General features: G+C 63.7%; 47 protein-coding genes and 1 riboswitch (1 of these 48 running past the window's edge). Of the genes, 20 read left to right on the top strand and 27 right to left on the bottom strand.

Going from position 1 to position 57,671, the window contains the following annotated elements; all coding sequences use genetic code 11:
- The 3 genes from modA to ABIC75_RS04215 form a co-directional block, all read right to left on the bottom strand.
- A protein-coding gene (gene modA, locus ABIC75_RS04205) for a molybdate ABC transporter substrate-binding protein (RefSeq protein ID WP_354012593.1) crosses the window boundary here: on the bottom strand, positions 1-707 show its 5' portion. It extends 70 nt beyond the left edge of the window; 707 of the gene's 777 nt are visible here — the first part of the coding sequence; its start codon is at positions 705-707; its stop codon lies beyond the left edge, outside the window.
- Positions 708-777: 70 nt separating this feature from the next.
- A complete protein-coding gene (locus ABIC75_RS04210) occupies positions 778-1,122 on the bottom strand; it encodes a hypothetical protein (RefSeq protein ID WP_354012594.1) in 345 nt (114 codons plus the stop codon).
- A 2-nt stretch (positions 1,123-1,124) separates the two neighbouring features.
- The gene (locus ABIC75_RS04215; protein ID WP_354012595.1) at positions 1,125-2,372 is read right to left on the bottom strand and encodes a molybdopterin molybdotransferase MoeA; all 1,248 of its coding nucleotides are present in this window, start codon (positions 2,370-2,372) and stop codon (positions 1,125-1,127) included.
- 263 nt (positions 2,373-2,635) lie between these two features.
- Here ABIC75_RS04215 and ABIC75_RS04220 point away from each other — a divergent pair, with 263 nt between their 5' ends.
- From ABIC75_RS04220 to ABIC75_RS04245, 6 genes are all read left to right on the top strand, one after another.
- On the top strand, positions 2,636-4,291 hold the full coding sequence (locus ABIC75_RS04220) for an OFA family MFS transporter (RefSeq protein ID WP_354012596.1): 1,656 nt from the start codon (positions 2,636-2,638) through the stop codon (positions 4,289-4,291).
- A gap of 22 nt (positions 4,292-4,313) precedes the next feature.
- Positions 4,314-4,814: a formate dehydrogenase subunit gamma gene (locus ABIC75_RS04225; protein ID WP_354012597.1), complete on the top strand. Its 501-nt coding sequence runs from the start codon at positions 4,314-4,316 to the stop codon at positions 4,812-4,814.
- Positions 4,811-6,367 (top strand): formate dehydrogenase beta subunit, encoded by a 1,557-nt coding sequence (locus ABIC75_RS04230; RefSeq protein WP_354012598.1) that lies wholly within the window; start codon positions 4,811-4,813, stop codon positions 6,365-6,367. Before ABIC75_RS04225 ends, ABIC75_RS04230 begins: the two co-directional genes overlap by 4 nt.
- A 182-nt stretch (positions 6,368-6,549) precedes the next feature.
- The gene (gene fdhF, locus ABIC75_RS04235) at positions 6,550-9,474 is read left to right on the top strand and encodes a formate dehydrogenase subunit alpha (RefSeq protein ID WP_354012599.1); all 2,925 of its coding nucleotides are present in this window, start codon (positions 6,550-6,552) and stop codon (positions 9,472-9,474) included.
- Entirely contained in the window at positions 9,471-10,319 is an 849-nt protein-coding gene (fdhD, locus tag ABIC75_RS04240) for a formate dehydrogenase accessory sulfurtransferase FdhD (RefSeq protein WP_436407869.1), read from the top strand. The genes fdhF and fdhD overlap by 4 nt, the downstream gene beginning before the upstream one ends.
- A complete protein-coding gene (locus ABIC75_RS04245; protein ID WP_354012600.1) occupies positions 10,316-10,546 on the top strand; it encodes a formate dehydrogenase subunit delta in 231 nt (76 codons plus the stop codon). The genes fdhD and ABIC75_RS04245 overlap by 4 nt, the downstream gene beginning before the upstream one ends.
- Before the next feature lie 3 nt (positions 10,547-10,549).
- On the opposite strand, the gene ABIC75_RS04250 is transcribed toward ABIC75_RS04245, so the two are convergent.
- The gene (locus ABIC75_RS04250) at positions 10,550-11,086 is read right to left on the bottom strand and encodes a molybdopterin-dependent oxidoreductase (protein WP_354012601.1); all 537 of its coding nucleotides are present in this window, start codon (positions 11,084-11,086) and stop codon (positions 10,550-10,552) included.
- A gap of 206 nt (positions 11,087-11,292) precedes the next feature.
- Here ABIC75_RS04250 and ABIC75_RS04255 point away from each other — a divergent pair, with 206 nt between their 5' ends.
- Genes ABIC75_RS04255 through ABIC75_RS04275 form a run of 5 tightly spaced genes read left to right on the top strand, consistent with a single transcriptional unit; the run spans position 11,293 to position 15,462 of the window.
- Entirely contained in the window at positions 11,293-11,451 is a 159-nt protein-coding gene (locus ABIC75_RS04255; protein WP_354012602.1) for a nitrate reductase, read from the top strand.
- A 24-nt stretch (positions 11,452-11,475) separates the two neighbouring features.
- Positions 11,476-11,772 carry a chaperone NapD gene (locus ABIC75_RS04260; RefSeq protein WP_354012603.1) on the top strand — a complete coding sequence of 99 codons (297 nt, stop codon included), beginning with the start codon at positions 11,476-11,478 and terminating at the stop codon, positions 11,770-11,772.
- Positions 11,769-14,270: a periplasmic nitrate reductase subunit alpha gene (napA, locus tag ABIC75_RS04265; RefSeq protein ID WP_354012604.1), complete on the top strand. Its 2,502-nt coding sequence runs from the start codon at positions 11,769-11,771 to the stop codon at positions 14,268-14,270. The genes ABIC75_RS04260 and napA overlap by 4 nt, the downstream gene beginning before the upstream one ends.
- An 11-nt stretch (positions 14,271-14,281) precedes the next feature.
- Positions 14,282-14,860 carry a nitrate reductase cytochrome c-type subunit gene (locus ABIC75_RS04270; RefSeq protein WP_354012605.1) on the top strand — a complete coding sequence of 193 codons (579 nt, stop codon included), beginning with the start codon at positions 14,282-14,284 and terminating at the stop codon, positions 14,858-14,860.
- Positions 14,861-14,862: 2 nt separating this feature from the next.
- Positions 14,863-15,462 carry a cytochrome c3 family protein gene (locus tag ABIC75_RS04275; RefSeq protein WP_354012606.1) on the top strand — a complete coding sequence of 200 codons (600 nt, stop codon included), beginning with the start codon at positions 14,863-14,865 and terminating at the stop codon, positions 15,460-15,462.
- Positions 15,463-15,658: 196 nt separating this feature from the next.
- Here ABIC75_RS04275 and ABIC75_RS04280 read toward each other — a convergent pair whose 3' ends face one another.
- On the bottom strand, positions 15,659-16,087 hold the full coding sequence (locus ABIC75_RS04280) for a VOC family protein (protein ID WP_354012607.1): 429 nt from the start codon (positions 16,085-16,087) through the stop codon (positions 15,659-15,661).
- Between the two features lie 200 nt (positions 16,088-16,287).
- Positions 16,288-16,396, top strand: a riboswitch (glycine riboswitch).
- A 38-nt stretch (positions 16,397-16,434) separates the two neighbouring features.
- On the opposite strand from ABIC75_RS04280, the gene gcvP reads away from it, so the two are divergent.
- From gcvP to ABIC75_RS04295, 3 genes are all read left to right on the top strand, one after another.
- Complete coding sequence (gcvP, locus tag ABIC75_RS04285; protein WP_354012608.1) at positions 16,435-19,326, top strand: aminomethyl-transferring glycine dehydrogenase; 2,892 nt, start codon at positions 16,435-16,437, stop codon at positions 19,324-19,326.
- Between the two features lie 467 nt (positions 19,327-19,793).
- Positions 19,794-21,167 carry a carbohydrate-binding protein gene (locus ABIC75_RS04290; RefSeq protein WP_354012609.1) on the top strand — a complete coding sequence of 458 codons (1,374 nt, stop codon included), beginning with the start codon at positions 19,794-19,796 and terminating at the stop codon, positions 21,165-21,167.
- 240 nt (positions 21,168-21,407) lie between these two features.
- Positions 21,408-21,899 carry a hypothetical protein gene (locus ABIC75_RS04295; protein ID WP_354012610.1) on the top strand — a complete coding sequence of 164 codons (492 nt, stop codon included), beginning with the start codon at positions 21,408-21,410 and terminating at the stop codon, positions 21,897-21,899.
- Positions 21,900-22,005: 106 nt separating this feature from the next.
- On the opposite strand, the gene ABIC75_RS04300 is transcribed toward ABIC75_RS04295, so the two are convergent.
- From ABIC75_RS04300 to ABIC75_RS04340, 9 genes are all read right to left on the bottom strand, one after another.
- The gene (locus ABIC75_RS04300) at positions 22,006-23,298 is read right to left on the bottom strand and encodes an adenylosuccinate synthase (protein WP_354012611.1); all 1,293 of its coding nucleotides are present in this window, start codon (positions 23,296-23,298) and stop codon (positions 22,006-22,008) included.
- 199 nt (positions 23,299-23,497) lie between these two features.
- Positions 23,498-23,683, bottom strand: a complete 186-nt coding sequence (locus tag ABIC75_RS04305; RefSeq protein WP_354012612.1) for a DUF2065 domain-containing protein — start codon at positions 23,681-23,683, stop codon at positions 23,498-23,500.
- A gap of 13 nt (positions 23,684-23,696) precedes the next feature.
- A complete protein-coding gene (hflC, locus tag ABIC75_RS04310; protein ID WP_354012613.1) occupies positions 23,697-24,566 on the bottom strand; it encodes a protease modulator HflC in 870 nt (289 codons plus the stop codon).
- Positions 24,563-25,732 (bottom strand): FtsH protease activity modulator HflK, encoded by a 1,170-nt coding sequence (gene hflK / locus ABIC75_RS04315; RefSeq protein ID WP_354012614.1) that lies wholly within the window; start codon positions 25,730-25,732, stop codon positions 24,563-24,565. The genes hflC and hflK overlap by 4 nt, the downstream gene beginning before the upstream one ends.
- A gap of 258 nt (positions 25,733-25,990) precedes the next feature.
- Positions 25,991-27,301, bottom strand: coding sequence for a ribosome rescue GTPase HflX (gene hflX, locus ABIC75_RS04320; protein WP_354012615.1), 1,311 nt, complete (start codon positions 27,299-27,301; stop codon positions 25,991-25,993).
- Positions 27,302-27,456: 155 nt separating this feature from the next.
- A complete protein-coding gene (hfq, locus tag ABIC75_RS04325; protein WP_354012616.1) occupies positions 27,457-27,726 on the bottom strand; it encodes an RNA chaperone Hfq in 270 nt (89 codons plus the stop codon).
- A 162-nt stretch (positions 27,727-27,888) separates the two neighbouring features.
- Positions 27,889-28,833, bottom strand: coding sequence for a tRNA (adenosine(37)-N6)-dimethylallyltransferase MiaA (miaA, locus tag ABIC75_RS04330; RefSeq protein ID WP_354012617.1), 945 nt, complete (start codon positions 28,831-28,833; stop codon positions 27,889-27,891).
- Positions 28,834-28,881: 48 nt separating this feature from the next.
- Positions 28,882-29,637, bottom strand: a complete 756-nt coding sequence (locus ABIC75_RS04335) for a carbonic anhydrase family protein (protein WP_354012618.1) — start codon at positions 29,635-29,637, stop codon at positions 28,882-28,884.
- Positions 29,638-29,771: 134 nt separating this feature from the next.
- Positions 29,772-31,934, bottom strand: a complete 2,163-nt coding sequence (locus ABIC75_RS04340; RefSeq protein ID WP_354012619.1) for a S46 family peptidase — start codon at positions 31,932-31,934, stop codon at positions 29,772-29,774.
- A gap of 142 nt (positions 31,935-32,076) precedes the next feature.
- Here ABIC75_RS04340 and tdh point away from each other — a divergent pair, with 142 nt between their 5' ends.
- From tdh to kbl, 3 genes are all read left to right on the top strand, one after another.
- Entirely contained in the window at positions 32,077-33,111 is a 1,035-nt protein-coding gene (tdh, locus tag ABIC75_RS04345) for an L-threonine 3-dehydrogenase (protein ID WP_354012620.1), read from the top strand.
- Between the two features lie 167 nt (positions 33,112-33,278).
- Positions 33,279-36,974: a DUF748 domain-containing protein gene (locus tag ABIC75_RS04350; protein WP_354012621.1), complete on the top strand. Its 3,696-nt coding sequence runs from the start codon at positions 33,279-33,281 to the stop codon at positions 36,972-36,974.
- 150 nt (positions 36,975-37,124) lie between these two features.
- Entirely contained in the window at positions 37,125-38,318 is a 1,194-nt protein-coding gene (gene kbl / locus ABIC75_RS04355; protein ID WP_354012622.1) for a glycine C-acetyltransferase, read from the top strand.
- Between the two features lie 86 nt (positions 38,319-38,404).
- On the opposite strand, the gene ABIC75_RS04360 is transcribed toward kbl, so the two are convergent.
- From ABIC75_RS04360 to ABIC75_RS04375, 4 genes are all read right to left on the bottom strand, one after another.
- Positions 38,405-39,187 (bottom strand): pseudouridine synthase, encoded by a 783-nt coding sequence (locus tag ABIC75_RS04360; RefSeq protein WP_354012623.1) that lies wholly within the window; start codon positions 39,185-39,187, stop codon positions 38,405-38,407.
- 114 nt (positions 39,188-39,301) lie between these two features.
- Positions 39,302-40,399, bottom strand: coding sequence for an OmpA family protein (locus ABIC75_RS04365; RefSeq protein WP_354012624.1), 1,098 nt, complete (start codon positions 40,397-40,399; stop codon positions 39,302-39,304).
- Between the two features lie 361 nt (positions 40,400-40,760).
- On the bottom strand, positions 40,761-41,873 hold the full coding sequence (locus ABIC75_RS04370; protein ID WP_354012625.1) for an OmpA family protein: 1,113 nt from the start codon (positions 41,871-41,873) through the stop codon (positions 40,761-40,763).
- Positions 41,874-42,079: 206 nt separating this feature from the next.
- Positions 42,080-43,531, bottom strand: coding sequence for a bifunctional 2-methylcitrate dehydratase/aconitate hydratase (locus tag ABIC75_RS04375; protein WP_354012626.1), 1,452 nt, complete (start codon positions 43,529-43,531; stop codon positions 42,080-42,082).
- 283 nt (positions 43,532-43,814) lie between these two features.
- Here ABIC75_RS04375 and ABIC75_RS04380 point away from each other — a divergent pair, with 283 nt between their 5' ends.
- Entirely contained in the window at positions 43,815-44,498 is a 684-nt protein-coding gene (locus ABIC75_RS04380; RefSeq protein ID WP_354012627.1) for a TerC family protein, read from the top strand.
- A gap of 57 nt (positions 44,499-44,555) precedes the next feature.
- Complete coding sequence (locus ABIC75_RS04385; protein WP_354012628.1) at positions 44,556-45,164, top strand: glutathione S-transferase family protein; 609 nt, start codon at positions 44,556-44,558, stop codon at positions 45,162-45,164.
- 46 nt (positions 45,165-45,210) lie between these two features.
- Here the strand turns inward: ABIC75_RS04385 and ABIC75_RS04390 are convergent, their stop codons facing one another.
- The 9 genes from ABIC75_RS04390 to ABIC75_RS04430 form a co-directional block, all read right to left on the bottom strand.
- Positions 45,211-46,485 carry an acetate kinase gene (locus ABIC75_RS04390; RefSeq protein WP_354012629.1) on the bottom strand — a complete coding sequence of 425 codons (1,275 nt, stop codon included), beginning with the start codon at positions 46,483-46,485 and terminating at the stop codon, positions 45,211-45,213.
- A 295-nt stretch (positions 46,486-46,780) separates the two neighbouring features.
- Complete coding sequence (locus ABIC75_RS04395) at positions 46,781-47,386, bottom strand: hypothetical protein (protein WP_354012630.1); 606 nt, start codon at positions 47,384-47,386, stop codon at positions 46,781-46,783.
- Positions 47,387-47,395: 9 nt separating this feature from the next.
- Positions 47,396-48,082, bottom strand: coding sequence for a C39 family peptidase (locus ABIC75_RS04400; RefSeq protein WP_354012631.1), 687 nt, complete (start codon positions 48,080-48,082; stop codon positions 47,396-47,398).
- Entirely contained in the window at positions 48,079-48,471 is a 393-nt protein-coding gene (locus ABIC75_RS04405) for a hypothetical protein (RefSeq protein ID WP_354012632.1), read from the bottom strand. The genes ABIC75_RS04400 and ABIC75_RS04405 overlap by 4 nt, the downstream gene beginning before the upstream one ends.
- A gap of 148 nt (positions 48,472-48,619) precedes the next feature.
- Positions 48,620-49,582: a hypothetical protein gene (locus ABIC75_RS04410; protein WP_354012633.1), complete on the bottom strand. Its 963-nt coding sequence runs from the start codon at positions 49,580-49,582 to the stop codon at positions 48,620-48,622.
- A gap of 445 nt (positions 49,583-50,027) precedes the next feature.
- On the bottom strand, positions 50,028-51,173 hold the full coding sequence (gene prpC / locus ABIC75_RS04415; RefSeq protein WP_354012634.1) for a bifunctional 2-methylcitrate synthase/citrate synthase: 1,146 nt from the start codon (positions 51,171-51,173) through the stop codon (positions 50,028-50,030).
- 75 nt (positions 51,174-51,248) lie between these two features.
- A complete protein-coding gene (prpB, locus tag ABIC75_RS04420; RefSeq protein WP_354012635.1) occupies positions 51,249-52,136 on the bottom strand; it encodes a methylisocitrate lyase in 888 nt (295 codons plus the stop codon).
- Positions 52,137-53,307: 1,171 nt separating this feature from the next.
- Positions 53,308-55,203 (bottom strand): propionate--CoA ligase, encoded by a 1,896-nt coding sequence (gene prpE / locus ABIC75_RS04425; RefSeq protein ID WP_436407870.1) that lies wholly within the window; start codon positions 55,201-55,203, stop codon positions 53,308-53,310.
- Positions 55,204-55,331: 128 nt separating this feature from the next.
- On the bottom strand, positions 55,332-55,673 hold the full coding sequence (locus tag ABIC75_RS04430) for a hypothetical protein (RefSeq protein ID WP_354012637.1): 342 nt from the start codon (positions 55,671-55,673) through the stop codon (positions 55,332-55,334).
- A gap of 269 nt (positions 55,674-55,942) precedes the next feature.
- Here ABIC75_RS04430 and ABIC75_RS04435 point away from each other — a divergent pair, with 269 nt between their 5' ends.
- Positions 55,943-57,655, top strand: a complete 1,713-nt coding sequence (locus ABIC75_RS04435; RefSeq protein WP_354012638.1) for a vWA domain-containing protein — start codon at positions 55,943-55,945, stop codon at positions 57,653-57,655.
- Positions 57,656-57,671: the final 16 nt, after the last annotated feature.

Here is a 57,671-nt window from a genome sequence, read left to right on the forward strand (position 1 = left end):
ACGTAGCGCGCAAAATCCTGGGCCAGCGCGTTGGTCGCGCCTCGCTGCGTGATCACGAAGCTTTGCTTGAGCGGTTCGTACAGCGAGGGCGGCACCGCGACGTAGCTGCCCTTTCCGGCCGAGTCGATCACCAGCGATTCGGCGACCAGGCCCACCTGTGCGTTGCCGCTCTGCGCGAACTGCGCGGTCTGCGCGATGTTGTCGCCAAACACCAGCCGCGACTGCACCTGATCCCAGATGCCAGCCGCGCGCAACGCCTGCTCGGCGCGCTTGCCGTACGGCGCGTGCTGCGGATTGGCGATCGCGATGCGGCCGAACTTCGCCTGCGCCAGATCGGCCACCTGCACACCTTTCATGTCGATGCTCGCGCTCCACATCACCAAGTGGCCGAACGCGTAAGGCACGGGTGTTCCACTGGCCTTGCCATGCTCCACCAGTTGCTGCGGATAGCTGCTGTCGGCCGAGAAGAAGATCTCGAACGGCGCGCCCTGTTCGATCTGGGTGAGCAGGTTGCCGGAGGAACCATAGGTGACATCGATGCGGCTGTCGGGATGATCGTGGCGATACGCCGCCACCACCGCGTCCAGCGCCTGGCGCAGATCCGCCGCCGCAGCCACCGTGATGCGCTGCTCGGCCGGCGTCGCCATCGCTACCGAGGCAAACACCGAACCTAGCACCAGAAGGCCTTGCAGTAGCCGACGCACCATCGTGTCACTCCTTTCATGCCGCTCGATCGGGAGGGGCCGAGCGTAGCCCAACCAACGTCAACGTTCGTGATTATTTTTTGTCGCGACGGTGACGCACGCTGTCACGCACGTCCACGTCGAACAGCAGTTCCAGCGGGTCGCCCTCACCGCTTTCCAGCTCGAACAGCAGGCCTTCGCGCGTGGGCAAGCGAGCCGCGTGCGCCCGCACGTCGTCCAGCGGCAGGTCGATGGTCCAGGCGTCCGGTTCTCCGCCGAAGCGGGCGGCGGCACCCGGAACAGCCCGCAGCGTGCAGGACAACGACAGGTCGTGGGTGAAGCGCGTGCGCCCCGTCACCGGCCGCTCGGTCAACAGCAGGGCCAGTTCGTCCTCGTTGACGCGCACGCGCAGGCTCTGGCCTTCGATCTGCAGTTTCATGATCACGCTCCCGATGGATAGGTTCGGTCGAACGGCGATGTCTCCGGTTGCAGGCCGGCGATGGTCACCCATGCGCCCTGCACCGCGTCGTCAGACAACAGCACCCATGCGTTCGCCTGCGCAAACGGCTGGATCCGAAACGGTTGCTGCTGCGCAAGCACCTGCGCGTGCAGGCGGCCGTCATCGCCCGGCATCACCGTCGCGCGCAGGAAATGAAGCAAGCCGGCCTTCGGTAGCTGCGGTGTGTCGAGCACCGCCCGCCCCATCGCCTCCGGCCCCTGCCCACGCATGGCACGCAACACCGGCGCGATGAAAAAGCGCAAACCCACGGCGACTGCCATGGGCGTTCCCGGCAACGCGAAGACCACCGCATCGCCGAGCACGGCCGCCAATTGCGGCTTGCCGGGACGAATGGCCACCTTGTGGAACAACACCCGCGCACCGAGTTCGCTCAGCGCATCGGGCACGAAGTCGTAGCGTCCCATGGACACGGCGCCAGTGCTCACGATCAGGTCCGCACCGGCACGCTGCGCGCGTTCCACCGTGGCCACGAAGGTGCGGCTGCTGTCGTCGACGGTTTCGCAGGAACACACGTGTGCGCCCAACGATGCAAACGCGGCGACGAGGTATGGACCATTGGAACCGTAGATCTGGCCGTCCGCCAACGGCTGCGCCAGGTCGGCCTGCAGTTCCTTGCCGGTGCAGATGATGGCGACACGCGGTGCGCGAATCACCTCCACCTGTGCCATGCCAAGCGCTGCCAGCAGCATCACGTGATTAGGCTCGATGCGCGTGCCCGCGCGCATCACCACCGCGCCCTTGGCCACGTCGCTGCCGGCGTAGCGCACATTGGCCTTGGGGCCCAGCGCGTCGAGCAGCCGGATGCGCGCGGGCGAACCATCGTCGTGTCGCGCCAGCAGCTCGGTGCGTTCCACGGGGACAACGGTGTCGAGTCCGTCGGGCATCCGCGCGCCCGTCATGATTTCCCAGGCCATGCCCTTCGACGCGCGCCACGCATCGCCCGCTGCCTGAGAGCCGTGCACCGCGTGTTCGGAACCGGCGGCCAGCGTGCCGTGGGCATGCAAGGCATAGCCGTCCATCGCCGAGTGGTCGAACGACGGCAGGTCCATGGAGCTCACGACGTCGGCAGCCAGCACCTTGCCCAGGGCATCGGCCGTGGCGCAGCGGACCGCCTCCAGCCGTGGGGCATGCCGGAGCAGCGCAAGCAGGGCGTCGTTGTAACCAATCATGCAGATACTCGGCCTGGCCTGGGACACGGATGGGTGACGTCATCACATGCTCGGTGTGAGCAAGGTGACATTGCAAGGGTTCCGTGCGCGTCCATTGTCACAATCCGTTGCGTCGCAGCAACAAGGTCTGTTCCACCTTGGCATAGTTCAGGTTTAAAGCATCGCGTTCGACCATGGTCGGGTAGCGCGCCCGGCCCGGGAGCTCTACACATCGCGCGGCACACCTGGCCATGCGGCCGGGCGACAACCGGGGGAGATTGCTCATGGTGGGTGTATCGGAAACCGATGTCCTGAATGCGGCCGGGGAAAAGCCGTCCGCACTGTCCAGAGAAAGCACCATTGCCGGGCCGCGCTTCAACCGCTGGCTGGTACCGCCAGCCGCGCTGGCCATCCATCTCAGCATCGGCATGGCTTACGGCTTCTCCGTGTTCTGGTTGCCGATGACCAAGCTGCTGACGGAGGCCGATCCGGCCGCCTGCGCCAAGCTGGGTTTCCTGGCGCAACTGTTCACCACGGCCTGCAACTGGACCGTGCCCGCGGTCAACCACATCTTTGAAACCTTCATCGCCATGCTCGGCATTTCGGCGGCGATCTGGGGCGCGTGGCTGGAACATGCCGGCCCGCGCAAGGCAGGCTTCATCGCGGCACTGTGCTGGGGCGGCGGCCTGCTGGTGGGTGGCATCGGCGTATCGATGCACCAACTCTGGCTGGTCTATCTAGGTGCCGGCGTGCTCGGCGGCATAGGACAAGGCCTGGGTTACATCACGCCCGTATCGACGCTGATCAAATGGTTCCCCGACCGGCGCGGCCTGGCTACCGGCTTTGCCATCATGGGTTATGGCGGCGGCGCGATGATCGGCGCGCCGCTGGCCGTGGCGCTGATGAAGAAGTTTTCCAGCGGCGACGTGCCGGGCGTGTCGTCCGCGCTGATGTGCATGGGCGTGATCTACCTGGTCGCGATGATCGCCGGCGCCTTCGGCTTCCGCGTGCCGCCGTCGGGGTGGCGGCCGCTGGGCTGGACGCCGCCGGCAGGTTCGGCCAACAAGCTGATCACGCATCGCCACGTGCACCTCAGTCGCGCCTGGAAAACACCGCAGTTCTGGTTGATCTGGATGGTGTTGTGCATGAACGTCACGGCCGGCATCGGCGTGCTGTCGATGGCCAGCCCCATGTTCCAGGATGTGTTCGGCGGCAAGCTGCTCGGCCTCGATGCCAGCGTGACGCTCAGCGATGCGCAGAAGGCAGCCATCGCGGCATCGGCGGCGGGACTGGTCGGCCTCATCAGCCTGTTCAACAGCCTCGGGCGCATCGCCTGGGCGTCGACTTCCGATTTCATCGGCCGCAAGACCACCTACTTCATCTTCTTCGCGCTCGGCATCGTGCTGTATTGCTCGCTGCCCACGCTAGGCCACATGGGCCTGGCCGGCGTGTTCGTGATCGCCGTGTGCGTGATCCTGTCGATGTACGGCGGCGGCTTTGCGACGGTGCCGGCGTATCTGTCGGATATCTTCGGCACGCAGATGGTGGGTGCGATCCATGGCCGCCTGCTCACCGCCTGGTCGGTGGCGGGCATCGCCGGACCGTTCCTGATCGCCGCCGTGCGACAGGCGCAGCTGGATGCCGGCGTGGCGAAGAACCTCGTCTACGATCGCACGCTCTATATCCTTGCCGTGTTGCTGCTGGTGGGCATGATCTGCAACGCGCTCATCAAGCCGGTGAAGGAAAGTGCGTTGATGAGCGATGCCGAGCTGGAGCGCGAGAAATCGCTGCAGCACGAACCTGCGGCCATGTCCGCCCGCGCACAGGAAGCGGCGCGCGGTGGTTTTGGCACGATGGGCCTCGCCGCCTGGGCGCTGGTTGGCATACCCTTCCTGATCGGCGTATGGATAGCGATCACCAAGGCCGCGGCCTTGTTCTGACACGAGTGACGATGGTGGAAACATGAAACGCGCGGTAACTGGTTCGTCGCTTCCGGACATTCCCGAGTCCGTGCGCCTCGTGGTTCTCGAAGTCACCGGGCGCCTGAAGGATGTGCCAGGCGCCCTGCTTCCCGTGCTCCATGGCATTCAGGATGCGCTTGGCCATGTGCCCGAAGACGCCGTCCCACTCATCGCCCGCGAGATGAATCTCTCGCGGGCCGATGTACATGGCGTGATCAGCTTCTATCACTACTTCCGGCAGAAGCCGGCCGGGAAACATGTGATTTATCTGTGCCGCGCCGAGTCCTGCCAGGCGATGGGCGCCGTCACGCTGGAAAAACACGTCAAACAGCGCCTGGGCGTAGACTTTCACGAGACGACCAAGGACGGCCAATACACGCTGGAGCCGGTCTATTGCCTGGGCAACTGCGCGTGTTCGCCGGCCATGATGGTGGATGGCGAGTTGAAGGGGCGCGTCACGCCCGAGCGCTTCGATGCCTGGCTCGCTGCGGAGGCTTCATGAGCGTCACTGTCTACGTGCCATGCGATGCAAGCGCCCTTTCGCTGGGCGCCGAAGCCGTGGCCGAAACCATCGCCGCGGAAGCCGCAAGACGTGGCCTCGACGTGACCATCGTGCGCAATGGTTCGCGCGGCATGTTCTGGCTGGAGCCCTTGGTGGAAGTGGCCACGCCCGAAGGGCGCATCGCCTACGGCCCCGTGCAGCCCGACGAGGTAGCAGCGCTGTTCGACGCCGACTTCCTGCACGGCGGCGCCCACGCGCTGGCGCTCGGCCCCACCGAATCCATCGCGTATCTCAAGAGCCAGCAGCGCCTCACTTTCGCGCGCGTCGGCATCATCGACCCACGCAGCCTTGACGATTACCTCGCACACGGCGGCTATCGCGGGCTGGAAGCCGCCTTGCGCATGAGCGGTGCGGACATCGTGCAGACCGTGACCGATTCCGGCCTGCGTGGCCGCGGTGGCGCGGCCTTCCCCACCGGCGTCAAATGGAAGACCTGCCTCGACGCGAAGGCCGTGCAGAAGTACGTGGCCTGCAATGCTGACGAAGGCGATTCGGGCACCTATGCCGATCGCATGGTCATGGAAGGCGATCCGTTCGTGCTGATCGAAGGCATGACCATCGCCGGCATCGCGGCGGGCGCCACGCGCGGCTATATCTATCTGCGTGTCGAATATCCACACGCGCATCGCGCCCTGAAGGCAGCCATCGCCATCGCCGAAGCGAACGGCTATCTCGGCGACGACGTGCGCGGCAGCGGCAAGGCCTTCCACCTGGAAGTGCGGCTGGGCGGCGGCGCGTACATCTGCGGCGAAGAAACGTCGATGCTGGAATCGCTGGAGGGCAAGCGCGGACAAGTGCGCGTGAAGCCGCCGCTGCCAGCCATCCACGGCCTGTTCGGCAAGCCGACGGTGATCAACAACGTGGTCACCTTTGCGTCGGTGCCGATCATTCTCGACAAGGGCGCGGCTTTTTACCGCGACTACGGCAGCGGCCGCTCGCGTGGCACCTTGCCAATCCAGCTCGCCGGCAACCTCAAGCGTCCCGGCCTGGTGGAGCGTGCGTTCGGGCTCACCTTGCGCGAACTCATCGAAGGTTATGGCGGCGGCACGGCCAGCGGGCGGCCCGTTCGCGCGGTGCAAGTCGGCGGTCCGCTGGGCGCCTATATTCCGGCCTCGCAGCTCGATGCACCCATCGACTACGAAGGCTTCGCCGCCATTGGCGGCATGCTCGGCCACGGTGGCGTGGTGGTATTCGACGACACGGTGAACATGGCCGCACAAGCGCGCTACGCGATGGAGTTCTGCGCCATCGAATCGTGCGGCAAGTGCACGCCGTGCCGCATCGGATCCACACGCGGCGTGGAAGTGATCGACCGAATGCTGGCCAGCGACAACGCCGGACGCCAGCGCGACGAAGTGCTGCTGCGCGACCTCTGCCAGACCATGGTGGCAGGCTCGCTGTGCGCACTCGGCGGCATGGCGCCGTTCCCCGTGCTGAGCGCGCTGGACCATTTCCACGAAGATTTCGCGGGCACGGCCGAACCCGTGCAGTGAGAGCCTGCTCAATGTCCTGCGCAAACGCCCCTATTTCTCACCGTCATTCCAGCGAAAGCTGGAATCCAGTGCCTTCCCGCTCCTTTGCCGTGGCAAAAAAGGCACTGGATTCCGGCCTGCGCCGGAATGACGGTGAGGGGAATGAGCCGGCGAACAAGATTTAAGCTCCAAGGAGACACCACATGCTTTCCATCGTCGAAATCGATCTCGGCACACCCCAATCGACGTCGCAAACGATGGTGTCACTGGACATCGACGGACGGCGCATCGAGGTGCCCGAAGGCACCTCGGTGATGCGTGCCGCCGCGCAGGCAGGCATCAGCATTCCCAAGCTGTGTGCCACCGAGATGCTCGATGCGTTCGGTTCGTGCCGCCTGTGCCTGGTCGAGATCGAAGGACGCAAGGGCTACCCCGCCTCCTGCACCACGCCGGTGAGCGAAGGCATGAAGGTGACCACGCAGACGCCCAAGCTGGCAGACATCCGTCGCGGCGTGATGGAGCTCTACATCTCCGATCACCCGCTCGACTGCCTCACCTGCCCCGCCAACGGACACTGCGAACTGCAGGACATGGCCGGCGTGGTCGGCCTGCGCGATGTGCGCTACGGCTATGAGGGCGCCAATCATGTTCATGCGCGCATCCCTGCGCGCGAAGATCAAGAAGCGGCCATCCATGGCCGCACTCTTCAAACAAAGCCGAATCCGCTGTATTCGCCGAAGGACGAATCGAACCCGTACTTCACCTTCGATCCTTCCAAGTGCATCGCCTGCTCGCGCTGCGTGCGCGCCTGCGATGAAGTACAAGGCACGTTCGCGCTCACCATCCAGGGGCGCGGCTTCGAGTCCAAGGTGGCGGCCAGCCAGAACAACCGCTTCCTCGATTCCGAATGCGTCTCCTGCGGTGCCTGCGTGCAGGCCTGCCCCACCGCCACGCTGTCCGAGAAATCGCTGATCGACAAGGGCCAGGCGGAGCACAGCGTGATCACCACCTGCGCCTACTGCGGCGTAGGCTGCAGTTTCCGCGCGGAGATGAAGGGCCAGGACATCGTGCGCATGGTGCCGAACAAGGACGGCCACGCGAACCACGGCCACTCCTGCGTGAAGGGACGCTTTGCCATCGGCTACGCCACGCATCCGGATCGCATAACCACGCCGATGATCCGCGCGAAGATTTCAGATCCCTGGCGCGTGGTGAGCTGGGACGAAGCCGTCGCGCACGTCGCCAGCGAGTTCAAGCGCCTGCAGGGCAAATACGGCAAGCACGCCATCGGCGGCATCACCTCGTCGCGTTGCACCAACGAAGAGACCTATCTCGTGCAGAAGCTGGTACGTGCGGGCTTCGGCAACAACAACGTGGATACCTGCGCACGCGTCTGCCATTCGCCCACGGGTTACGGCCTCAAGGCGACGCTGGGCGAATCGGCCGGCACGCAGGATTTCGATTCCATCCGCGCCACCGACGTGGTGCTGGTGATCGGCGCCAACCCCACCGATGCGCATCCCGTGTTCGGCTCGCAGATGAAGCAGCGGCTGCGTGCCGGCGCCAAGCTCATCGTGATCGACCCGCGCCGCATCGACCTGGTGCGCACGCCGCACATCAAGGCCGACTACCACCTGCGCCTGAGCCCAGGCACCAACGTGGCGGTGCTCGATACGCTGGCCCACGTCATCGTCACCGAAGGTCTGGTCGACGAGGCCTTTGTCGCCCAGCGCTGCGAACCCGAGGCCTTCGCCAAGTGGCGGGCCTTCGTCTCGCAGGAAAAGTACAGCCCCGAGGCGATGGAAAGCGTCACCGGCGTTCCCGCCGACGTGGTGCGTGGTGCCGCACGCCTCTACGCCACCGGCGGCAACGGCGCCATCTATTACGGCCTCGGCGTCACCGAGCACGCGCAAGGTTCCACCTCGGTGATGGCGATTGCCAACCTCGCCATGGCCACCGGCAACATCGGACGCGAAGGCGTGGGCGTGAATCCGCTGCGCGGCCAGAACAACGTGCAGGGTTCGTGCGACATGGGCTCGTTCCCGCACGAGTTCCCGGGCTATCGCCACGTGAGCGACACCACCGTGCGCCAGTCGTTTGAGGAAGCCTGGGGCGTGCCGCTGCTGGGCGAACCTGGCCTGCGCATTCCCAACATGTTCGAGGCCGCATTGGATGGCAGCTTCAAGGGCCTGTACATCGAGGGCGAGGACATCGCGCAATCCGACCCCGATACGCAGCACGTGACCGCCGCGCTGACGGCAATGGAATGCATCGTCGTGCAGGACCTGTTCCTCAACGAGACGGCCAAGTTCGCACACGTGTTCCTGCCCGGCAGCTCGTTCCTGGAAAAGGACGGCACCTTCACCAACGCCGAGCGCCGCATGTCGCTGGTGCGCAAGGTGATGGAACCCAAGGGCGGTTATGCCGACTGGGAAATCACCCAGTTGCTGGCCAACGCCATGGGCTATCCCATGAACTACACGCACGCCTCGCAGATCCTGGATGAAATCGCCCGGCTGACGCCGACGTTCCACGGCGTGAGCTTCGAGAAGATCGAAGCGCTCGGCTCCGTGCAATGGCCCTGCAACGACGAGCATCCGCTCGGCACGCCGGTGATGCATGTGGACGAATTCGTGCGCGGCAAGGGCCGCTTCATGTTGACCGAATACGTGCCCACCACCGAGAAGGCGAGCAGCGAGCATCCATTGATCCTCACCACCGGCCGCATCCTCAGCCAGTACAACGTGGGCGCGCAGACGCGCCGCACAGCCAACGTGATGTGGCACGACGAAGACCGTTTGGAAATCCATTCGCACGACGCCGAGGAGCGCGGCATCACTGACGGCGACTGGGTTGGCATCGTCAGTCGTTCCGGCGAAACCGTGCTGCGCGCGGTCGTCTCCGAGCGCATGCAGCCGGGCGTGGTCTACACCACCTTCCACTTCCCGGGTTCCGGCGCCAATGTCATCACCACCGAGAATTCGGACTGGGCCACCAACTGCCCCGAATACAAGGTGACAGCCGTGCAGGTGACGCGCGTCACGCAGCCGTCCGAATGGCAGAAACGCTATCGTGCGTTCACCCAAGCCCAGGAGGCGCTGCTGGAACAGTCGGCGAAGCCTGCTTGAGCACCATCGAACACGAAGAGGAATCGCGCGGCTATGCCGTACGCGCCGTGGATCGGTGGCGGCACGGCACGTCCACGCACGAGAATGATTTTGTCGCAGAGGAAGTACCCGTGGCGATGGTCTACAACGGCGCCACCTTCGCGGTGATGATGGCTTCGCCGCACGACCTGGACGATTTCGCGCTGGGCTTTTCGCTGACCGAACGCCTGATCGACGATCCATCGCAGTTGTTGCAGTTGGAAACGCACGCGCTGATCGAAGGCATCGAGCTATCGATGCAAGTGACCGACAACGCACCCGGCGCGCATCTGGAAAAGGAACGGCAACGCCTGCTGCCCGGGCGCAGCGGTTGCGGCATCTGCGGCACGCGAGAGCTGGAAAACGCGGTGCGCCACGATGGGGCGGTGGGCGAAGGCGCCACCGTGTCACGCGACGCGCTGGAATACGCGCTGCAGGAACTGAAGCAGCGCCAGCCGATGAACCTGGCCACCGGCGCCGTGCACGCAGCGGCGTGGGCGGATGCGACGGGACGCATCCTCCACGTTCGCGAAGACGTGGGCCGCCACAACGCGCTGGATAAACTCATCGGCGCCATCCATCGCGCCGGCATCGACGTCAACGACGGCTTCGCCCTGGTCACCAGCCGCGCCAGCTACGAAATGGTCACCAAGGCCGCCAGCGCCGGCATTGCATTGCTTGCGGCCATTTCCGCGCCCACCGCGCTGGCCATCGAACTGGCGCGCAGCGCGGGCATCACGCTGGTCGGCTTTGCCCGTCCGGGCAGCCACAACGTCTACACGCACCCCGCACGTCTGCGAGCCGAAGAGTCACGCGAAACCCCATGAGAATCGAACGACTCATCACCATGGCGAACGACATCGCCACCTATTTCACCGTCGAGCCCGATCACGCGGCAGCGGTGACGAGCGTGCGCGATCACCTCAAGCGATTCTGGGATCCGGCCATGCGCCGCCAACTGAAGAGCTACCTTGCCGAAGGTGGCGAAGGCCTGGTTCCACTCGCGCAGGAAGCCGTCCGCGAACTCGACGTACCGCCCGCGGACGTGCACTGATCCTCAGGGACGGTCGGTCGTCCCGCCGTCGACGATTTCGATCGAGGTGACGCTGCGCACCCAGCGTGCCGGCCGCTTGTCGCCCGGCACGAGAAGACGGAACGGGCCGTCCTTGTCCAGCGCCTTGCCGTCGCGCGCATCCACCAGCAGCACCTGCGTGTGGCCCAGCGTGGGATCGAGATCGGACAGCGCAAACACCACCTGATATTTGTCGGACGCCGTCACGCGTACGAACGAAGCCAGCGCCCTGCCACGCAGCGGCTTGTCGAGCGACACGCCGGCCTGCGCCAACACATCTTCCAGTTTCACGCCGCGCCATTGACTGGCCGGTTCGTCGTGCGCCGATGCCGTCACCTCTTCGTGCGGCATGGCGGCCAGCGCCTTGGCATCCAATGACAGCGCCGGCTTGCCCGCGGCAATCAATTGCACGGTTGCCGGGTTGGCAGCGACGGGAGCATCCGCGGCATGAGCTGCAAAGGCCATGCATGCGCCGAGCAGAACGCCACGCAGGGCATATGGTTTCCACGTCCGGTTTGCCATGCCAAGTTCCTTTTTCGCAAATTCACGCGGCTTTCACCGCTGCGGAAAAACATGAAGCGTACACTGCGGATGCTTTGATTCGGGTTGTTTCGCGAACCATCGCCTACCGCAATGCCCGGCTGATCCAGATCAGCCTTCACGGGGAAAGACCGTTCTAGCTTAACGCGCAGATGTGGATATAGCCGTCCTGCCTGAAGGAGGTGCGCGTGGAACCCACAACTGGCGTCGACACCCGCAAACAGGAACGGACCACCTTCCTGCTGTTGCTCGTGCTGTTCCCGGTGCTATCGGTCATGTTTGTGGCCGCCTACGGTTTCGCCGTGTGGTTCTGGCAAATGTTCGTCAGCGGGCCGCCTCACGTCTGAGCGACCCATCTGCGGGGGAACGTCATGAAGGACGAACATCACATCTCCAGCCTGGTCGTGTTGCATCGGCCCGATGCCGTCGACGTGCTGAAAGCCTTCGCCGAAAGTCTCGACACCTTGGACATCGCCATCCAGGGCGACTGCCGCTGCGTGATGGTGTGCGAAACGGACAGCCAACACGCGGTGATGGATCACATCGAGGCGATGGAAGCGCTGCCCGGCGTCATCAACGTGTCGTTGATCTACCACCACGTGGAGCCTCACGCCGTGATGAACGAGCGGGTGGCTTTGGGTGCAGCAGCGCAGGGAGCCGACGCATGAGCTTGTCCATGACGCGCAGGGAATTCATCCGCAACACGGCCGTGGCGGTCGCCGCGAACGTCGCCGGGCTGGCCCTGCCGGCCAGCGCCACCAACATCCTGCTGGAAGGCGACATGGTCCAGCTGAAGTGGAGCAAGGCGCCCTGCCGCTTCTGCGGCACGGGTTGCGGTGTCAACGTGGCGGTGAAGGATGGCCGCGTGGTGGCGACGCACGGCGATCAGCTGGCCGAAGTGAATCGCGGCATCAACTGCGTGAAGGGCTATTTCCTTTCGAAGATCATGTACGGCGCGGATCGCCTCACCGCGCCCATGCTGCGCAAGAAGAACGGCGTGTACGCGAAGGACGGCACGTTCACCGAGGTCTCGTGGGACGAGGCCTTCGACGTGATGGCGGAGCAGTTCAAGCGCGTGCTCAAAGAGAAAGGACCGCAAGCCATCGGCATGTTCGGTTCCGGGCAATGGACGGTGTGGGAAGGCTACGCCGCCAACAAGCTGTTCAAGGGCGGCTTCCGCAGCAACAACCTCGATCCCAACGCGCGCCACTGCATGGCCTCCGCGGTGATGGGCTTCATGCGTACGTTCGGCATGGACGAGCCGATGGGTTGCTACGACGACATCGAAGCCGCCGATGCATTCGTGCTGTGGGGCTCGAACATGGCGGAGATGCATCCCATCCTGTGGACGCGCGTCACGGACCGGCGCCTGTCCAATCCCAACGTCAAGGTGGCGGTGCTGTCGACGTTCGAGCACCGCAGTTTCGAACTGGCCGACATTCCCATCGTGTTCACGCCGCAGACGGATCTGGTGATCCTCAACTACATCGCCAACCACATCATCAAGACCGGCCGCGTCAACAAGGATTTCGTCACCAAACACACCACGTTCAAGCGCGGCGTCACCGACATAGGCTACGGCCTGCGCCCGGACAACCCGCTGGAGGAAAAGGCCAAGAACGCCAAGGACCCCAACGCCAGCGAGCCGATCGACTTCGAGCAGTTCGCGGCGTTCGTGGCGCCGTACACGCTGGAAAAAGCCGTGGAAATGACCGGCGTGGAGAAAGGCTGGCTGGAACAGCTGGCCGAGCTCTACGCGAACCCGAACACCAAGGTGGTGTCGTTCTGGACCATGGGCTTCAACCAGCACACGCGCGGTGTGTGGGCCAACAACATGGTCTACAACCTGCACCTGCTGACCGGAAAGATCTCCACGCCCGGCAACAGCCCGTTCTCGCTGACGGGCCAGCCCTCGGCCTGCGGCACGGCGCGCGAAGTGGGCACCTTCAGTCATCGCCTGCCCGCCGACATGGTGGTGACCAATCCCGAGCATCGCAAACATGCCGAGGAAATCTGGAAGATCCCGCACGGCATCATCCAGCCCAAGCCCGGCTTCCACGCGGTGGAACAGAACCGCAAGCTGCGCGATGGCCTGCTCAACGCGTATTGGGTGCAGGTGAACAACAACGTGCAGGCCGGCGCGAACCTGATGCAGGAGACGTACCTCGGTTATCGCGATCCGCGCAATTTCATCGTGGTGTCCGATGCCTATCCCACCGTCACCGCGCAATCGGCGGACCTCATTCTTCCCGCCGCCATGTGGGTGGAGAAAGAAGGCGCCTACGGCAACGCCGAGCGGCGCACGCAGTTCTGGCACCAGCTGGTGAAGGCGCCGGGACAGGCGCGTTCGGACCTGTGGCAGCTGATGGAATTTTCCAAGCGCTTCACCACCGACGAATGCTGGCCCGCAGACATCCTCGCCGCCAATCCGCAGTTCAAGGGTAAGACGCTGTTCGACGTGCTGTACCGCAACGGCAACGTGGACAAGTTCCCCACCACGGAGATGGAAGCAGGCTACGACAACGACGAAGCCGCCGCCTTCGGGTTCTACGTGCAGAAGGGTTTGTTCGAGGAATACGCCGCGTTCGGACGCGGCCATGGACACGATCTTGCGCCGTTCGATGCCTATCACCAGGCACGCGGCTTGCGCTGGCCCGTGGTCGACGGCAAGGAAACGCGCTGGCGTTATCGCGAAGGTTCCGACCCGTACGTGAAGGCCGGCACGGAGTTCCAGTTCTACGGCAATCCCGACGGGCGTGCGGTGATCTGGGCCCTGCCCTATGAGGCACCGCCCGAGATGCCGGACAAGGAATACGACCTGTGGTTGTCCACCGGTCGCGTGCTGGAACATTGGCATTCGGGCTCGATGACCATGCGCGTGCCGGAGTTGTATCGCGCCGTGCCGGAGGCCGTGGTCTTCATGAACCCGGACGACGCCCGCTCGCGCGGACTCAAGCGCGGCGACGAAGTGAAGGTGATCTCGCGTCGTGGCGAAATGCGTTCGCGCGTGGAAACGCGTGGCCGCAACCGTCCGCCGCAAGGACTGGTGTTCGTGCCGTGGTTCGACGCCGGCCAGCTCATCAATAAGGTGACGCTGGACGCCACCGATCCGATCTCCAAGCAGACCGACTACAAGAAGTGCGCGGTCAAAGTCGTGGCCGTCTAGGAGAGACAGCGATGCGAGACAAGCCGCTCAACCTCATCCTTGTGCTGGTGATGCTGGTCGCGGTGGCCGTTGGGTTTGCCGTGGGCAGGAAGTCATCGCCCGCACCCGAGCCACTCGCGGTTGCCCCGCAGGCAAGCACGCCAGCGGCCATCGCCAGTACAGCGGAGCCCGTGCCTGCGGGCGACCAGATCGACGGCATCCGTCGTGGCGCACCGGTGAATCAGGAGATCGCTCCACCATTGATGGCGCATGTGGAGAACGCGGATATCAAGCGCAATCGCGCGTATCCGATGCAGCCGCCGACGATTCCGCATTCCATCGACAACTACCAGATCGACAAGAACTCCAACCGCTGCCTGCTCTGCCACGCGCGCGCCAATGCGGACAAGTTCCAGGCGCCGCCAGTGAGCGTCACCCACTACATGGATCGCAACGACCAGTTCCTCGCCACCATTTCGCCGCGCCGTTACTTCTGCAACCAGTGCCACGTGGTGCAGACCGACGCCAAGCCGCTCGTCGCCAACACCTTCAAGGACATCGACACCATCCTGTCCGAGCAAGCCGAGTCGTCCGAGAAGAAGGCGAACTGACCATGTGGCCACGACTCAAGCAGTGGCTCGTCGCGTTGTGGCGGACGATCCGCCGCCCGAGCATCCACTACAGCCTGGGCTTTCTCACGCTGGGCGGCTTCATCGCCGGCGTACTGTTCTGGGGCGCGTTCAATACGGGCCTGGAGATGACCAACACCGAAGCGTTCTGCACGGGTTGCCACGAGATGCGCGACAACGTGTTCCAGGAACTGAAGACCACCATCCACTACACAAATCGTTCCGGCGTGCGCGCCACCTGCCCGGATTGCCACGTACCGCATCAGTGGACCGACAAGATCGCGCGCAAAATGCAGGCGTCCAAGGAAGTCTGGGGCAAGCTTTTCGGCACGGTGAATACCCGCGAAAAATTTCTCGACCACCGGCTGGAACTGGCCGAGCACGAATGGGCGCGACTGAAAGCCAACGATTCGCTCGAATGCCGCAACTGCCACAACTACGTGTCGATGGACCTCACGCGCCAATCCGCGCGCGCGGCGGAAATCCACAAACGCTGGCTGGGCACGGGCGAGAAGACCTGCATCGACTGCCACAAGGGCATTGCGCATCACCTGCCGGATATGACGGGCGTGCCACAAGGCTAGGTGGTTGCTTCGTGCGGTGAGCAGAGGCGCTGGATTCCGGCTTTCGCCGGAATGACGGGTAGGAAGTTTGCGGCGACTTTGGATGCAGCGTTTTACGAGAGATGGCGCTGCCTTTCCCTCACGTCATTCCGGCGAAAGCCGGAATCCAGTGCCTAGCGTTCGAGACGAAGAAACGCCAACCGCGAAGCGATAGCCCTCAACCGGCCACGCCGTGCGGCGGTCCCTTCAACTCCACCATGTTCCCCTGCGGGTCGTACAGGTAGATCGATGGCCCCTCGCCCTTCGCCCCGTAGCGCGAGCCGATGTCGCCCACGCGCACGCCGTGCGCCTTGAGGTGCGCCACGATGGCGGCCTCGTCGTAGTTCTCCACTTGCAGGCACAGGTGATCCATGTTGTGGCCTTCCCTGCCGGGGCCGGCGCCGCCCAGGCGGCCCAGCTTGCCGTCCAGGCCCACCAGGTCGATCAGCGAATCGCCGGCGCGCAGCTGGATCAGGCCGATCTCGTCCTGGCGACGCTCCTCTCGACAGCCCAGCACCTCGCAATAGAAGCGCCGCATGGCCTCGGGGTCGCGCACGCGCAGCACCACGTGGTCGATCCGGGCCAGTTGGAATGGGGGTTGGGACATGGCGGGGCTCCGTGGGGCGGCCTTTCATCTTAGGCGGTTTGAGACATGCGCCGCAGCGGGCCTGACGCGCCCGGCGATGGGGGAGGCATTCCCGCCCAAGGCACCTTATAATCACCGTTTAGCGTGTGGTGGGAGAAGCGGCGCGAGCCGCTGCCGAAGGCGCAACGCCCGTAATCGCTCAGGCCCCAGACCATCACCCGCACGAACACTCTGGAGAGACCGGTTGAATCCGGCGCCGAAGGGGCACGAAGCCAAGGCTCGTTGAGCCGCCGCTTCCAAACTCTCAGGCAAAAGGACAGAGGGGCGCTTCGCGTGCGGCTTGCACGTTTCTTTCGGACGCCCCTGCCATGAGTCAGAACGCCAACCCTTCCCTGCGCGACCTCGAGCACCACGACGCCTTCATCGAGCGTCACATCGGCCCCAACGACGCGGAAATCGCCACTATGCTGGGCGTGGTCGGCTACGACTCGCTGGAAGCGATGACCGACGCCATCGTGCCGGGCAAGATCAAGTCGCCGGCGCCGCTCGCTCTGCCCGCGCCGATCACCGAAGTGGAAGCGCTGGCCAAGATCCGCGCCATCGCCGACAAGAACCAGGTGTTCAAGAGCTTCATCGGCCAGGGCTACTACGGCACGCACACGCCGAACGTCATCCTGCGCAACATCCTGGAGAACCCGGCGTGGTACACGGCCTATACGCCGTACCAGGCGGAAATCTCGCAGGGTCGCATGGAAGCGCTGATCAACTTCCAGACCATGTGCGCCGACCTCACCGGCATGGAGATCGCCAACGCCTCCCTGCTCGATGAAGGCACGGCCGCCGCCGAAGCGATGACGCTGGCGAAGCGTTCGGCCAAGTCCAAGAGCAACGTGTTCTTCGTGTCCAACGCCGTGCATCCGCAGACGCTGGAAGTGATCAAGACCCGCGCCGAGGCGATGGGCATCGACCTGCACATCGGCGACGACAGCGAAGCCATCAGCGTCGACAGCTACGGCGTGCTGCTGCAATACCCCAACACCTTCGGCCAGATCAACGACTACAAGGCGCTGGCCGATGCCGTGCACAAGCGCCATGGCGTGGTGTGCGTGGCCACCGATCTGCTCGCGCTCACTGTGATCGCCTCGCCGGGCGAATGGGGCGCGGACATCGTGGTCGGCAACACGCAGCGCTTCGGCGTGCCGTTCGGCTTCGGCGGCCCGCATGCCGCCTTCATGGCTTGCCGCGACAGCTACAAGCGCTCGATGCCGGGTCGCCTGATCGGCGTCTCCATCGATGCCGAAGGCAAGCCGGCTTATCGCCTCACGCTGCAGACGCGCGAACAGCATATCCGCCGCGAGAAGGCCACTTCCAACATCTGTACCGCGCAGGTGCTGCTGGCCGTGATGGCGAGCATGTACGCCGTGTATCACGGCCCGGATGGCCTGGTGCGCATTGCGCGCCGTACGCATCGCCTCGCTGCGATCCTCGCCAGCGCACTGCGTGATGCGGGCGTCACTGTCGGTCCGGATTTCTTCGACACGCTGCACGTGGTCAACGTCGACGCCGCCGCCATCCATGCGAAGGCCAAGGCTGCCGGCATCAACCTGCGCCAGATCGATGGCAAGAGCGTCGGCATCAGCCTCGACGAAACCACCACGCGCGCGGACGTCATCGCCGTGGCCGCACTGTTCGGCGCGAACATCGCCGACATCGACGCGCTGGATGCGAAGACCAACGACGCCCTGCCCGCCGGTCTCGCCCGCGCCACCAAGTTCATGACGCACCCGGCGTTCAACACGCACCACAGCGAGCACGAGCTGCTGCGCTACATGCGTTCGCTGGCCGACAAGGACCTGGCGATGGATCGCACCATGATCCCGCTGGGCAGCTGCACCATGAAGCTCAACGCCACCGCCGAGATGATCCCGGTGACGTGGCCGGAATTCGGCAACATCCATCCGCTGGCCCCGGCCGATCAGGCCACCGGCTACAAGCAGCTCATCGATGAGCTGGAAGCAATGCTGGTGGAGTGCACCGGCTATGACGCCGTGAGCCTGCAGCCGAACTCCGGTGCGCAGGGCGAATACGCCGGCCTGCTGGCCATTCGCGCCTATCACCGCTCGCGCGGCGAAGGCCATCGCGACATCTGCCTGATTCCGGAATCCGCCCACGGCACCAACCCCGCTTCCGCGCAGATGTGCGGCATGCAGGTGGTGGTGACCAAGTGCGACGCGAACGGCAACGTGGACGTGGAAGACATCCAGCGCGCCGCCGAGAAGTTCAGCGGCCGCCTGGCCGCGCTGATGATCACCTACCCGTCCACGCATGGCGTGTTCGAGGAGGACATCGTCAAGATCTGCGAGATCGTGCACGCGCACGGCGGCCAGGTGTACACCGACGGCGCCAACATGAATGCGCTGGTTGGCGTGGCCAAGCCGGGCAAGTGGGGTTCGGACGTCTCGCATCTGAACCTGCACAAGACCTTCTGCATTCCGCATGGCGGTGGTGGCCCGGGTGTGGGTCCGTGCGCAGTGAAGTCGCATCTCGCGCCCTTCCTGCCAGGGACCTACGGTGCTGAAAGCACCGTAGGCATGGTTTCCGCGGCAAGCTACGGCTCGGCTTCGATCCTGCCGATCAGCTGGATGTACATCACCATGATGGGCAACGCCGGCCTGCGTCGCGCCACGCAGGTGGCACTGCTCAACGCCAACTACATCGCCAAGCGCCTGGCGCCGCATTACGAGACGCTCTACACCGGCCGCAACGGCCTGGTGGCGCACGAGTGCATTCTCGACCTGCGCCCGCTCAAGGACGCCACCGGCATCGGTGCGGAAGACGTGGCCAAGCGTCTCATCGACTTCGGCTTCCACGCACCCACGCTGAGCTTCCCGGTGGCCGGCACGCTGATGGTCGAGCCGACCGAAAGCGAATCGCAGTACGAGCTGGATCGCTTCATCGACGCCATGATCCAGATCCGCGACGAAATCCGCGCCGTGGACGAAGGCAAGCTCGACCGCGAGGACAACCCGCTCAAGCACGCGCCGCACACCGCCGTGATGGTGTCGGCTTCCGAGTGGACCCACGCCTACACCCGCGAACTGGCCGCCTTCCCGCTGCCCAGCCTGAAGTTCCAGAAGTACTGGTCGCCGGTGGCGCGCGTGGACAATGTCTACGGCGACAAGAACGTGTTCTGCAGCTGCGTACCGGTGGAAGCGTTCAAGGGCGAGATCGAAGCGTTCAGTGAGCCGAACGTGGCGTAACACGCTCCGCCCCGTTTGGAAAAAAAGGCCCCGCAAGGGGCCTTTTTTTGCGCCATAGCCTGCCGCCTTCACTGATAGACAACGTTGTCAGGAAAGTCTCGCGAATTTTGCGAGGACATCCAGACGTCTGAATCGGTCTAGTCGCATCGCACCATTCGATACGGCCATATTTCGCGGGAAGATCCCTCTTTGATTCGCTGCAATGCACGAAAAACACGTGACTTGGCGGCATATAGCCATCCGTCCATATCGACGTCATTGGCGTTCCGTTTTCACAACGGCGATCACAGTTTGCCCCGCTCTTTGAGGACAACGTTGTCAAGAGTGGACACGAAATGACCTCGTGATGACTCCGGCAAGTCATCGCATGCACGGATGCAAGGGGACGCCCGCTGCCGTACGGATACCGGCCAGTCGCCAGGGAACCATTCCGCCTCAGTGATGCAACACAACCAGGAGACGCTTCCATGCACTTGAAGAAGTCGGTTGTTTGGTTACGCACGGCACTCAACGCGATTGGCACCACCGCAGGTGGCGCCATGGCCATGAGCCTGATGACGCTAGCCCCGGTGCAGGCGGTTCACGCCCAAGCCACCTGCGCGGCGGCGTGGAGCGCCACGGCCGTCTATACCGGCGGCATGACCGCCAGCGAGAACGGCACCAACTACGTCGCCAACTGGTGGACGCAAGGCAATGACCCGGCCACCAACAACGGTGGCGCCGGCTCGGGCCAGCCATGGACGTCGCAAGGTGCCTGTACGGGCGGTTCTTCCGGTGGTGGCGGCACGGGTGGCGGCGGCACCGGCGGTGGTGGCACCGGCGGTGGTGGTACCGGCGGCGGTGGTACAGGCGGTGGTGGCACGGGCCCGACCAACCCGCCCGGCACCGGCTCGAACCTGGTGTTCAGTCCGTACAAGGACGTGACCATCAACCTCAACTGGAACACCAATGTCATGCAAACCGCGGCGGCCACCGGCTCGTCGATTCCGGTGGTGGGCAGCGGCAGCCTCAAGTCCAACTACGTGACCAACCTCGGCGCGATCACGCTTGCCTTCGCCACCGGCGAATGCGGCAGCGAAAACTGGGGCGGCATCCCGGGCGCGAGTTTCGCCAACGCGAATATCTCTGCGCTCTCCAACGCCGGCGTGTCCTACATTGTCTCCACCGGCGGGCAGGCAGGCAGCTTCACCTGCGGCAGTACGGCGAACTTCGCCACCTTCCTCTCGCGCTACATGTCGCCAAAAATGGTGGGCGTGGACTTCGATATCGAAGGCGGCCAGTCGCAGACAACGATCAACAACCTCGTCGCCGCTGCGGTGTACGGCCAGTCGCTGTATCCCAACCTGCGCTTCTCCTTCACGCTCGCCACGCTGGGTGCATCGGATGGCAGCTATGGCGGCGTGAACAGCCTGGGCGACATGGTGGTGAGGGCCATCAAGGCCTCCTCGCTCACCAACTACACCATCAACCTGATGACGATGGACTACGGCTCGTCCGCCGCCTCGTATCTGTGCGTGGTGTCGGGCAGCAGCTGCGACATGGGCCAGTCGGCCATCCAGGCAGTGAAGAACCTCGAACACACGTACGGCATCTCGCCGAACAAGATCGAGATCACGCCAATGATCGGCATGAACGATGCCACCAGTGAAAACTTCAGCATCGCCAATGCCGACACCATCACCACCTATGCCGTGGCGAACGGTCTTGCCGGCATCCACTTCTGGTCGCTCGACCGCGACACACCGTGCAACCAGAGCTACGCCTCGGCCACCTGCAACTCCGTGCCGTCCAGCACGCCGCTGCAGTACACGAAGCGCTTCCTTAGCGATCTGGGTCGGTAACCCAGTCTGCGGCGGGCCGTGCAGGCCCGCCGCCTTTGCATCACATCGGCGCCTGATGACTCGCTCGGCGCCTCGACACTCTTCCGGCACCGCAGCGCGCCGTGAAGCCCCGACGACACTTTGAGACGACGCCCCTGCCCGTGCATGGCATGCACGGCTACGCTAAGGCGACAGTAGCCAACGACGCTCGGTCTGCGCCGTTCGCTCACCATCCCTTCGCCCAGCAAAGACAGCGTCGCCATGCACGGACCCGCGCCCTTCCCCCAACCGCCGCCCATTCCGCAGCGAACGCCGCCGTTGCCAACGCGCAAGCGTCGACTTCCCTTGTGGGCGGGTATTCTCATCGGCGTGATGGTCACGCTCGCATTGCTGATCGGCGCGGGGATGTATCTGATCTATCACTTCGGCTGGAAGGCGTTTTCGGAGCAGGCGACCACGGCGATGAACGAGCAGCCGATCATCCAGCGTTGCATCGGCACCATCGAAAGCGCCTCGCTCGATTTCGTGGGCACCAACAATGATCCGCGCGAGAACTCCTTCGCCTTCCGCATCAAGGGGCACTCAGGCTCCGGCGTGGTCACCGCCGTGTTCACCACCGTCGATGCCGACAACGAGCAGATCGACGAGGGCGAGTTGAAGATGGACGACGGCCGGGTGTTCACGCTCAAGGCAGCGAACGATGAAGAAGACGAGGACACGACGAACGTGGAAACGGGCTGTCCAGGCCGATGAGTCGCTCTCCTGGATAGCACCGTCTCCTGCCGAACTTCCGCGCATGGCATCGACACAAAAAAGCCCCGCACATGGCGGGGCTTTTTTTAATCGCACACCGGATCGATCAGGCGAACGGATCGTCCAGCACGATGGTGTCGTCACGGTCGGCGCCGGTGGCGACGAGCGACAGCTTGCAGCCGGAGAGTTCTTCCACCGCGCGCAGGTAGGCGCGGGCGGCGGCGGGCAGCTTGTCCCACTCGCGGATGCCGGCGGTGGATTCGTCCCAACCCGGGAATTCCAGGTACACGGGCTTGCACTCGGCCCAGCCGTCCGCATCGAGCGGGGCCAGTTCGCGGCGCTTACCGCGGTATTCGTACGCGATACAGACCTTGATGGTCGGCAGGCCGTCGAGCACGTCGAGCTTGGTGATGGCCAGGCCGTTGATGCCGTTGATCTGCACGGCGCGCTTGAGCGCAACGAGGTCGATCCAGCCGCAGCGACGCGGACGACCGGTGCTTGCGCCGAACTCGTTGCCGACCTTGCGCAGGCGCTCGCCCATCTCGTCTTCGAGTTCGGTCGGGAACGGACCGCCGCCCACGCGCGTGGCGTACGCCTTGCAGATGCCCAGCACGTAGTCGATGTCGCCCGCGCCAACGCCGGTGCCGGCGAGTGCGCCACCCACGGTGGTGTTGGACGAGGTTACGTACGGATAGGTGCCGTGATCGATGTCGAGCAGCGCGCCCTGCGCGCCTTCATACAGGATGTGACCGCCTTCCTTGCGCACGTCGTGCAGGATGGTGGCAACGTCGTCGACCATCGGGCGGATGAATTCGCCATAGGCCAGCGCATCGTCCAGCACGGTCTGGAAATCGACCGGCTCGGCCTTCAGCCACTGAGTAAGGATGAAGTTGTGGTATTCCACCGCCGCCTTGATCTTCTCGGGCAGCTCGTGCGGGTACATCAGGTCGGCGACGCGCACGCTGCGGCGTGCCACCTTGTCTTCGTATGCCGGGCCGATGCCGCGACCGGTGGTGCCGATGGCGCTCTTGCCGGCGGCGATTTCGCGCGCCTTATCGACGGCAATGTGGTACGGCATGATCAGCGGCGTGGCCGGGCTGATCTTCAGGCGCGAACGCACTTCCACGCCCTGCGCTTCGAGTTCTTCGATTTCCTGCTTGAGCGCCTGCGGCGACAGCACCACGCCGTTGCCGATCAGGCACAGCGCGTCGTCGCGCAGAATGCCCGACGGGATCAGATGCAGCACGGTCTTCTTGCCGCCGATGACCAGCGTGTGGCCGGCGTTGTGACCGCCCTGGAAGCGAGCGACGGCGCTGACCTGTTCGGTCAGCAGGTCGACGATCTTGCCCTTGCCTTCGTCGCCCCACTGAGCACCAAGGATGACTACTGACTTGCCCATGATGATGTTGCTCTCGTCAATTTGAAGAATGAGGTGCCCCGAGGGGCGCGAAATCAGTTCGGCAAAACCCCAGCTCGTCATTCCAGCGAACGCTGGAATCCAGCGTCTTCAAAGTCACTGGATCCCGGCTTTTGCCGGGATGACGGTGAGGAAACCGTGGCGGTTCCCGATGGGTTGAACGGCCCATCGCCGCGTTAATTCAATGCACCAACCGCAAGGCCACGAGCCCGATGCCGATCGCCGCTGCGCCAAACAGGCGCAGCGTGCGCGGGCTCATGTTGGCTGCCTCGCGCATGGTGGCTTGCCACCCGCGCGGCGCGGCAAACAGCACCAGCCCTTCGATCACCAGCACCAGGCACAGCGCGCCTGCCAATTCACTCGACATCGCCCCTTACCACTCAATGCCTGGACGATGCGCCGTCGTTGAAATACTTCAGGAACTCCGAGTCCGGCTTGAGCATCAGCACGCCCTTGCCGTCCTTGAACGACGTACGGTACGCGGCGAGGCTTCGATAAAACGCGAAGAATTCGGGATCCTGACCGTAAGCCTGCGCGTAGATCGCCGCGGCCTGCGCGTCGCCCTCGCCCTTCACCTTGGCGGCATCGCGCTCGGCTTCGGCCTTGACCACCTGCGCCTGACGATCGGCGTCGGCCTTGATGGTTTCGGCGGCCTGCTGGCCGGTGTAACGCAATTCGTTGGCGAGCTGCGAACGTTCCGCGCGCATGCGCTTGTAGACCGACTCGCTCACTTCGTCCGGCAGGTCGATGCGCTTGATGCGCACGTCGACCACGGCAATGCCCAGGTTCTTGCGGGCCGCCACGTCGGTCTGCTTGCGCACGCGCTCGGTGACGTCCTTGCGGCCGGCGGACACCAGTTCCTGCAAGGTGCGGCCGTTGAACTCGAAACGCAGCGCGTCCTTCACGATGGGCGTGAGGCGGTTGGCCGCCTGCAGTTCGTCGCCGGCGGTGGCGCGGTAATACGCGGCGTTGTCGGCAATGCGCCACTTCACGTAGAAGTCGACGTTGACGCTCTTCTTTTCCGAAGTGAAGTAACGCTCGGGCGGCGCTTCCAGCGTGAGGACGCGGTTGTCGAACGTCATCACCTGCTGGATGAACGGCAGCTTGGCGTGCAGGCCGGGCTGGTCGCCGGTGCGCACGATGCGGCCGAACTGCAGCACGAGTGCGGTCTGCCCCTCGCGCACCACGAACAGGCTGTTGAAGCCGAGCAGGACGATCAGCAGGGCGATGATGGCTGCGCCGAACTTCATGGCTGCTTCTCCTTGCCGCCGAGGTTGCTGTCGCTGCCGGCCGATTGCATCACCGAGCCCACGCCCTGGATGTCCTTGCCGGAAGCGCGGTCGAGCGGCAGGTAGATCATGTTGCGGCCGCCGGAGCCATCGAGCACCTTGGGATTGTTCGACATCACGTCCTCGACGGTTTCCAGCCACAGGCGGCGGCGGGTGACGTCCGGCGCGGCCTTGTATTCCTTGAGGATGAGGTTGAAGCGCGAGGCATCGCCGGTGGCGGTGGCCACGCGTGCGGCGGCATAACCCTGGGCTTCGGCGGAAATGCGCGCCGCGTCGCCGCGCGCCACCGGCACGACCTGGCTGGCGTAGGCACGCGCGTTGTTCTCGGTGCCCTGCTTGTCTTCGCGCGCGGCGTTGACGTCGTCGAAGGCGTCCTTCACTTCCTGCGGCGGAGCGACGTTCTGGAAGCTCACATCGGTGACGACGAGACCTGCGTCGTATTCATCCAGCGTGGCCTGCAGGATTTCGCGCGTCTGCTGCTGCAGAGTGTCGCGCGTCTGCGCCTTGACGGCAGCCGGCACGGGCGCCGGCGTGGTCACGGACGAGGCGACGGCTGCGCTGCTGGCAGGCGCAGGCGCGATGGCTTCGCCCTCGCCCTGGCTGGTGAGGATGTTGTCCATCACGTTGGCGCCCACCACCGTGCGCACGGCAGCTTCGGCCGCCTGGCGCAGCGTGTCTTCCGGCGGACCGCTCAGCGAAAAGAGGAACTTGCGCGCGTTCGACACCTGGTACTGCACGTTGAAATCGACCGAGATGATGTTCTCGTCGCTGGTCAGCATGCGCACCTTGTCGGACACGGAGCGGATTTCCGTGGTGCCGACCTTGGTCACCGTTTCGATGGGGCTGGGGAACTTCAGGTGGAAGCCGGGCTGCAGCGTGCGCGAGAACTGACCGAAGCGCAGCACCACACCGGCCTGGCGCGCATCCACGATGGTGAAGCTGCTCATGGCGATCCAGACGATCAGGAAGGCCAGCAGGATGGTGAAGATGCCGCCGGCGCCGCCGCCCAGTTTGCCGAAGCGGTTGCGCAGTTGCCTGAGGGTGTCTTCCAGCCCCGGCTTGTTGCCAGGCGGGCGATTCCTGTTCCAGGGATCACGCTGCCCGTTACCGGGTTCGTTCCAGGCCATGGTCAGTCTCCTTAAGGCCGCTGGGAGGCCGGCTGCATTGGCCGGAAAACGCGTTGAACGGGTTTTGACATAGTGTCGGCTGCTTGATGTGGCTGTGTGCCCGGGCACGGATGGCCGCACAAACGGCATCCATTCTATCAGAGCCGGCCGGGGATTCCCTCCCCACCGGCTGTCGCAAGAGCACCCGAAGGTCACCCTCCGCGACAATCCGCTGGTTTTTCAGCACAGCCCGCGTCCGGCCTGCGCGCAGGGCCGTCCCTAGAACGATTCTTCGGCAGTACCGAGGATGTCTTTCAGCAAGGCCGCGTCCGCTGCACTGCCACCGCTGAGCGGCGCAATGACGCTGCGCGGCGCATCGATGTTCAGGCGCCAGCCCTCCTCGTCGACTTCCTCGCCGACGATGGCACCCGCGGCCTTCAAACGGGCATGCAGGCGGCCGGCCGAATGCGGCAGGCGCAGTTCGGACTGCACGCGTTCGCCGCCGAGCAACTCACCCAGGGCCTGCCTGAGCAGATCCAGGCCCTGCCCGCTCGCAGCCGACAGCCACACGGTGGTGGGCCGGCCCTCGGCGTCGCGATCGATGCGGGGCTCGACGCCTGCGAGGTCGATCTTGTTCATCACCCGCAGCTGGGGCAGATCGCCGGCATCGATTTCCTCGAGCACGTTGTCCACCACGCGGGCGAGGCGCTCGCGCTCCTCGTCGGCGGCATCGCTCACGTGCAGCAGCAGGTCGGCGTCGCGCGCCTCGGCCAGCGTGCCGCGGAACGCAGCCACCAGGTCATGCGGCAGTTCGCGGATGAAACCCACGGTATCGGCCAGCACGGCCGGGCCGCAGGACAGGCCGTCGAGCTTGCGCACGGTCGGGTCCAGCGTGGCGAACAGCAGGTCCGCCGCGAAGACTTCGCCTTCGGTCAGCACGTTGAACAATGTCGACTTGCCGGCATTGGTATAGCCCACCAGCGCCACCCTCGGCACGGTGTTGCGCAGTCGCGCACGGCGCTGCTGGACGCGCTGGGTCTGCACTTTCTCCAGCCGCTTGCTGAGCATCTTCACGCGCTCGGCGAGCAGGCGGCGGTCGGTTTCCAGCTGGGTTTCGCCAGGGCCGCGGTTGCCGATGGCACCGCCGCGCTGGGCGTCCAGGTGGGTCCAGCCGCGCACCAGTCGGGTGGCGAGGTGCTTGAGCTGGGCCAGCTCCACTTCGAGCTTGCCTTCGTGGGAGCGTGCCCGCTGGGCAAAGATGTCCAGGATCAGGCCAGCACGGTCCACCACGCGCACGTTGAGCTGCTTTTCGAGGTTGCGCTCCTGCACGGGCGACAGCAGGTGATCGATCAGCACCAGGTCGGCGCCAAGCGCGCGGGCGGCCTCGGCCACCTCGTCCGCCTTGCCGGTGCCGATGTAATAGCGGGGGTTGGGCACGTCGACGCGTGCCGGAATGCTGCCGAGGATCTCGGCGCCGGCCGAGCGCACGAGCTCGGCGAATTCTTCGGCGCGCCGCGCCGAGTCGCCTTCGCCACGGGAGTGCGGGAGCACGAGGAGAGCGCGTTCGCCTTTCTTTTGACGATCAAACACGAGGGCGGGAGGACCTTTATGGAGACGCGGTGCCGCAGACCGGGAACGGTCCACGGCACGAATCGGAGTGGGAAGTGTATGTGGATACGCCGCCGACCGAATGTCTCGGTTGCGCGGCGCCTACCCTACTCAGATGGGTCGACCGCCCGGCGGAATCAACCTTCCGCTTCAGGCGCACCGCCCGGCGCATCGCCGTGGCCGTCATGGCCATTGCCCACGCGGACGTTGCGGCTGGGCACTACGGTGGAGATGGCGTGCTTGTACACCATCTGGCTCACCTGGTTGCGCAGCAGCACCACGAACTGATCGAACGACTCGATCGTGCCCTGCAGCTTGATGCCGTTGACCAGGTAAATGGCGACCGGAACGCGTTCACGGCGCAGTGCATTGAGAAATGGATCTTGCAACGATTGCCCTTTGGACATTTTTGTTCTCCCCTCGCAACGGACGGACCGGGATAAAAGACGCATAACGCGCCCCGGTCCAAGGCCGAGGAATATTAACCACTTTTAAATCGTTGATGAAAGAGTAAATGCACGCTTTCATCAGGTGTGAAAAAGACGTTTAGAGTACTGCTCGGCACACTATTAGTCGCCGAGAAAGAGTCGCAGGGCATCTTCGGCAAGATTCCGCGTCTCAGCGCGCTCCGGATCAAGCACCCGCGCATCGAGCACGCTGCGCAACCAAGTGATCTGGCGCTTCGCGAGCTGGCGTGTCGCAAAGACGCCGCGATCGCGAAATTCCGCTGCACTCGTTTGGCCGTCCAGATATTCCCACGCCTGTCGATAGCCCAGGGCGCGAATGGCGGGAAGGTCGGCATGCAGGTCGCCGCGGGCACGCAAGGCGCGGACTTCATCGAGGAAGCCGTCCCTCAGCATGGCGTCGAAGCGCTGGGCGATGCGTTCATGCAGCGGCGCGCGATCCGTCGGCACCAGCGCCAGCTTGAGCACGCGCCAAGGAAAGCGCTCTCCACTGCCGCCGCGCTGCTGCTCGGACAACGGCCGGCCGGTGAGTTCGATCACCTCCAGCGCGCGCTGGATGCGCTGCGCGTCGTTCGGCCCGATGCGTTCGGCCGCGGACGGGTCCAACTGTTGCAAACGCGCGTGCAGCGCTGGCCATCCTTCAACCGACGCTTGCGCCGTAAGTTGCTCGCGAAGTGCCGGGTCGGCCTCGGGCAGTTGCGAAAGACCTTGCTGGAGCGCACGGAAATAAAGCCCCGTACCGCCCACCAATAGCGGCACCCGTCCCTGCGCCGTGATTTCCTGCATGGCGGCCATCGCGTCGCCACGAAAATCGGCGGCCGAATAAGGTTCGGCCGGATCGCGAATATCGATGAGTCGATGCGGGTAGCGCGCCAAGGTCTGCGCGTCCGGCTTCGCCGAGCCAATATTCAGGCCCCGATACACCAGCGCCGAATCGACGCTGACCAGATCGACGGGAAAACGGTCACTTAAGGCGCAGGCAAGCGCGGTCTTGCCCGACGCGGTCGGGCCCATCAGGAACACGGCGAGCGGGCGCTGATCGATCGGCATCCGCGCATTGTAGTGGCGAATGCGCGCGCTCCCGCAAAAGCCGAAGCGTCAGGCGTAGAACTCCACCTTGCCGCCGACGAGCTGATACATCGAACCGACGATCTTGATCTTGCCGTCCTTCTCCAGACCGGCAAGCACGTCGCTGCGTCGACGTATCTCTTCCACCGTCTGGCGCACGTTGGTCGCGGCCACGGCATCCACGAAGGCGCCGTTCTTGCTTGTGCGCTCGCCGTTGAACTGCGTGGCGGCCACGGCCGGCTTGATCTTGTCGAGCAGGCCGGTGAGGTTGCCGAGCTTGGCGCCATCGATGGCGCCCTTGATGGCACCGCAGGCGGTGTGCCCCATCACCAACGCGAGCTTGGCACCAGCAACAGCGCAGGCGAATTCCAGGCTTCCCAACAGGTCGTCATTGGCGATGTTGCCGGCCACTCGCGCGTTGAAGGTGTCGCCGATGCCGGCATCCAGAATAATTTCGGCCGGCGCGCGCGAATCGATGCAGCTGAGGATGACTGCGGCAGGATACTGCCCGCTCGCGCTGGCCCGCTTCTGTGCCAGATAGTCGTGCCCCTGCATCTTGCCGGCGCGGAAGCGCTCGTTGCCTTCCTTGAGCATCGCGATGACCTGATCTGGCGTCATCGCATCGCGCTGCGCCTTGGTCAATGCCGCGGCCTGCGCAAGACCGGGCAGCAGCCATGGCACGCCACCGACCGCGGCAAACGCTGCCACTCCCATGGCCGATTTCAGCAGCGAGCGGCGCGTACCGTCCGCGGCGCCCGCGTAACAGGTTTCATCGTGACGATGCATAACGCCCCCAAGCCTTCAAGGAGAAACGTACTGCACGCCCGCAGCGATGAAACCGGTGTGAACCCCGCCATTCGAAAGCAGCGGGACTATCGGGCCGGCCCCTTGCCAGACCGGCCAGCACTCCTGCAAGAGCCTCAACGCGCAGGCACGCCCATTTCCTTGAGCAGCTCCGGCGCGGGGTAGACCTTGTCCATCAGCCAGCGCATGTAGCGCAGGTCGACGTGGATGGCGCGCTTGTAACGCGGGTCGAACATCCAGCTCGCGCTGACCGCTTCCCAGTTGCTGTCGAAGTTGAGCCCCACCAGCTCGCCCTTCGCATTCAGCACGGGCGAACCGGAGTTGCCACCCGTGGTATCCAGGTTGCTGAGGAAATCGACGGGCATCAGCTTGGTTTTCTCGTCGGCGTAGCCGTCGTAGTCGCCCTTGGCGATGGCATCGAGCAAGGGCCTGGGCGCGTCGAACGGCGGCGCGTTGGTGTTCTTCTCGACGATGCCCGCGGTGGTGGTGACAGGCTCGTAGGAGACCGCGTCGCGCGCCATGAGCGGCGTCACCTTGCCGTAACTCACGCGCAGCGTGGCGTTGGCATCGGGATACACTGCCCGGCCCTGCTTCTCGCGATAGGCGATGAGCGCATCCATATAGGCGGGTCGAAGACGCAGCAAATCGCCCTCGCGCGATTTTCTCTCGTCTTCCATGCGCAGCAGCGCCGGCTGCAACTGCGCGGCGACGGCCAGCAAGACGTCATCCGTTTTGTCCAGCGAGGATGGATCGGCTTTCAGCCAGGCCAGTCGCGTGGCTTCGTCGCCAAGATGGGTGGCGCCGTAGACCTGATCGAGCTTCCGCGCAAGCGCGTCCGGCGTGCGCCCGAACGCGGCATCGAACTCCAGCAGGCGCTGCGCATCGGGCAGCTGCTGGTAACGCGTGAGCAAGGCCGTCAACAAGCGTTTCTCGACGGCGGGATCGTAGCGCCGCTGCACTTGCCGCAGCGTGCCCGCGATCAGGTCTTCGTCTCTCAACTGGTAGCCTGCCTCGCGCTGCGCGTCGGGCCGGCCTCGCTCATGGGCCAAACGCTGAAGCATGATGGCCGAGCGCAGCAACTGCGTCTGCGATTGCATCAAACCCATGAGGAGATCGCGCTCGCGCATGGCATTGCCGGCGGCGATGAGATGGTTGACCTCGTCGATCTGCGGACGCAGCACGCCCGCCTGCGGCTGAGATGCCAGCCACGCCATCATGGCGTCTTCGTCCTTGCGCCGAACGGTGACCGCATCGCTGCGCTTGAGTCCGTCCAGCTCGCCCTCGAAGCGCTTGATGTTGTTCTTCAGCGACTGCAGCTGCGAGGCGTAACGAATAGCGGCTTGTCGATCCTCGCGCCCGGTGTCCTCGATGACGTGCTGGAGTTGCTGCATCACCTGCACCGTGGTCGGCAGGCGCCATTGCACCTGATCGGCGAATTCGGCGGCCGTGCGATGCCGATAGGTGATGCCGGGATAACCGGCCAGCATCACGAAATCGCCTTCCTTCACACCATCGCCCGCCACCTGAAGATGCGCGGGCGGGTGATAGGGCACGTTGTCCTTGGCGTAATCCGCGGGCTTGCCATCGGGGCTCACATAGGCGCGCAGCAACGTGAAATCGCCCGCATGGCGCGGCCACACGAAATTGTCCACCTCGTCGCCGTAATTGCCGATGGCGCGAGGCGGCGCATAGACGAGGCGCACGTCGCGCAGCTCGAGCTGCTTCACCAGATAGAAGTCGCGGCCGTAGAACATGGTGACCACGCTGCAGCGCGTGCCAGGTTCGCGTTCGCACTCGGCAACCATCGATTTGCTCACCGCATCGATGGCATCGAAATAGGCACGCCCCGTCTTGCCCTTGGCCGCCGCGAGCACCTGGTCGCTGACCTTGTCGAAACCCGTGGTGACCCGCAGGCGGAAATCGGGATTGGCCGGCAGTTCTTCCGTGCGCTGGTGGGATACGAAACCGTTCTGGATCAGGTCGCGCTGCGCGTTGCTGTTGTATTGGATGATGCCGAAGGCGACGTGGTGGTTGGTCAGCACCAGGCCATCGCCGCTGATGAACGAACCGGTGGCGCCGCCCACCTTCACCACCGCATTGAGCGGCGCCTTGGTGAGGTCGGCCAGGTCGGCCGGGTTGCCCTGGAGGCCGGCCTCCCGCAGCGACTTGCCAATGGAAGGCAGCTGCGAGGGCATCCACATGCCTTCATCGGCGTGGCTTGGAATGGCCATGGCAAGCCCCAATGCTGCGGCCAGCAGCGCGAATGTCGGTCGTTTCATGCCTGTCCCGAGCCCGGGCTCCGCAAAAAATTGCGACCCTAGCCCTGCCCGGCCCTGGGAGCAACGCTGCACTGCACGAAGCAGCCGCGGTGTCCCGCCTTCTATAATGTCCGTTTTCCCGCCCTTCCCCCACGGAAATCCCATGCCTCAGATGATGAAAGCCCTGGTCAAGCGCAAACCCGAACAGGGCATCTGGATGGAAGAAGTGCCCGTTCCCGAGGTTGGCCCCAATGAGGTGCTGATCAAGCTGGAAAAGACCGCGATCTGCGGCACCGACCTGCACATCTACAAGTGGGACGAGTGGTCCCAGCGCACCATCAAGCCCGGCCTTACCATCGGCCATGAATTCGTGGGCCGCATCGTGGAGATCGGCCCGGGCGTGACCGGCTACAAGATCGGCGACCGCGTTTCCGCGGAAGGCCACATCGTGTGCGGCCATTGCCGGAACTGCCGCGCCGGCCGCCAGCACCTGTGCCCGAACACCGTGGGCATCGGCGTGAACCGCAACGGCGCGTTCGCCGAATACATGACCATGCCGGCCTCGAACCTGTGGCCGATTCCGGACCAGATCCCGTCCGAGCTGGCCGCGTTCTTCGACCCCTACGGCAACGCCGCACATTGCGCGCTGGAGTTCGACCTGATCGGCGAGGACGTGCTGATCACCGGCGCCGGCCCGATCGGCATCATTGCCGCTGGCATCGCCAAGCACGTGGGCGCCCGCAACGTGGTGGTCACCGACGTCAACGACTACCGCCTGAAGCTCGCCGCCGACATGGGCGCCACGCGCGTGGTGAACGTGGCCAACCAGTCGCTGAAGGACGTGATGAAAGACCTGCACATGGAGGGCTTCGACGTGGGCCTGGAAATGAGCGGCAACCCGCGCGCCTTCAACGACATGCTCGAGTGCATGTACCACGGCGGCAAGATCGCCCTGCTCGGCATCCTGCCCAAGGGCGCCGGCATCGACTGGGACAAGGTGATCTTCAAGGGCCTCACCATGCAGGGCATCTACGGCCGCCGCATGTACGAGACCTGGTACAAGATGACCCAGATGGTGCTCACCGGCTTCCCGCTGCAGAAGGTGCTCACGCATCAGATCCACATCGACGATTTCCAGAAGGGCTTCGACCTGATGGATGCCGGCAAGTGCGGCAAGGTCGTCTGCTCCTGGAGCTGAGCGACAGCTGTCACAGAACGGAATTTCCTGCGGGAAATCCGTCCTGAAGGTTCGGCCGCCCTAGTACACTCCCCGGCAGGGCGGCCGACTAATCGCTGGGATTGTGAAGGTACCCGACTCGATGGTCTGGTACGGTCGGCGCGCGATGGCATGGGAGCATCGTCCGCATGGCTGATCTATTCAGCAATCGTCATCTGGCCGCGGGACGCGACCGCGCCGTTGCCGTCTACAAGTCACGCCGCACACGCAAGATCGTCTTGATCGTCGCCATCGTGCTGGTGGTATTCGGCATCCTCGGCTTCCTCGCCGCACCGTCCATCATCCGCAGCCAGATCGAAAAGCGCGCCACCGCGGCGCTGCAACGCCCCGTGACACTGGGCGCCGTGCATCTGAATCCGTACACGTTGCGGCTGGAACTGGACCAGTTGCACATCGCTGATCGCGATGGCAAGTCCGCGTTCGTCGACGTGGACCAGGCCGTGATCAATGCGTCCTGGGCGTCGGTGTTCCGCATGGCGCCGGTGCTGGATCAACTGACCGTGCAAGGCCCGCGCATCCGCATCGTGCGCACGGGCGACCAGCGTTTCAATTTCAGCGACATCATCGATCGCTTCAATGCCACGCCGCCGGACCCGAAGGCATCGCCCACGCGCTTTGCGCTTTCCAACATCAGCGTGCACAACGGCGACATCCAGTTCGCCGACGAAGCGTTGAAGGCCAACCATCGCGTGGAGCAATTGGAGCTGGGCATTCCGTTCATCGCCAACCTGCCCAGCGACACCGACGTGTTCGTGCAGCCGTTGCTGTCGATGAAGGTGGATGGCAGCCCGCTGCATGTCGAAGGCCACGCCAAGCCCTTTGCCGACAGCCGCGAATCGACCATCAACTTCCGGCTCGATCATCTCGATCTGGCGCGCTACATCGTCTACGCGCCCACCACGTTGCCGGTGGCGATTCCCAAGGGCCTGCTCAGCGGCGATCTCGTGCTGCACTTCGTGCAGGCCAAGCCCACGCCGCAACTGCAACTTACCGGTCGACTGGAACTGGATGACTTCGCGCTCAACAGCAGCAACGGCCAGGCGATTCTTGGCCTTGGCAAGGGCACGGCGGATCTGTCCGACGTGCAGCCGCTGCTGTCGCGTTATGCGCTGGGCGCGCTTGTGCTCGATCGTGCGCAGCTCTATTACACCGCCGGGCCCGATGGCCACAGCAACTTCGATGCATTGACAGCGCCTCCGGCAAAAGCGGATGCGGAAAAGAAAACCGAGCCCACCGACGTGCGCATCGCCTCGATGACGCTGACCAACAGCGCCATTCACTACACCGATGCGGCGGGCAGCAAGATCGACCTGGGCAATCTGCGCGGCAACATGCGCGGCCTGAGCATGCTGGCGGCACCGGCGGCAAACCTCGACCTGACGGCGCAGTTCTTCGGTGGCGAGATCGGCCTGAAAGGCACGGTGGATCTGGCGAAGAACAAGCTCGTCGCCGCACTGAACGTGAAGCAGGTGGACATGGCGCCCATGCAGGCCGCGACCTACCAGGGCCTGGCTGCACGCGTGACCAAGGGCAAGCTCGACCAGACCGGTCAGCTCGAAATCGATTGGGGCACGCCGTTCAACGTGCGCCTGACCAATGCCAAGGCAACGGTCAGCGACTTCGGGATGGAGCCGCAGTTCAAGGGCCATGCCTCGCCGGTCGCATGGAACACGATGGAGGCCGAGATCACGCAGATCGATCTGGCCTCGCAACAGGCGCAGCTGGGTACGGTCAAGGCGACTGGACTGGCGCTGGACGTACAGCGCGACAGTCGCAAGTACATCAGCCTAACCGATCTGTTCGCCGCCAAGAACGCGCCGGCAAAGAAACCCGCAGCGTCCGGGCCGCCGTGGCACTGGAGCATCACGCATCTTGCCTTCGACAACGCTGCCATCGTCTTCACCGACATGGCGGCCGGCGACAAGCCGGTGAAGATCAAGATCGATTCGCTCAGCGGCGGCATGGACGGCCTGAGTGACAAGCTCAACGAGCCGCGCGAGATGAAACTGGCGGGCGCCATCGACAAGGGCACGTTCACGGCGAACGGCAAGGTGCAGCCGCTGCCGTCACTGGCGGATATCCAGCTCGACACGAAGCGGCTGGACATCGCCACGTTCCAGCCATACATCAGCGTGCCATTGAATGTCACCATTTCCAGCGCGCGCGTCACCAGCACTGGCAAGCTGCACTACGACGGACGCGGCGCCGAACCCAAGCTCACCTACAAGGGCAATGCGGCTCTTGAACAGGTGCGCGTGCAGGACAAACTCACCGGCGACGATTTCCTCCGCTGGCGCACGCTCAGCGGCAGCAACCTCGATGTCTCCTACGGCTACGGCGCCACGCGCATGCACGTCGGCGGCCTGGTGCTCAGTTCGTTCTATGCGCGCGTGATCGTCAACGCCAACGGCACGTTGAATCTCTCGGAAGTGGTGGCCAACCCCGAGGCGGCGCCCGTGTCGGTGACACGCGCCGACAATGAGCAACCCAGCACCTCCGCCAAACCCACTGCCGCCGCGCCGACACCGCCACCGCCGCCGATTCGCACGCCCGGCCCGCAGACCAAGACCGTGCCAGCTGCCGAAACCGCCGCCACGACGCCGGCGACTGAAACCGATATCCACCTGGGCGGCATCACGCTCGTCAATGGCCAGCTCAACTACACCGACAATTTCATCAAACCGAACTACACGGCCAACCTGACCAAGGTCACCGGCAAGATCGGTGCGTTCGGCACGAAACCGGGCGATCCGCCGGCCGACCTGGCCGTGCAGGCGGCGTTGAACGACAACTCGCCCGTCGACATCGACGGCACCATCAATCCGCTGCAGCCGGTGGCCTTCCTCAACATCAAGGGCAAGGCAAACGAGGTCGAGTTGACCGGATTGAGCGCGTACTCCACCAAGTACACCGGTTATCCCATCACGGCCGGCAAGCTGACGATGGACGTCCATTACCAACTGGACCAGCGCAAGCTCAACGCCGACAACCACATCTTCATCACCCAACTCACCTTCGGCGACCGCGACGAAAGCCCTGGCATCAAGCACCTGCCGGTGAAACTTGCCGTGGCGCTGCTGAAGGACACGCAGGGCAACATCGACGTGAACGTGCCGGTGTCCGGCTCGCTGGACGATCCGCAATTCAGCATGGGCGGGCTTATCTGGCGTGCCATCGGCAACCTGATCGCCAAGGCGGCCACCGCGCCCTTCCGCCTGCTCGGCGCAGCATTCGCCGGCGGCAATCACGAGGATCTGGGCTACGTCGAGTTCGACCCGGGTTCGGCCGTGCTCGACAAGAACGCGCAGGAGCGCCTTGGCAAAGTGGTCGCCATGCTCAGCCAGAAGAACACGTTGAACCTGGACATCATCGGCCGCATCGATCCGTCGAAGGACCAAGACGGCCTGCGCAAGGTCACGGTCGACAACTTGGTCCGCCGCCAGAAGGCGCTGGACCAGGATGGCAAGAACGCCGACACCTCCGATGCCGCGCTCGCTACCGTGAACGTCACGCCCGACGAGTACGAGAAGTACCTCAAGCGCGCCTACAAGGACGACGACTTCAAGGGCAAGCCCAAGAACATCATCGGCCTGAAGAAATCGCTGGAGCCGGACGAGATGCGCAGCCTGATGGAAACCAATGTTGCCGTCGACGACGCAGCCATGCGCGACCTCGCCCAACGCCGCGCCACCGCCGTGCAGGCGTGGCTGAAGGGCAAGCTTGACGACAAGCGCATGGCGATCAAGGACCCCAAGCTCGATACCAAGGACATCGACGACAAGGGTAAGACGACGCGGGTGGAGTTCGGGTTGCATCAGGGCTGAGGGCTAGCAGTCTCGACTTCCCAGTCAGCCATTCCGGCACAGGCCGGAATGGCCATGAAAAAGTGTCGCGTGCCGCCAATAACGGCCCGTTCCTTCCCAGCCCGCCCCCAAAGGCTCAAAATAGCCTTTTGACCCAGCTGGAATTCCCCCATGAGCTACCCCGGCCAGTCCCGCTACGCCAGCGAACTCGAATCGATCCGTGAGCAGGGCCTGTTCAAGGCCGAGCGCATCATCACCTCGCCGCAGTCGGCCAAGATCCGCCTCGACAGCGGCAAGGAAGTGCTCAACTTCTGCGCCAACAACTACCTCGGCCTTGCCGACCATCCCGAGGTGATCCAGGCCGCGAAGGACGCGCTGGACACGCACGGTTTCGGCATGGCGTCCGTGCGCTTCATCTGCGGCACGCAGGATCTGCACAAGGAACTGGAAAAGAAGATCGCCGAGTTCTTCGGCACTGAGGACACCATCCTCTACGCCGCCTGCTTCGACGCCAACGGCGGCTTGTTCGAACCGCTGCTGGGCGAAGAAGACGCGATCATCTCCGATGCGCTCAACCACGCGTCCATCATCGACGGCATCCGCCTGTGCAAGGCCAAGCGCTTCCGCTACGCCAACTGCGACATGGCCGATCTGGAGAAGCAGCTCCAGGCCGCCGACGCCGCTGGCGCGCGCACCAAGCTGATCACCACCGACGGCGCGTTCTCGATGGATGGCTTCATTGCACCGCTGGACAAGATCACCGCGCTGGCCGAAAAGTACAACGCACTGGTGCACATCGACGAATGCCATTGCACTGGCTTCCTGGGCGACACCGGACGCGGCTCGGCCGAAGTCAACGGCGTGCTCGACAAGATCGACATCATCACAGGCACGCTGGGCAAGGCACTCGGCGGCGCGCTGGGCGGTTTCACCACCGGTCCGCGCGAAGTGATCGAGATGTTGCGCCAGCGCTCGCGCCCTTACCTGTTCTCCAACTCGCTGCCGCCGCATGTGGTAGCCGCCGGCATCAAAGTGTTCGAGATGCTTGCTGCCGCGGGGGATTTGCGCGACAAGGTCAAGGAGAACACCCGCTATTTCCGCGAAGCGATGACCAAGGCCGGCTTCGACATCAAGCCGGGCGTGCATCCCATCGTGCCGGTGATGATCTACGACGCGAAGAAAGCACAGGCCATGGCGACCGAGCTGCTTGACGAAGGCATCTACGTCACCGGCTTCTTCTACCCGGTGGTGCCGCAAGGCCAGGCGCGCATTCGCACGCAGATGAGCGCTGCGCACACGCGCGAGCATCTCGACCAGGCCATTGCCGCCTTCACCAAGGTGGGCAAAAAGCTAGGCGTCATCTGACGACGGCATTACGCCGCCCTCTTCCTTCGCGGAGAGGGCGGAAGCCGCCGTCGTTTCGTCGGGATATCACAAGCGCTGCAAGGCGCTTATTTCGAAGCCGCGCCTGCGCTCGAAGCTGCGGCCAACGCCTGCACTTCCGCATCCATGAGATGGCGCCACTGCCCTTTCGGCAATTCGCCCAATGGCATCGAACCGATCGCCACGCGAATGAGCCGCAGCACCTCGATGCCATGCGCCGCCAACAAACGCCGGATGTGGCGATTGCGCCCTTCATCGAGCACGATCTCCAGCCACGCATTCTTCTCGCCATGCCTTAGCAAGGTGGCTCGACGCGCCGCAAGACGCTCGCCCTCTTCCACTACGCCTTCGAGCAGCTGATCGAGCAAGGCCTGATCGGGAATGTCGTTGACCTGCACGTGATACGTCTTGTCCACGTGATGCCTGGGCTCGGTCAATCGCGCGGCCCAAACGCTGTCGTTGCTCAACAACAGCAAACCTTCGCTGGCCTTGTCCAGTCGCCCTACCGGCCCTAGCCATGGCAGCCCGGCATCCTTCAGCAAGTCGTAGACGGTGTCGCGGCCGCGCTCGTCGGCAGCACTCACCACGATGCCGCGAGGCTTGTTGAGCACGATATAGACGCGCGTGTTGGCTGCTATCGGTTCGTTGTCGAAGAGAATGCGCTGCCGATCCGGATCGGCGGGACGCTCCGGATCGAGCACCACCTTGCCATCCACACTGACCCTGCCCTCGCGGATAGCTTTCTCGGCCTGACTTCGCGAGCACACACCCATCTTGCTGAGCACGCGCGCCAGACCATGGCGAGGCGCCGATGGTTTGGATTGGCGTGCAGCAGGACGGGACGGACGCATGAAGAGAAACTCGCAATCAGAAGGCAACGCCATGCATGGTAGCGATCCCTGCATGCACACAAAAGAAAAGCCCGGCTTGCGCCGGGCTTCTCCGTACTACTTGAACAGATCCGATTACTGCTGGACCTGCAGCTCCGTACGACGGTTCTGGGCGCGGCCAGCGTCCGTGTCGTTGCTGCCGATCGGATCGTTCTTGCCATGGCCGAACGGACCAATCAGGCGATCAGCGGCGATGCCGTGAGCCGTCAGGTACTTGTACACGATCGCAGCGCGACGCTCGGACAGATCCTGGTTGTAGGCGTCCTTACCGACCGAGTCGGTGTAGCCGGCAACCGTGACCTTGACCTGCGGGTAACGCTGCAGGGTGTCGACAGCCTGGTCGAGGATGGCAACCGAGTCAGCGGTCGGCTCAGCCAGCGCCTTCTTGATGTCCGTCTCGCCCTTCTTCGGGCGGTCGAACTTGAAGTTGACGCCGCGCAGGTCGATCACGACCTTCTGCGGGCAGCCGTCCGGACCGACGATCGTGCCTTCCGGCAGATCCGGGCACTTGTTGTCGCACAGGTTCACGCCGTTGCGGAACTGCTTGGAGCAGTCCGGAGCGGCCGGGGCCACCGGAGCGGCAGCCACCGGAGCAGCAGCCGGTTCGCCGAAGCGCGACACGATGCTGAAGCCGAGGAACCAGTCGCCGTAACCGTTCTTCTCCGGCTGAGACTTGTCATCCCAGTCGTAACGGTAGCCACCTTCCACGCGGAAGTCGGTGCTGTCGGTGATGGTCTTGGACACGCCAACGCCAACCTCAGCGGCCGGCGACCAGGCGTGGTCAGCCGGATCCATGTGGAAGCTGCCCATCACGCCGACGAGGGCGTACGGACGCCATGCGTTCCAGTCACCGTAGTAGAAGCGAGCAGCGACGCCGACATTGTTGTTGGCCCAACGATCCGAGTTACCGCCGTCGATGGTGCGCTTGGTGCGGTCGAAGAACACGTCGATCGAGGTGTTCGGCGCAATGAAGCGACCAAAGCCCAGGCCGTAATAGACCTGGCGGCTGTTGGTGTTGCGATCGGTGTCGTTGTAGTAGCCGCCCACGGTCGGAGCGATATACCAACGGCCGTCGTAGCTCGACGTCGTCGCGGTGGTGCTGTCTTGCGCGTGAGCGGCACCTACGCCGCCCAGAGCCAGGGCAATCAGGAAATACAGGCCCTTACGATTCATCAGGTGTCTCCTCATATTATTGGTATTCGCGTCCGTTCCACCCCAGACGGAAAACGCGCGTCATAACTGACTTCTACTCCGGGACTTTTCCTGTCCCGTGCTTTGCGTCCCGATCAAGAGAAAAAGTGTCACAAGACCACAAGCGCGGCGGAGTGTAGCAAAACCGTTAAGACGATCGCACGCGGAGCAAGACGCTGTTGGTGAGCCCCTGTTCAGGCAGCTATTCCGGGCCCAGCGATAAAGCCGACGAGCTGCGACAACGTGTCACAACAAAACAACGCGTTACCTCAGTGCGCGTGGTTGCAAAAAAGAAAAGCCCGGCTTTCGCCGGGCTTTTCGGACATTTCCGAGAGTTGTTGGATTACTGCTGAACCTGCAACTCCGTACGACGATTGCGGGCACGACCGGCATCCGTATCGTTCGTGTCGATCGGATCGTTCTTGCCGTGACCGATCGGACCTTCCAGACGACTTGCGTCGATGCCATGCGAGGTCAGGTAGTCGTACACGATCTTCGCACGACGTTCCGACAGGCCCTGGTTGTACTCCGCCGTGCCCACGCTGTCGGTGTAACCGGCAACGGTGACGTGCACCTGCGGATAACGCTGCAGGGTGTCGACGGCCTGGTCGAGCACAGCCAACGAATCCTTCGTCGGTTCGGCCAATGCCTTCGAAATGTCCTTCTCGCCCTTCTTCGGACGATCGAACTTGAAGTTGACGCCGCGCAGGTCGATCACGACCTTCTGCGGGCAACCATCCGGACCCACGATCGTGCCTTCCGGCAGATCCGGGCACTTGTTGTCGCACAGGTTCACGCCGTTGCGGAACTGCTTGGAGCAGTCCGGAGCCGGCGGTGGTGCCGGAGGAGCCGGCGGGGCCGGCGGGGCGCCGATGCGCGACACGATGCTGAAGCCCAGGAACCAGTCGCCGTAACCGCTCTTGTTCGGCTGGGTCTTGTCGTCCCAGTCGTAGCGATAGCCACCTTCGACGCGAATGTCGGAGCTGTCGGTAACGGTCTTGGACACACCCACGCCCACTTCGGCCGCCGGCGACCAGCCGTGCTCGAAGTCGCTGATGTGCTGGCTGCCCATCACGCCGCCCAACAGGTACGGGCGCCATGCATTCCAGTCGAGGAAGTAATAGCGGGCAGCCACGCCATAGGTGTTGTTCGACCAACGACCGCCGCCGGCATCGGTGTCCACGGTGCGCTTGGTGCGGTCACCGAAGAAATCCAGCGAGAAGTTGGGCGAGAAGTAACGGCCAAAGCCGATGCCGTAATAGAACTGGCGGCTGTTGGTGTTGCGATCGGTGTCGTTGTAGTAACCGCCCACGGTCGGTGCGATGTACCAGCGGTCGTCGTAGCTCGACATTTCGGTGGTGGCCGGTGCCGCAGTGCCGGTGTTGTCCTGCGCGTGAACGGCGCCTGCGCCGCCCAGGGCGAGGGCAATCAGGATGTACAAGCCCTTACGTTTCATCAGGTGTCTCCTCGTTTATTGGTGTACGCGTCCGTTCACCCCAGACGGGAAAAGCCATCAAGCCGTGATTCCTACTCCTAGTGAACCCCGAACCTGACTTCGAACCTAGTGCTTGTTTACCCGAAACGGGCGCGGAGTAGCTTAGCAAAAGTTAAGCAATTGCAAATCGACCCCAAACGCCCGTTCATTTTCAGCTCACGCCGTCTTTACAGCGTGAAGAAACCAAGGAACTGCTGGATTGGCATGGCATCCAGCTTAACGGGGTCCGCCGTGGCGTTCAGGATCGTTTTGACCCGGTGCGATGGGAGGTGGCCCCGCATGGCGGCCTCAAACTTCTTGAGCAATACGGGAATACCCTCGGCGCGCCGCCTACGGTGGCCGATCGGGTAGTCGATGGATACCTTTTCGGTGCGGGTGCCGTCCTTAAAGAAGACCTGAACCGAGTTGCCTATATAACGTTTTTCCGGGTCGAAATAGTCCCTGGTGAATTGCGGGTTCTCGCTGACCACCATCTTGTCGCGCAGGGCGTCGATGCGCGGGTCGGCGGCCACGTCATCGTTATAGTCGTCGGCGACCAGGCGGCCGAAGATCAAGGGAACGGCCACCATGTACTGAATGCAGTGGTCGCGGTCGGCGTAGTTCGCCAAGGGGCCGGTCTTGTCGATGATGCGCGCGCCCGCCTCCTGGGTCTCGATCACCACCTTCTCGACCTGGTCGATCTTGCCGGCCACGGTCCCGTGCAGCTGCATGGCGCACTCCACCGCCGTCTGGGCATGGAACTCGGCCGGGAAGCTGATTTTGAACAACACGTTCTCCATCACGTAGCTGCCGAATGGGCGCTCGAACTGGAACGTGTTGCCCTGAAAGGCCACATCATAATAACCCCAGGTCGTGGCGCTCAGGGCCGACGGATAGCCCACCACGCCCCGGTAGACCGCATTAATAGCGTGGATGACGGCACGGCGGCAGGCGTCGCCAGCCGCCCAGCTCTTCCTTGGGCCGGTGTTCGGTGCGTGGCGATAGGTGCGCAACGGACCATTGTCGATCCAGCTATGGGAGACCGCCGTGACGATCTGCTCCCTGGAGCCACCCAACATGGCTGTGGCGACCGCCGTGGAGGCCAGCCGCACCAGGATGACGTGGTCCTGGCCAACGCGGTTGAAGCTGTTCTTGAGGGCGTAGCAGCCCTGGATCTCGTGAGCCTTGATGGCGTACGCGAGCACGTCGCGGACGGTCATCGGCGTGCCGCCCTCCCGCTCGGCCTTCCGACCGAGGTAGTCGGCGATGGCCAGGATGGTCCCCAGGTTGTCCGACGGATGACCCCACTCGGCGGCCAGCCAGGTGTCATTGAAATCCAGCCAGCGGATCTGGGTGCCGATGGCGAAGGCGGCCTGCGCCGGGTCCAGCTCATGGCTGGTTCCTGGCACGCGCGCCCCGCCCGGCAGGTTCGCGCCTGGCACGATCGGGCCGAGGTGCTTCACGCACTCGGGAAACTTCATGGCCATCATCGCCGTGGCCAGCGAGTCGAGCAGCATGTAGCGCGCCGTGTCATATGCCTCGGCGGAATCGATCGCGTAGTCGACGACGTAATCGGCGACGTCCACCATCGGCTGGTCGGGTTGGGGACGCTTGGCGGAACGGATGTCGTGCGCACTCATGGAGAGATCTCGCGGCTGCAGAAGAGCAACAGATGTAGCCTTTCCTTCGTCGTGCCCAGCTTGACGCAGGCGCACACCGACCTCGACAATGTTCCCATACTGATCCCAAAAGGGAGTAGTTCCGGACACCTGCTTCATCGGTGTTCTTGCAGTGGTCGTCATCACGAGCGTCGCCACGCTCCGGTCACTGCAGCGGCTCTGCCGCGAACGAGACTTTTGCAGTCATGACGGGCCGCGCGTGTCCGTCGTTACTGCATTTGTCGAAACGCGCAGAGACCCCTTCATGGACCTTGTCGTTACCGAATTCCTCTCCGGCCTGCTGGCCATCGTGCTGCTCGACCTCGTGCTCGCGGGCGACAACGCCATCGTGATTGCGCTGGCCGCGCGCAAACTTCCCCGACAGATCCAGAAGAAGGCCGTGCTGTGGGGTACCGTTGGCGCCATCGCCGTGCGCCTGCTGCTGACCGGCGTCGTGGTCTACCTGCTCAAGCTGCCAGGATTGATGCTGATCGGCGGCCTGCTGTTGCTTCCCATCGCGTGGAAGCTGCTGAAGCCGGACGACCATGCCGCGCATGAAGTCAGCGCCGCCAGCAATTTCTGGGCGGCCATGCGTACCATCATCGTCGCCGATGCGCTCATGGGCATGGACAACGTGCTCGCCATTGCCGGCGCCGCCAAGGGACACATGGTGCTGGTGGTCATCGGCCTGGCGATCAGCGTGCCGCTGGTGGTGTGGGGCTCGTCGCTGATCCTGCGACTGATCGAACGCTTCCCGGTGATCATCTATATCGGCGCAGGCGCCATCGCGTGGACGGCGGCTCGCATGATCGCGCACGACCACTGGGTGTCGCCGTGGTTCGATGCGCACGGCTGGGCGACGTATCTGCTCGATGCCGTGCTGGTGATCGGCGTGTGCTTTGGTGGCTGGTGGGTGCAGCGCCGCGTTCGTGCGCAAGCCTCGGCTTGAGTCATGCGCGCCCGGCAGGCGACACTTCACGGATAACGTCACTCCAGGATGATTTCCATGAAGTTGTATTACCTGCCGGGCGCCTGCTCGCTCGCCGATCACATCGTTCTCGAATGGATCGGCCAACCGTACGAAGCGCATCGCGTCGCTCGCGAGGAACTCGGCACGCCGGCCTACCTGCGCATCAATCCGTCGGGCGTGGTCCCTGCCCTGCAGGAACCGGACGGCTGGGTGTTGACCGAGAACGCTGCCATCCTCAATTACCTGGCGGACAAATTTCCGCTGGCCGGCCTCGGCGGCGAAGGTGCGCGAGGCCGTGCGGAAGTGAATCGCTGGCTGGCTTACATCAATTCCGATCTTCATCCGATGTACAAACCCGTGTTCCGCCCCGACCGCTTCATCGACGGCGAAGAGGCGCAGGACGCGCTGCGTTGCCGGGCCATCGAACGTCTGCGCAACTATTACGAGCGCCTCGATGCCCAGTTGCAGGGCCGTGATTGGCTGACCGGCACACGTTCATTCGCCGACCCGTATCTGTTCGTGGTGCTGCGCTGGGCCATGGGCAAAGGCGTGGACCTGTCTGACCTGCACAACCTCGCCCGCTTCCATCAGCGCATGCTGGACGATGCCGGCGTGAAGGCGGCGATGCAGCAGGAAGGTCTCTGAGCACGAGCACGCCAATCACACGGTTGGCGTGCGTGCCTGCCGTTTCTTAGAACATCATCGGCACGCGCACGGTCACCGTCGCGTCCGGTGTATCGCGCGTCACGCCGACGCCCAAGGTGAAGTTGACCGTGCGCTTGTCGCTGAAGCGCCAAGAGCCGCCGATCAGCAGCGTGCCAAGCACGGTCTTGGTGGACCCGGGCACATTGTGGTTGTTCTGCTTGGTCGCGCCCACGAAGCTCTGGTCGTAACCAATACTGATGGACGCCTTCTCGTTGAGCGAAAGGCCCATGCCGATGCTCACGTCGACGATGTCGCCCAGCTTGACCTTGCCCAGGTCTTCCGTGCCACCCAGAAGTATCTTGCGTGTCACGTTGTCGCGCGGCACGTTGTACAGATAGCTGAGGTTGCCGAAGAACACCACCGGATCGGTCGGATACAGCCACGTCACGCCCGGCTGGATAGCCCAGAAGCCGGTACCCACCGGCTGCGACAACGGCAGGCCCGTGCCGGTGGCCGACAGGTCCACCTGGTCGATCACATTTTCCACGCAACGCTGCACGCAATCGGTGGTGACCTGGAACGGGTCCCTGCCCGTGTTCGACTTCACGCGCAGCCAGCCCACGTAATAAGCCTTGTCCGGGCCACCGACATTGAGCTGATAGCGCATGGTGGCTTCGACGTCGCCAAGGCCATGTCCGCTGTTGCCAAACGCCTTGTCGGTAGCGCTGCCTGTGAAAACCTCGCGGCTGGTCACATCCTCATGCGCGTACACATAAGGCACGCGAACTTCCACTTCCATCCGGTTGGTGATGCCGTAACGGGCGGTCAGCCAGCCGACTTGCGTGGTGATCCTGACCTGCCGCGCGTCGATGAGGCCGATGAGGATGGCCGGGATCACCGTGTATCCCACCAGCGCCACACGTTCAACGTTCGAATAGCCGAATTGATACGCCGGCTCGATGATGAACTTGCCTTTGGGCGTAAGCACGCCGGGCTGCTGGAAGATGGGCGCCACTTCGGGCGGGCGCGTATCGGCCTTGGGTGCCTCGCCCACCGGCTGCTGTTGCTGCTGCGGTGCATTGGCCGCCACCGCATCGCCGGCCGGCATCGGTTGCGCGGACGCCAGCGGGCCGCCAGCGGCGATGCTGCCGGCACGCTGCTTGTCCAGCACGTCCATGCCCACGGCGTGCCGCAGCGATTGATAGTCCGCCTCCTGCTCGGCCAGCGCACGCTTCATCGCATCGAGCTGCGCGATCTGCGCGCTGATCTGGCTGCGCATGGCATCGATGCGATCGCCCTGCTCGGCCACTTGCTTGCGCAAGTCGGCTGGATCGATCGGCGCAGGTTTCGCAGACGGTGCCGCGGCGATGGTGTTAGCCGCTGCCGCTGGCGTCGTCCCCGTACTCGCTTGTTGGGACGGCGACTCTTGTTGTGCCGCGACAGGCAAGCCGAGCGCCACCAGCCCCGCACATCCTGCCGACCATACGTATCGCCACGCTGAGTGTCGCATCATGCTTCCTCATGCTCGCTGTTCGAATCGCGCAGATGAACGCGCCGCGGCGAGGGCCACGGCGCATTCGCGGTAGGAGCCAAACCTTGGCGGTGCGCGTCCCATGTCAGTGCCCCAGGGACTGCAGCTGCGCCTGTTGCAACGCTTCCTGGAGACTTCCTTCCCGGAATGCGTTGAGCGAATTGGTCGATGCGTTGATCGTGGTGATGTTCTGGATGTTCTGATTGTTCAACGTGTTCTGGATCACCGTGCCGCCCATCTTTCCAGCCAGTGCGGACGGATCGAAACTGTTGTTGGGCCCGATCTGTGTCACCTGCACGGTGTTGAGCGCGGATTGCATGCTCTGTGCCTGCGCCGTGGTCATGTGCCCGATATCCGGCACGTAGAAACTGGTCGACGACACCAGGTTGCCGTTGACGTAGACCGCGCGATCGATGCCAAAGGACGCCACCAGGCCATTGCCGAGGTCGAAGCCGCCGCGCGTCTGGTCGAGCGTGTCCTCGCCCACCGGCGTCCAGCCCGGCATGTCCTTTGAGGTGGGGATGCCGGCGACCGCGGTCTCCAGCGCTGCAGTGGGTGCAGCGGTCGCACTGGCCATGGCCGGCGCGGTCGCAGGGGCTGACGCGCCTTCCTGCGCCTGCACGGCCACCACGCCCGCCACGCATGTGATGCAGAGGATGCCGAAACCAGCGATGTGTGCGAGCGGCTTCATCATCCGTCCTCAAATGTCGTCCGGCCCGTGCTTGGGCATCACGGTGTTGTAGAGACCGTTGCGATCGATCGCACTGCTGACGGGTGCCTGTGGCGCCACCCTCCAATCGTTGGGGCTGTTGAACACAGCCAGGTTTCGACGGTTGTGAATGACGAACACCAAGTCGTTCTTCCACAGCGTCATGAACTTTGCCGTCGACATCACGCGCGTACCGCGTGCGGGATCGCCCACCAGCATGCGGTCGTTGCGCATGCCTTTGACGACGACGAAATGGTGATAGCCCTTCTCATCGATCAGCACGATCGCCGGCAGGTTTTCCTGCGCCAGCTTCTCGATGGGCACCTTGAAGCCATCGGCTTCGAAGCCATTCGCGGCGAGGAAGCGCTTGATGTCCAACAGCGAGAAGCCTTCCTTGCTGATCTTGGCCTGGTCGCCGTGCGTGTACATCTGTTCGAAGGCAACCTGCTCGTTGACCGGATAGCCGTATTGATAGGTCAGTAGCGTCGCTACCGCGGCCGATCCGCAGCTGAAGTCGTACTTCTGGTGAATGGTGCTCTTGTAACGGGCCTCCTTGAGACTCGTCAGGTGCACGGTGTAGTTGCCGGGGCCGTTGCTGACCACGCTCACGGGCGTGGTCGCATGACTCCCCGGCGGCAGCGCCGCAATCAGTATCAGCAGCGCCGCGAACTTGTTCATTGCTTGAATTCGACGTTGAGTACCGTCGCGTTCTGGATCAGAACGTTGTTGCCGGAATTCTGTATGACGGTCGGGAAACCGGTTGCTCCGGCGACCGAGCCACCGGTGATGATGTTGTCACCCGTGGTCAGGTGATCGGCGCTGTTGTCGGCAACCGTGCCGGTCAGCGTGGTGTTCTGCGTGATGATCGTGCCGCCACTGAGTTTTGCCAGCGTCTCGGTGTCCACGCTATCGCCAAGGTCGGCGGCCACGCCCTGATGATCCACCTCGACCGCGGCGTTGTAGATCGCGATGGGAGAATCCGCGCCCTGCACCATGTAGGCAGGAGGAATGCTGGCGTTCTCTGCGAGGACCGCCGCAGGAAGGGCGCACGCGCTGAGCGCGATCACGCCCAGTAACCATTTGCACGATTGCACGGCACTGTCTCCCACTAAGGGTGAGCCAACGTATGACCGACGCCGATGCCGGCGAAGCCATTCCTTTTGAAAACCGACACGAGGGAACGCAAGCGTTCCCTCGTGTCAGCCGCCCTATCACTCAGTGCGCGAAGTTCAGGTTGGCCTGAACGTTGACGCTCTGCTGTACCAGCGCTGCCGCGCCGCTGTTCTGCGCAAGAATCGACACACCGGCTGCCGCCGCTGCCGAGCCGTTCATCTGGTTCGACATGTCGAACGCACCGGTCGTCGACGATGCCGTACCACCGGCACCGCCTGCGCCACCAGCAGCACCTGCGCCGCCCGAGCCTGCGCCACCGGTATTGCTACCGCCTGCGCCGCCCGCACCGCCCGTGCCTGCCGTAGCGGTATCAGCACCACTGGTGCCGCCCGTCGCGCTGGCTGAGCCGCTGGTTCCGGTCGGTGATGCTGCACCTGCCGTGCCACCTGCGCCTGCGCCGCCTGCGCCACCGGTACCACCGGTGTTCGCGCCGCCACCGGCCGTGCCACCGCCGCCGCCCGCACGATTGTGGTTACGGATGCCACCGGCGTTGCCGCCGTCGCCGCCGTCACCGCCGCCAGCCAACGAAGCACCCCAACCACCGGCGTCGCCCGAATCTGCGCCCGAACCACCGGCGCGACCACTGTGGGCACTGGCGCGACCGCCATTACCACCGTCGCCACCGCTCGCGCCGGAAGCCCGGCCGCCGTAGCCCTTGCCGCCGTCACCGCCGCTACCGCCACGACCGCCATTGGCGTTGCCGTCGTTGTACGACGAATTACCAATACCCCACACGGCGACCTTGGTCACTTCGCCGTTGAGAGTGCTATTGGCTACTGCCTTGCTGGTGTTGAAGGAACTCGCAATGCCACCGCTGCTAGCGGCTGAACCGTTCGCACCAGCTGCCGATGTGGTGTAGGTGCTGGTATCAGTCCGGGTGTGGGTGCTCGAATCGGTATTAGTAAGCGTGCTTGAACCTTTCGACGTGTTGTTGTCGTCTGCAAATGCAGGGAGCGTAAGCCCCAGACCCAACACAATCGCGGTCGCTATTAGAGTCTTGCGCATAGTCTTTCTCCTGGAACGATGCGGTGACCCCCTGTGTTGCCGGAGTTGCAAATCCAGCACGGACTTGTCGCAACATGCGTGCCACCGCGCATGGACTTTTGCTCACAAAGATGAAGACCATGAAATCAGCCACTTGAAGAGACTCATGGCCGATGAGTTTGACTACGGTCAGGGAGCTGGAAAGCGCGAGTGCATCAGGGCTGTTACACCACGTCGCCACGCAGGCGTTGCGCCTGGGACATAAACGGTCGTGTATGAGGCGATATTTCAGCGGTTTAGTGCGTATTGCTCTCTTCTCATATCGCTGTGGAACACATGTATCAGGTGGTTTACACCGACGCATACGAAACCATAGCAATGTCGTACAGGGTCCTGAACCCTAACGAAACTTACAGAAAAAAGAAGGCGCCTTTCGGCGCCTTCTTTTGAAGTACGTAGGTGGAACTCAGCGTTTTTCGATCGGCACGTACGCCAGATCTTCCGGGCCGGTGTAGTTGGCGCTGGGGCGAATGATCTTGCCGTCCTCGCGCTGCTCGATCACATGCGCGCTCCAGCCGGAAGTGCGGGCGATCACGAACAGCGGCGTGAACATGGCCGTCGGCACGCCCATCATGTGGTAGGCGCTGGCCGAGTACCAGTCGAGGTTGGGGAACATCTTCTTCTGGTCCCACATCAGCTTCTCGATCTTCTCCGACACGTCGAACAGCGTCGGGTTGCCACCGTCTGTGCAGAGCTTGCGCGAGATCTCCTTGATGATCTCGTTGCGCGGATCGGACACGGTGTACACCGGATGACCGAAGCCGATGATGATCTCCTTGCGCTCGACGCGGGCGCGGATATCCGCTTCCGCCTCGGCCGCATTGCGGTAGCGCGCGATGATTTCCATCGCCACTTCGTTCGCGCCGCCGTGCTTGGGACCGCGCAGCGCACCGATGGCGCCAGTGATTGCCGAGTACATGTCCGAGCCGGTGCCGGCGATGACGCGTGCGGTGAAGGTGGATGCGTTGAACTCGTGCTCGGCGTAGAGAATCAGCGACTTGTCCAGCGAATGCGTGCACAGCTCGCTCGGCTTCTTGCCATGCAGCAGGTGCAGGAAGTGGCCGGCGATGGACTCGTCTTCCGTCTCCGTTTCGATGCGCTTGCCGTTGTGGCTGAAGTGGAACCAGTACAGGAGGATCGAACCGAAGCTGGCCATCAGGCGGTCGGCGATGTCGCGCGCACCGGTGACGTTGTGATCGTCCTTCTCCGGCAGCACGGTGCCCAATACCGAGCAACCGGTGCGCATCACGTCCATCGGATGCGTGGCGGCGGGCAGCAGTTCCAGCGCGCTCTTCACCGGCGCCGGCAGGCCGCGCAGGCGCTTGAGCTTGGCGCGATACGCGTTCAACTCCGCCCAGTTCGGCAACACGCCGTGGACGAGCAGATAGGCCACTTCCTCGAAGCAACCCTTGGCCGCCAGGTCATGGATGTCGTAACCGCGGTAATGCAGGTCGTTACCGCTGCGGCCCACCGTGCACAGCGCGGTATTGCCGGCGGCCACGCCCGACAGCGCGACGGATTTCTTGGGCTTGGGAAGGGTTTGCTCAGTCATTCGGTACATCTCCTGAAGACATGCTTGCGACAAACGTGGGGCGGCACGGCGTGCCGTGTATAACGGTGAGAATGATCAGCCCTTCTTGGAGAAGAGCTCATCGAGACGGCGCTCGTAGTCGTGATAGCCAATGCGGTCGTAAAGTTCCTCGCGCGTCTGCATGGTGTCGATCACGTTGCGCTGGTGGCCATCGCGGCGGATGGCCTGGTAGACGTTTTCCGCTGCCTTGTTCATGGCGCGGAACGCGGAAAGCGGATACAGCACGATGCCGACGCCCGCGCTGGCAAGCTCTTCCACGCTGAACAGAGGCGTCTGGCCGAACTCCGTGATGTTGGCCAGCACCGGCACCTTCACCGCTTCGACGAAGCGGCGATACGTCGGCAAGTCATACGCGGCTTCAGCAAAGATGCCGTCGGCACCGGCTTCGACGCAGGCAATGGCACGCTCGATGGCCGCATCCACGCCGTCGACGGCAATCGCATCCGTGCGGGCAATGAGGAAGAAGTCGGCGTCGGTCTTCGCATCGGCCGCAGCCTTGACGCGATCGGCCATCTCGCCGGTCGACACGATTTCCTTACCCGGACGATGACCGCAGCGCTTGGCGCCCACTTGGTCTTCGATATGGCAGGCCGCGGCGCCGAACTTGATCAGGCTCTTCACCGTGCGGGAAATATTGAATGCGCTCGGGCCGAATCCGGTGTCGATGTCCACCATCAGCGGCAGATCGCACACGTCGGTGATGCGGCGCACGTCGGTGAGCACGTCGTCCAGCGTATTGATGCCCAGATCCGGCAGACCCAGCGACCCTGCCGCCACGCCGCCGCCCGACAGATAGATGGCGCGGTAACCGGCGCGCTTGGCGAGCAAGGCGTGGTTCGCGTTGATGGCACCGATCACCTGCAAGGGGTGCTCGGCCGCGAGGGCGGCGCGGAACTTCGCGCCGGGGGATGCGATCTGGGCCATGAAACCTCCGCTTAAAGGGGAGATTTTAGCGCACGGTTTGTAAGTGGGCTGTTGCGCGGCAGCATGAATGGTTTCGAAGGGAGCGTGTAGTGGAAGTGGGTGGTGGGCGCGGGGCGCCCTTTTTTGGATGTTGCTGGGTTTTCGCCTGCTTTTACCTGGCAGAGGTTGGGATCCGATGGCGACGTTGCTCGGTCTTCGTTGTCATGTTCCGGCGACCTGGCCGCCTGCGCGGCGGGCGTTTCGATCGGCTGCCGCCGCTCGAGTCACTTTTCTTTTGCTGGCCCACGCACGCGCAGGAGCGCGTGCGAACGGCGAAGCCGGCCCGAAGGGCGGAGGGCAGGATGCCCGGAGTCAAAGAAAAGTAACCCAAAGAAAATGGCCTTTAGAGCGATAGGCTCATAGCGTTCTGTGGGATACGAGCCTTGAAGGTTTTGGAGCCCGGATCGTCACGATCTCTCTAATCAGCGGTATGGCTACACCGCCACGCGCCGATGCGAAGAGGGCTTAAGGCGGACGTCGCTGCGCGACTTCATGACTGCAGGATTCGGTTCGCGAGGTACACCACTTCTCCCTCTCCCCTTTTGGGGAGAGGGCTGGGGCATTGCCACCTTTACGGTGGAGAGGGGGCGGGTGCTCGCGAAAAACACTACTACTGGGAGCTTTGGCTCTCTGGCTCTTGGGGTCCCCGTATGACAGCGGCGGGCGGGTGAAGGAAAGCCCGCAGGGTGGCCGCAGGGAGGCGGCCAGTTTTTCGACAGGACGTGGATGTCCTGTCGAAAAACCCCGGAGCCCGCACGCGAACCTTCCGTCCAACGGACGGAAGGCGTGTCATCCGGGGTGCTCGTTCTTTTGGCATTGCCACCATCTCGGTGGTTACTTTTCTTTGGGCAAGCAAAGAAAAGTGACCCGGACCACGGCAGCGATTCGGAAGCCTGCTGCAGGCGAGCCAGGTCGCGATATCGCGACAACCGAACGCGAAGTCACTGGATGACCAGCCATTCGGCTGTTGAAAAGCGCCTCCTGCTTTCGCAGGAATGACGAGCAAAAAACCGCGGCACTTGCATACCATGAGGCAAGGTTGCCCCTTCACCACCACGAAGGTGCCAATGCCATCATAAAGTTGACAATGCCTCAGCCCTCAAAGGGAAAAGGGGGAAAACACTCGCCCGCTTTATCCCCCTTGATCCGGCCCCCTCTCCAACGCCCTCCTCACCTCCTCCAACGCCCCCGGATCATCCAACGTCGACAAATCTCCCGGATCCGTATGCTGCACCAACGCCTGCAGCGAACGCCGCAGTAGCTTGCCGGAACGTGTCTTGGGCAACGCGTTGACTACGTAGATGCGCGCCGGTTTCGCCACGCGCCCGAGTTGATCGATCACGCGTTGCTGCATGCCTTTCGCCACGTCCACAGCGCCCTCGCTCACACCTTGCCTGAGCGTGGCGAATACCACCGGCACCTGTCCTTTCACCTCGTCGTGAACGCCCACCACTGCGGCTTCGGCACACGCCGGATGCGTGGCGACCGATTCCTCGATCTCGCGTGTGCCCAGGCGATGCCCGGCCACATTGATCACATCGTCGGTGCGGCCAAGGATGGTGGTGTAACCGTTCTCGTCGCGGATCGCCCAGTCCAGCGAGCTATACAACAGTTCGTTGAAATGGCTGAAATAGCTGGTGACGTAGCGTTCGTCATCGCCCCATACGGTGGTGAGGCATCCGGGCGGCAACGGGGGCACGAATACGAGTACGCCCTTCTGGTTCGCAGGCAGTTCCTCGCCGGTGATTTCGTCGATCACTTTCATGCGATAGCCAGGGCTGGGCAATCCCGGCGAGCCGAATTTCACCTGCTTCAGATCGAGACCCGGCATCAAGGTGATCGCCGGCCAGCCGGTTTCGGTTTGCCAGTAGTTGTCGATCACCGGCACGCCCAAGCCATCGGTGATCCAGCGCGCCGTGGGTTCGTCCAACGGTTCGCCGGCAAGGAACAGCCAGTGGAGCCGCGACAAATCGTATTTCTTCAGCCACGCGGGATCCTGCTTTTTCAGCACGCGGATGGCCGTGGGTGACGAGAACATGGTGCGCACGCCGTAGCGCTCGCACAGGTGCCACCAGATGCCGGGATCGGGATGCGTCGGCAGTCCTTCATACAGCAGTGAGGTGGCGCCGCCGATCAACGGCCCGTACACGTTGTACGAATGACCTACGGCCCACCCCACATCCGACGTGGAGAACATCACCTGCCCGGGCTTGATGTCGAAGATCGCCTCCATCGACATCGCCATGGCCACGGCGTAGCCGCCGACATCGCGCTGGATGCCTTTGGGTCTGCCGGTGGTGCCCGAGGTGTAGAGCAGATAGCTGGGCTCGTTCGACTCCAGCCATTCGACCGGTACTTCAGCACCTTCATAGGCTGCGCGGAGGCTGGCGTAATCCAGATCGCGTTCGGCCACGCGCGTCATCTGCGGATCGAGGCCACGATCAACAATCAACACATGCGCCGGACCATGCGCGGCTTCTTCCAATGCCGCGTCGACCAGCGGTTTGTAGGGAATCACTTTGCCGCCACGCATGCCTGCATCCGCAGCGATGAGCACGGCGGGTCGCGCGTCATCGATGCGCAATGCCAGGTTGTGCGCCGCAAAGCCACCGAACACCACCGAGTGGATCGCGCCAAGCCGCGCGCACGCCAGCATCGCGAACGCCGCCTCGGCGATGTTGGGCAGGTAGATCACCACGCGATCACCCACGCCTACGCCGAGCGATGCCAGCACGGCGGCAAAGGTATTCACTTCGCGATAGAGATCGCGGTACGTGAGTTCGCGCGTGATGTGCGTTTCCGCAGAAATCGCCACCAGCGCCAGCTGGCCGCCGCGTGCATCGAGATGCCGGTCGACCGCGTTGTAGCAAAGATTGGTGGTGCCGCCGACAAACCAGCGGCGAAACGGCGGACGGGAAATGTCGAGAATGCGTTCGGGCGGCGTATGCCAGTGGATGCGCTGCGCCTGTTCGGCCCAGAAGGCCTCGGGCTGCTCCACCGAACGCTGATAGAACTCTTCGTAACGCATCGCGATCACCCTCGTTTCAGCGGCTGATCGCCCTAGCCTAGATCAGCCGTGCCATACGGGCTTTGCGACCTTGGTCGAGTCGCGTGCATGGACGATCGCCGAACACGGCGATCGTCCATGCAAAGTCATCACAAGCAGGATACGGCCGCGTCGCGATAGGCGGGGTTGTAGTCCTTCTTGATGTTCTGGGTCTCGTACATCATCACCTGCGCGCCCGTGCCATCGGCCGTCACGCTGATCAGTTCATGCGCGCCCTGCTTGTCGTTACCCGACAGCGTGCCCGACTGGTCCTTGTGCGACGCGCTCACCTCGGCGGTTTCGGCCCACTTCGCGCGCACGCATTCGAGATAGGTCGGAATGTCCTTGTTGGTACGGCTGCTCATCTTCGGCGTGGTGTCGCGCAGGCCATGGGTGCCGCCGCAGGCGGTCAACAGGGCGCAGCAGGTGGCAATCGCAATAAGTTGTTTCATGGAATGAGGACTCGGGTCGGCAGTCCCCCGATTCTAGCGGTGATTGGGCCGTGACCGAATAGCCCGCCCGCCGAGGCGCGCCACGGCAGTTAACCCCGTTCGCGACGCTACCCCGTTCAAGCAAGGGAGCCCATCGTTGGAGGCGCACAACCGATTCAGCGCTATCCGGTTTCTGCTGCCCGCGCCCCGACCTACGCTCGCCGAGACGTTTTTCACGGAAGACGACCCCGTACGTGTTCCTCACACGATCACCCCATCAAGGAAAGCTCATGCGCAAACTCATCGTCTATGGCTGCCTCGCATGCATCGGCGGCCTGTTGCTCACGGCATGCAGTTCGAACCTGCCCGAAGCGCGAAATGCGCGGGACCGCGCAGCGGTCGCATCCGCCGACCCGCCCGCAGAGGTCGTGCCGCCGCCTCCGCCTTCACCGCTGACACCTCCCGCCTATGCATCGGCGCCGATGGCTCAGGTTGACTTCGATAGGGCGGCCGTGGCGCAATCGAAGAGTACTTACAGCGGCGTCTACGGCGGACTCCCGGCAGCGCAGGAAACAGCGCAATACAAGCACTACGACGACAACGCCATCCAGCAGGTAGCCGCGCAACCGCTGACCACCTTCAGCCTGGACATGGACACCGGTAGCTACGCCAACGTGCGGCGTTTTCTCAACCAGGGTCGCCTGCCGCCGGCCGACGCGGTGCGTGTCGAAGAACTGATCAACTATTTCCCTGCCGAAGGCAGCGTTGGGAAACGCCTGGAACGCTCGCCCTTCGCGGTGAACTACGAGCTCGCGCCCAGCCCCTGGAATCCGAACAAGACGCTGCTGCGCGTCAACCTCGAGGCCATAGGCGAAAACGCTGCTGCGCCTGCATCCAACCTGGTGTTCCTGGTGGATGTATCGGGCTCGATGGATTCGCCGGAACGCCTACCGCTGATCAAGTCCTCGCTGAAGATGCTCACACGACAGCTGCGCGCGCAGGACAAGGTGTCGCTGGTCACGTATGCCAGCGGCACGCAGGTGGTGCTTGAGCCCACGTCGGGCGCCGACAAGGCCACCATCGAGGCCGCCATCGATCGACTGCAGCCCGGTGGCTCCACGGCGGGCGCATCGGGTCTGCAACTGGCGTACCAGATGGCGCGGCAAGGCTTCATCAGCCACGGCGTGAACCGCGTGCTGCTGGCCACGGACGGCGATTTCAATGTGGGTGTCACCAGCACCGAAGCACTGAAGGACATGATCAAGCGCGAGCGCGATTCGAACATCACGCTATCCACGCTGGGCGTGGGCGACAACAACTTCAACGATGCCATGATGGTGCAGATCGCCGATGCCGGTAACGGCAACTACAGCTATCTCGATTCGCTGTCCGAAGCGAACAAGGTGCTGCACGATGAAATGCAGTCCACCCTGGTGACCGTGGCGAAGGATGTGAAAGCGCAGATCGAATTCAATCCGGCGCAGGTCCTCGAATACCGCCAGATCGGCTATGAGAAACGCCAGCTGCACAACGAGGACTTCAACGACGACAAGGTCGATGCGGGCGACATTGGCGCTGGCAAGCGGGTCACCGTGCTTTACGAGCTGACCCTCAAGGGCCAGGAGCCGAGCGTGGATCCGTCGCGCTATCAGCCTGCCAAAGCCGAACCCATGCAACGCGGCACCGAGCTGGCGTACCTCAAGCTGCGCTGGAAAAACCCGGAAGGCAAGCAGAGCGAACTGGCATCGATGGCGCTGGAGAAATCGGCGATGCGTGCCTCGTTCAATGAGGCTTCCAACGAGACGCGATTCCTGGCCGCCGTGGCCGCCTACGGGCAGAAACTGCGCGACAACCCGGCGTTGGCATCCACCTCATGGACGTCCATCGCCGACTGGGCCGCCGCCGCCAAGGGACGTGATGCGGCCGGCTATCGCGCGGAGTTCGTGCGTCTGGCGGGCTTGGCCGGATCGATCTCGCCGACGGATTCGCAGGCCGAGCGGTAACGATCTGGCAAAGAAA

The organism is Dyella japonica, from assembly GCF_040545895.1.
GTDB classification, from domain to species: domain Bacteria; phylum Pseudomonadota; class Gammaproteobacteria; order Xanthomonadales; family Rhodanobacteraceae; genus Dyella; species Dyella japonica_D.

Coding starts and splice junctions, on each gene's coding strand:
- prpB (WP_354012635.1), bottom strand. CDS start 52,136: ATGGCCCAGATCGCATCCCCCGGCGCGAAGTTCCGCGCCGCCCTCGCG.
- kbl (WP_354012622.1), top strand. CDS start 37,125: ATGAGCTACCCCGGCCAGTCCCGCTACGCCAGCGAACTCGAATCGATC.
- ABIC75_RS04365 (WP_354012624.1), bottom strand. CDS start 40,399: ATGAATCGTAAGGGCCTGTATTTCCTGATTGCCCTGGCTCTGGGCGGC.
- hflK (WP_354012614.1), bottom strand. CDS start 25,732: ATGGCCTGGAACGAACCCGGTAACGGGCAGCGTGATCCCTGGAACAGG.
- ABIC75_RS04395 (WP_354012630.1), bottom strand. CDS start 47,386: ATGAAGCCGCTCGCACACATCGCTGGTTTCGGCATCCTCTGCATCACA.
- ABIC75_RS04380 (WP_354012627.1), top strand. CDS start 43,815: ATGGACCTTGTCGTTACCGAATTCCTCTCCGGCCTGCTGGCCATCGTG.
- ABIC75_RS04275 (WP_354012606.1), top strand. CDS start 14,863: ATGTGGCCACGACTCAAGCAGTGGCTCGTCGCGTTGTGGCGGACGATC.
- ABIC75_RS04215 (WP_354012595.1), bottom strand. CDS start 2,372: ATGATTGGTTACAACGACGCCCTGCTTGCGCTGCTCCGGCATGCCCCA.
- ABIC75_RS04340 (WP_354012619.1), bottom strand. CDS start 31,934: ATGAAACGACCGACATTCGCGCTGCTGGCCGCAGCATTGGGGCTTGCC.
- ABIC75_RS04375 (WP_354012626.1), bottom strand. CDS start 43,531: ATGAGTGCGCACGACATCCGTTCCGCCAAGCGTCCCCAACCCGACCAG.
- ABIC75_RS04305 (WP_354012612.1), bottom strand. CDS start 23,683: ATGTCGAGTGAATTGGCAGGCGCGCTGTGCCTGGTGCTGGTGATCGAA.
- prpE (WP_436407870.1), bottom strand. CDS start 55,203: ATGCGTTACGAAGAGTTCTATCAGCGTTCGGTGGAGCAGCCCGAGGCC.
- napA (WP_354012604.1), top strand. CDS start 11,769: ATGAGCTTGTCCATGACGCGCAGGGAATTCATCCGCAACACGGCCGTG.
- ABIC75_RS04410 (WP_354012633.1), bottom strand. CDS start 49,582: ATGCGCAAGACTCTAATAGCGACCGCGATTGTGTTGGGTCTGGGGCTT.
- ABIC75_RS04220 (WP_354012596.1), top strand. CDS start 2,636: ATGGTGGGTGTATCGGAAACCGATGTCCTGAATGCGGCCGGGGAAAAG.
- prpC (WP_354012634.1), bottom strand. CDS start 51,173: ATGACTGAGCAAACCCTTCCCAAGCCCAAGAAATCCGTCGCGCTGTCG.
- ABIC75_RS04360 (WP_354012623.1), bottom strand. CDS start 39,187: ATGCGTCCGTCCCGTCCTGCTGCACGCCAATCCAAACCATCGGCGCCT.
- ABIC75_RS04230 (WP_354012598.1), top strand. CDS start 4,811: ATGAGCGTCACTGTCTACGTGCCATGCGATGCAAGCGCCCTTTCGCTG.
- ABIC75_RS04350 (WP_354012621.1), top strand. CDS start 33,279: ATGGCTGATCTATTCAGCAATCGTCATCTGGCCGCGGGACGCGACCGC.
- gcvP (WP_354012608.1), top strand. CDS start 16,435: ATGAGTCAGAACGCCAACCCTTCCCTGCGCGACCTCGAGCACCACGAC.
- ABIC75_RS04335 (WP_354012618.1), bottom strand. CDS start 29,637: ATGCATCGTCACGATGAAACCTGTTACGCGGGCGCCGCGGACGGTACG.
- ABIC75_RS04400 (WP_354012631.1), bottom strand. CDS start 48,082: ATGAACAAGTTCGCGGCGCTGCTGATACTGATTGCGGCGCTGCCGCCG.
- ABIC75_RS04250 (WP_354012601.1), bottom strand. CDS start 11,086: ATGGCAAACCGGACGTGGAAACCATATGCCCTGCGTGGCGTTCTGCTC.
- ABIC75_RS04245 (WP_354012600.1), top strand. CDS start 10,316: ATGAGAATCGAACGACTCATCACCATGGCGAACGACATCGCCACCTAT.
- ABIC75_RS04435 (WP_354012638.1), top strand. CDS start 55,943: ATGCGCAAACTCATCGTCTATGGCTGCCTCGCATGCATCGGCGGCCTG.
- ABIC75_RS04430 (WP_354012637.1), bottom strand. CDS start 55,673: ATGAAACAACTTATTGCGATTGCCACCTGCTGCGCCCTGTTGACCGCC.
- hfq (WP_354012616.1), bottom strand. CDS start 27,726: ATGTCCAAAGGGCAATCGTTGCAAGATCCATTTCTCAATGCACTGCGC.
- hflC (WP_354012613.1), bottom strand. CDS start 24,566: ATGAAGTTCGGCGCAGCCATCATCGCCCTGCTGATCGTCCTGCTCGGC.
- ABIC75_RS04385 (WP_354012628.1), top strand. CDS start 44,556: ATGAAGTTGTATTACCTGCCGGGCGCCTGCTCGCTCGCCGATCACATC.
- tdh (WP_354012620.1), top strand. CDS start 32,077: ATGCCTCAGATGATGAAAGCCCTGGTCAAGCGCAAACCCGAACAGGGC.
- ABIC75_RS04270 (WP_354012605.1), top strand. CDS start 14,282: ATGCGAGACAAGCCGCTCAACCTCATCCTTGTGCTGGTGATGCTGGTC.
- ABIC75_RS04295 (WP_354012610.1), top strand. CDS start 21,408: ATGCACGGACCCGCGCCCTTCCCCCAACCGCCGCCCATTCCGCAGCGA.
- fdhF (WP_354012599.1), top strand. CDS start 6,550: ATGCTTTCCATCGTCGAAATCGATCTCGGCACACCCCAATCGACGTCG.
- ABIC75_RS04280 (WP_354012607.1), bottom strand. CDS start 16,087: ATGTCCCAACCCCCATTCCAACTGGCCCGGATCGACCACGTGGTGCTG.
- ABIC75_RS04260 (WP_354012603.1), top strand. CDS start 11,476: ATGAAGGACGAACATCACATCTCCAGCCTGGTCGTGTTGCATCGGCCC.
- ABIC75_RS04370 (WP_354012625.1), bottom strand. CDS start 41,873: ATGAAACGTAAGGGCTTGTACATCCTGATTGCCCTCGCCCTGGGCGGC.
- ABIC75_RS04290 (WP_354012609.1), top strand. CDS start 19,794: ATGCACTTGAAGAAGTCGGTTGTTTGGTTACGCACGGCACTCAACGCG.
- ABIC75_RS04210 (WP_354012594.1), bottom strand. CDS start 1,122: ATGAAACTGCAGATCGAAGGCCAGAGCCTGCGCGTGCGCGTCAACGAG.
- ABIC75_RS04300 (WP_354012611.1), bottom strand. CDS start 23,298: ATGGGCAAGTCAGTAGTCATCCTTGGTGCTCAGTGGGGCGACGAAGGC.
- miaA (WP_354012617.1), bottom strand. CDS start 28,833: ATGCCGATCGATCAGCGCCCGCTCGCCGTGTTCCTGATGGGCCCGACC.
- ABIC75_RS04225 (WP_354012597.1), top strand. CDS start 4,314: ATGAAACGCGCGGTAACTGGTTCGTCGCTTCCGGACATTCCCGAGTCC.